Source organism: Phyllobacterium sp. YR620 (genome assembly GCF_900104165.1).
In the GTDB taxonomy this organism is placed as follows: Bacteria; Pseudomonadota; Alphaproteobacteria; order Rhizobiales; family Rhizobiaceae; genus Phyllobacterium; species Phyllobacterium pellucidum.
In genome coordinates, this window is the sequence record NZ_FNJP01000006.1 from 227,417 (window position 1) to 282,614 (window position 55,198).

Consider the following 55,198-nt stretch of genomic DNA (forward strand, 5'->3'; position numbering starts at 1 on the left):
ACTATGCGTTGACGATCTGGGGCATGCGCGACATGGGCCGCATGTTCAAGAAGGGCGAACTGCCGCTGGCCGAGCTTTTCGACGAGGACATGCTGGGCGATGACCTCGAAGCCTGGCTGGCGGAAAGCTGGATGCTGAAGCGCACGTTTCGCAACTGCGCGCTAATATCGGGCCTTGTCGAAAAGCGTCATCCCGGGCAGGAGAAGACGGGCAGGCAGGTGACGGTTTCGACCGATCTTATCTACGATGTCCTGCGCGAGCACGAGCCGGATCACATTCTTATTCAGGCGACGCGGGCCGATGCGGCGACCGGCCTTCTCGACATTCGCCGACTTGCCGATATGCTTGGGCGAATCAAGGGCAATATCGTTCACAAGGATCTTGATCAGATCTCGCCGCTTGCCGTTCCCGTCATGCTGGAAATCGGCAGGGAACGCGTTCCGGGCGAGGCGCATGAGAGGATCCTCGAGGAGATTGCCGACGAGCTTACCCGCGAGATGGAACAGAAGTGAATCCGGCATTCCACACAACGAAGACAGCACTGCACGGCTCGGCGCAGATTGCCGTTGCAGGACATCCGGCGATCGGGGATCCCTCAGGCGCGCTGTATCTCGAAGACGACCGTGTCCTCATCGTTTCGGATCTGCACTTCGAGAAGGGATCGTCGTTCGCGCGGCGCGGCATGATGCTGCCGCCATATGATACAGCGTCGACGCTCGCGGCGCTTGCCAAGGTGATGGCGCGCTATGATCCGGCCTGCGTCATCAGCCTCGGCGACAGTTTTCATGACGGCAAGGCCGCGGCGCGCCTGCCAGCGGTCTATGCGGCGCAGCTTGCCGCATTGATGGCGGGGCGCGAATGGATATGGATCACAGGCAACCACGACCCCGAACATCCGGCCGACCTTCCGGGCGAAACCTTCACGGAACTTGCATTCGGCAATCTCATTTTCCGCCATGAGCCTTCGAAATTCGCGTGCCGGGGTGAAATCGCCGGACACCTCCACCCGGCAGCCAAGGTGGTGCACCGCGGCCAGTCAGTGCAGCGGCGCTGCTTCGTCAGCGACCATTCGCGGCTGATCATGCCGGCATTCGGCGCCTATACGGGCGGGATGAACATCATGAGCCGCGCATTCCACGGCCTCTTCGATATCCATGCCCTCACCGCCTATATGCTCGGGCGCGCCCGCGTTTACGCGATGGCCGGCAAGGCGCTTTATCTTTAGATTGGCAACCGCCCATCCTCTTTCAGCGTGTCGAGCACGATAGCGGTTTTGACATTCTGCACTGATTCATGCGGCAGCAATACATCATTGACGAAGGCGGAGAGCGCCCGCAGATCAGGCGTCACTACTTTGATAAAGTAATCCATTTCGCCTGTGAGCGCATGGGCCTCCATCACTTGCGGCAATCTCGAGATAAGGTCGGAGAAGCGCCGGGCGTTGTCGCGATTGTGTGTCGCGAGCGTCACCGAAATAATGTTGACGATGCCAAGGCCGAGTTTTTCGCGGTCGATCTCCGCGCGGTAGCCGCGAATATAGCCCTCCTCCTCAAGGCGAGACCGGCGGCGCGAACACTGCGAGGGCGAGAGATTGATCTTTTCCGAAAGCTCGTTGTTTGTCAGCCGCCCATCCTCCTGCAAGCTGAACAGTATCTTGCGGTCGAATGCGTCAAGATGCTCCATTCGTGCTCCTTGTAACGCCAATATGCATACAACGTGCATTATTTACGTCCAGAGGGCGTTGAAATGCAAGCACCATGCGGCTGATTTGCGCGATAATGAGGGTGGTACATGGAGGATGATATGGGACCTTTTCCGCACGACGCACCGAAAGCCGCAATCACCAAGGCAAACCCAGCTGGCACCGACGGATTCGAGTTCGTGGAATTTGCCCATCCCGAGCCGGAAAAGCTCGAAGAGTTGTTCGCACGCATGGGCTATGTGCCGGTTGCGCGCCACGAGAGCAAGAACATCACAGTTTGGCGCCAAGGCGACATCAATTACGTTCTCAACGCCGAACCAAATTCTCATGCGACCAATTTCGTCTCGAAGCATGGCCCCTGCGCCCCTTCCATGGCCTGGCGCGTGGTCGATGCCAATCATGCCTTCAATCACGCGGTCGCCAAGGGTGCGACCCCGTATGAAGGCGAGGACAAGACCCTGGACGTTCCTGCCATCGTAGGGATCGGCGGTTCGCTTTTGTACTTCATCGAAACGTATGCCGAGCGCGGATCGGCTTACGACGCCGAATTCGAATGGCTCGGCGAACGCGATGCGAAGCCGGAAGGCGTCGGGTTCTATTACCTCGACCACCTCACCCACAATGTCTATCGCGGCAACATGGACAAATGGTGGGCATTCTACCGCGAGCTCTTTGGCTTCAAGCAGATCCACTTCTTCGATATAGCCGGGAAGCTGACGGGGCTCGTCTCCCGCGCGATCACGTCGCCTTGCGGAAAGATCCGCATCCCGCTCAATGAATCGACGGACGACAAGAGCCAGATCGAGGAGTATCTGCGGAAATACAAGGGCGAAGGCATCCAGCACATCGCGGTCGGTACCGAGGCGATTTACGATGCTACCGACAAGCTGTCCGTAAACGGGCTCAAATTCATGCCCGGCCCGCCCGAAACCTATTACGAGAAGTCGCACGAGCGTGTGCAGGGCCATGACGAGCCGATCGAGCGCATGAAGACGCACGGCATTCTGATCGACGGCGAAGGTGTCATCGATGGCGGCATGACGAAGATCCTTCTGCAGATCTTCTCCAAGACCGTGATCGGCCCGATCTTCTTCGAATTCATTCAGCGCAAGGGCGACGAAGGCTTTGGCGAAGGCAATTTCCGCGCCTTGTTTGAATCGATCGAAGAAGACCAGATTCGGCGCGGCGTCATCAAGATCGAAGCGGCGGAGTAGGTATAGATTGGAGCTTTAAAGATCCGCAGTCCACATTTATATTGGATGCATTATGAAACCAGCGATAATCGCCCCTATTGTACCAGCCGATTTCCCGCAGCTTAAGCAGCTTGCCTGGAACCGCGATGTTGCGCGCGCGATACCGGCACAAGAAGCGTTTGAAATCTACGAGCGCAATTGGCGGTTTATCGATACGGATAAGCTGACGGGACCTGAAGCGGATCTCATCAAAGATTTGACCGATACTTTCGGCAATGGCGTATTGCTGAATTCCTGACTTTCGGATCCATGCTTGCTGCTGCATAGTACCAATGCACAGCGAGAACAAATATGACCGAACTAAAAAGGGCGGAACACCGCGTTATCCTTGAGGCGCTGCGCCTGATGGATGCTTCGTTTCTGGCGACCAACCAGTGCTGGTTCGGTGGTGGCACGTCAATCGTCCTCAAACTCGGCGAATATCGGCAGTCGCTGGATGTTGATTTCCTTTGCGCTGACCCGGACGGATATCGCGAACTGCGCAGCGCAGCTGTCGAGCGGGGTATTCGCGCGTTCTTTCCAGCACCTGTCGAACCGCTGCGCACATTCAAAATCGATCAATACGGATTGCGAACCGCGCTACGGCATAACGAACAGGTGATCAAATTCGAAATCATCCGCGAAGCGCGGATTGAGCTGCGTGGCCATATCGATACGGAGCTTGGACTACCGATGCTTGTCGAAGAGGATTTGTTTGCGGAGAAGCTCCTGGCAAATGCCGACAGGTGTCACGATCGCTCCGTTGCATATCGGGATGCCATCGACCTTGGCATGCTCGTGCACCATCATAAAAACATACCCGATAATGCGATCGCCAAGGCCGAAGGTGCCTATGGTGCCGACATTGTCCGCAAACTCGCATGGGTCGTTACGAAATTGCACTCGACCGGCGAATTGCAACGTGCAAGCGAAGCACTGCAAATGGAAATGACCGATGCGAGGAGATCTATCAGAGCTTTGACGGGCGAAGTCATGCGTCGCTGGCCAGACCAAGTCCAAAACCCTACCGGATCTTTCAGCGGCGTCTAATCTCCGGACACTTTTCCCAACGCGGTCCCGAAACCGATGGCTACAAGTAACCGCGAGACCCGTCCGGCGATTTAACCAGGTAATCCCGGCCTCAGCCGATCAGGATGCGCCGCGGCAAAAGCACCGATCGCGTCGCAACGGGCAGCGATGGCATTGACGCGCTCCAGACTTTCGATTTTGGCTCCCCAGCGCTTCGCATTGAAGACCTGCGGCACGAGGCAGAAATCGGCCATGGAAGGGGTATCGCCATGGCAAAAGTGCCCGGTTTCGGGGTGGTCGAGCATGGTCTCGAATGCGCCCAGACCTTCAGAGATGAACTTATGCATCCAGTTGCGCCGCGCCGCTTCATCGCCCCCTGCAAGCTGCATGACATGCGATGCCACACCCAGATTGCAGACGGGATGGATTTCCATCGCGATTGCGTAGGAAAGCGCGCGAACCCGTTGTCGCCCCAAAGGATCGTCAGGCAGGAAGCGAGCCTCGGGGTGGGATTCGTTGAGGTATTCGATGATCGCAAGCGACTGGGTTATCATATGCCCGTCGATCGCGAGTGTCGGCACGAGCCCCTGCGGATTGCGACAGAGGTGATCGATGCCTTTATGCTCCTGGCTCAAGAGGTCGACCGGCACCCTGTCATACTCACGCCCGAGCATGTTAAGGGCAATGCGCACGCGGTAGCTCGCCGACGAGCGCCAATAATCATAGAGGATGGCTTTAGCGCTCATGGCGGGTCACCTGCTGTTCGATGGCGCCGAAGATCGAATGGCCGTATGCGTCTTTCATCTCTATGCGAACTGTGTCGCCGAAACGCATGAATGGCGTTCGCGGACTGCCGGTGGCAATCGTCTCGATCATGCGGATTTCGGCGATGCACGAGTATCCGGCGCCATCCTCTTCAATGGGTTTGCCCGCTTCGCCGTCAAGCTTGTTCGACACCGTCCCCGATCCGATGATCGTGCCGGCGCAAAGCGGGCGTGTCTTCGCCGCGTGGGCAATCAACGTCGGAAAATCGAACGTCATGTCGATGCCGGCGTTGGCGCGGCCAAAGGGCCGGCCGTTGAGATCGACGCAGAGCGGCAGGCGCACTTTGCCGCCATCCCAGGTCTCGCCGAGTTCATCGGGCGTGACCGCCACCGGCGAGAAGGCCGACGACGGCTTTGACTGATAAAAGCCGAACCCTTTGGCAAGCTCGGCCGGAATGAGATTTCGCAGGCTGACATCGTTGACCAACATGATCAGGCGGATCGCGGCCCGCGCTTCGTCGTGACCCGCGCCCATCGGCACGTCGTCGACGATCACCGCAACCTCTCCCTCCATGTCGATGCCATAGGCTTCGTCGGCCATGCGGATGGGTTCGCGCGGAGCAAGGAAACTGTCGGACCCACCCTGATAGATGAGCGGGTCGGTCCAGAAGCTCTCGGGCATCGGCGCATTGCGCGCCTTGCGGACCAGTTCGACATGATTGACATAGGCTGATCCGTCGGCCCACTGGTAGGCGCGCGGCAGGGGCGACAGCGCATCATGTTCGTGAAAGCGCTCCAGGGGAACAGCGCGCAGTTCTAGGCTGGAGGCAAGCGCCGCGAGGTGCGGGGCGATACGCGACCAGTCGTCCAGCGCGGACTGCAACGTCGGCGCGAGGAACGAGGCATCGGTATATTGGGTCAGATCCCTCGACACGATGACCAGTTTGCCATCGCGCGTTCCATTATTGAGAGAGGCGAGTTTCATTTACTTTACGATCTCCTCCGACCAGTCGCCTTCCGGCGTCCCGTTGAACCGCTTGCGGAGACCTTTCCAACAGTCGGCGTAATTGTCTTGCAGCGTCGGCGTATCAGCTGCATAGCGGGTAAGATGCTGGGGGAAGCGCGTCTCGAACATGAAGGCAAGCGTGTTGTCCAGCCGCTGCGGCTTGAGCTCCACCGTGGATGCCTTGTTGAACCCCATCGTGTCCGGTCCATGCGGCAGCATCATGTTGTGAAGGCTTATGCCCCCAGGCACGAACCCCTCCTCCTTGGCATCGTATTGACCATACACCAGCCCCATGAATTCGGACATGATGTTGCGGTGGTACCAGGGCGGCCGGAAACTGTGCTCGGCAACCAGCCAGCGCGGCGGGAAAATAACGAAATCGACATTGGCCGTTCCCTCCTCGCCCGACGGCGCGGTGAGCACGGTGAAGATCGATGGATCGGGATGATCGAACAGGATCGCTCCGACCGGCGAGAACGTGCGCAGGTCATATTTGTAGGGCGCATAATTCCCGTGCCAAGCCACGACGTCCAACGGGGAATGATCGAGTGTCGTCTGATAGAACTTGCCGCACCATTTCACATGCAGACGGCAAGGAACTTCCTTGTCTTCGAAGGCTGCAACCGGTGTCTTGAAGTCGCGCGGGTTGGCCAGGCAGTTGGCACCAATCGGACCGCGATCCGGCAGGGCGAATTTTGCCCCGTAATTCTCGCAAATATAGCCCCTGGCCTCGCCGTCAGGCGCCGACACCTTGAACATCATCCCGCGTGGGATCACGCAGATTTCCGAAGGTTCGATTTCGATTTTGCCCATCTCGGTGAAAATGTTGAGCTTGCCCTTCTCGGGCAAAAGCAGCATTTCGCCATCCGCATTGAAGAAGTAGTCGTCGTCCATGCCAGTATTGAACGCGTACACATGTGCGGACATGCCCACCTGACCGTGGACATCGCCAGCCGTGGTCATGGTGCGAATGCCATCAATAAAGTTGATGGAATCGCGCGGCATTGGCGTCGGATTCCAGCGTAACTGTCCAATCGGCAATTCATGGTCATCGAGGTTTGGCGCGGTCTTCCAGTGTTCGCGCTTTGCCGGCGAAAAGCGCCCGCTATGCTTGACCGATGGGCGAATGCGATAGAGCCAGGATCGCTCGTTCGTGCCGCGCGGCGCAGTAAAGGGGGAGCCGGAAAGTTGCTCGGCGTAAAGGCCGTAAGCGCAGCGCTGCGGCGAGTTTTGTCCCTGCGGCAGGGCGCCTGGAAGCGATTCCGTCTCAAAGTCGTTGCCGAAGCCCGGCATATAGTGAAGAGCCATGATCGAACCTCCAATTTAGTTGCAATTGTGACGATCTATTTTGTAACTATCAATGACAATCGGGATTGTGGACATGAACAACCAGATCGACATCGACCCGCCGCTTATACTGGAGGCGTTCACCCCATACCGTCTCAACAAGGCGGCAGAAGCCGTGAGCCATCGTTTCGCGAGCCGTTACCGGGATCAGTATGGACTGACACGGCCGGAGTGGCGAACACTTGCAACGCTGGGCCAGTTTGGCACCATCACCGCCACGGCGGTCGGGACTCATTCGTCAATGCACAAAACAAAAGTCTCGCGTGCGGTGCTCGCCCTCGAACAGCGGCGCTGGCTGTTGCGAAAGCGCGATGAGACCGACCGCCGTGTCGAAAATCTTGTGCTGACGCCGGCCGGGCGGAAGGCCTATCTCGACCTTGTGAAAGTTGCGCATGACTTCGAGGCTGAACTGCTGCAGCAACTGGGACCGCGTGGAGCAGCAGCGTTGAAGCATGGCCTCGAGGCGCTGGAGAAACTCGCGGGATAGACCGCTGGAAGCGGCGCCGCAATTGATTTGGGCAACGATCTCGCATATATGATGCGTGATGTTTGACGCGTGATGAGGGGCAGACGATGCGAACAACGCTTGCCATTGATGATGACGTCCTCGCCGCCGCAAAGGGCCTTGCGGAGCGCCAGCGCAAAACTGTAGGTGAAGTCATATCGACACTCGCCCGCAAAGGTCTGCAAGCTCCAACGGCACGTCAAGCGACGCGAAACGGCGTGCCGCTCCTTCCGGCAGGCACCAATTCCGCGCCGGTAACGATGGAACTGGTGAACCAACTTCGCGATGAATTGCCGTGACGCCATATCTCCTGGACGTCAATGTGCTGATTGCCCTATTCGATCCCGCACATGTCCATCACGATCCTGCACATGAGTGGTTTGCTGATATTGGACGGTCCAGTTGGGCCACTTGCCCAATAACCGAGAACGGTGCGATCCGTATTATCAGCAGCGCCCGCTACCCTAACTCACCGGGCACGCCAGCCGCGGTTGTTGCGCTTCTGGCCGGATTGCGTGCCATTCCGGGTCATGTCTTTTGGCCAGATGACATCAGCTTGATGGACAATTCCATTGATCCGTCGCGGCTGTTGAATGCCGGTCAGGTCACGGATACATACCTCCTGGCGCTTGCTCAGGCACACCAAGGGAAATTGGCGACCTTTGATCGGCGCCTCGTAACCGATGCAGTACGGGATGGCCGAAATTGTCTGCATGTCATTGGCGAACGAACCACTTAGCTCTTCAGCCTGTACCCCGTCCTGAATATCCAGCGCAGGATCAGAATGCACGCAAGGAGAAACACGGCTGTCATGACAAGGCTCGTTCCGATATGCACATCTGAAAGGCCAAAGAAGCTCCAGCGAAACCCGCTGATAAGATAGACCACCGGATTGAACAGCGTCACGGTCTGCCAGAATGGCGGCAACATGTCGATCGAATAGAAACTACCGCCGAGAAACGTCAGCGGTGTGATGATCATCAGCGGCACGAGCTGCAGCTTCTCAAAGCCATCCGCCCAGATGCCGATAATGAAACCGAACATGCTGAAGGTTACCGCTGTCAGCACCAGGAACAGCAGCATCACGAAGGGGTGTTCGATGCGCAGTGGTACAAATAGCGCCGCAGTCGCAAGGATGATCACCCCGAGAATGATCGACTTCGTCGCCGCAGCCCCGACATAGGCGATCACGATCTCCACGTAGGAGACTGGTGCCGAGAGGAGTTCGTAGATCGTGCCGACGAACTTCGGGAAATAGATGCCGAACGACGCGTTGGAAATGCTCTGCGTCAACAGCGACAACATGATCAGGCCCGGCACGATGAACGCACCGTAGCTTACGCCGTTGATCTCGGGGATACGGCCGCCGATCGCCGAACCGAAAACCACGAAGTAAAGGCTCGTCGACAGAACCGGCGAAATGACGCTCTGCATGAGCGTGCGCCAGGTGCGATGCATTTCGAAGAGATAGATCGCCTTTATCGCGTAAAGGTTCATTTGCGTTCCCTCACAAGGTTGACGAAAATTTCCTCGAGCGAACTTTCCCGCGTCTGAATATCGCTGAACCGGACACCCGCCTTGTCGAGATCCTTCAGGAGCGCCGTAATGCCCGTTCGTTCCTTGCGCGTATCGTAGTGATAAACGAGTTCGCTCCCGTCGGGCGAAAGTTCAAGCCCGTAGGCCGCCAAAGCTTCGGGTATTTCCTCGCGTTTCTCCTGGAGAAGCAGGCGCAACTCCTTCTTGCCGAGCGAGCGCATCAATGCGTCCTTCTCCTCGACGAGAATGATCTCGCCATGGCTTATGACGCCGATGCGATCGGCCATCTGTTCGGCCTCCTCGATATAGTGAGTCGTGAGGATGATGGTAACGCCCGATTCGCGCAGGGCCCGCACCACATTCCACATGTCGCGCCGCAATTCGACATCGACGCCAGCGCTCGGCTCATCGAGAAAGAGTATTTCCGGCTCGTGCGACAGCGCCTTGGCAATCATGACGCGCCGCTTCATGCCGCCCGAGAGCGTCATGATCTTGCTGTCCTTCTTGTCCCATAGCGAAAGTTCCCTGAGGATCTTCTCAATGTGGACGGGATTGGCCGGCTTGCCGAAAAGGCCACGGCTGAAACTGACCGTCGCCCACACGGTCTCGAATGCATCCGTCGTCAACTCCTGGGGGACGAGACCGATCTTGGAACGCGCCGCGCGGTATTCCTTGATGATATCATGACCATCGGCGAGGATCGTGCCGGAGGTCGGATTGACGATGCCGCAAATGGTGCTGATCAGCGTCGTCTTGCCTGCGCCATTCGGCCCGAGCAGTGCGAAGATTTCGCCGTGGCGGATATCGAGATTGATATTCTTCAGCGCTTCAAAACCGGACTCATAGGTTTTGTTGAGGCTGGAGACGGAAATGGCTGAGGACATGAAGCTTCCCGGGGAGGACTTTGGGTCTGAATGCGGCGAGCGAAACGAAACCCTTTGGCGGAGGCCGCCAAGGGAATGGTGTTCCTTATATGGGGTTAAGCCGGGATTTTCAAACCACCTCTCCTGACATTCGGCGTCAGCAGAGCCCAGGATCTGGTTAATCGAGAAAAAGGCCCGGATAATACCGGGCCTTCAATTGTTAAGCCTGTTCGCCGCGCACTTCCTTCATGCTCGGCAGGAAGATTGTGAGCAGGCCGAGGAAGGGCAGGAACGAGCAGATCATGTAAACGTAGTCGATGCCCTTGTTGTCGGCGACGAAACCGAGCACCGCCGCCGCTATGCCGGCCATGCCGAAGGCGAAGCCGAAGAAGATGCCGGCAATCATGCCGACACGGCCCGGTACCAGTTCTTGAGCGAAAACAACGATCGCCGGGAAGGCTGACGACAGGATAAGGCCGATCAGGACCGTGAGAACGCCTGTCCAGAAGAGGTCCGCATAGGGCATGATTAGCGTGAAGGGCAAGACACCGAGAATCGAGAACCAGATCACGGCTTTTGTGCCGATCTTGTCGCCTATCGGCCCGCCGACAATGGTGCCGACTGCCGCTGCGCCAAGGAACAGGAACAGCATCATCTGGGACTGCTGCACCGAGATCCCGAACTTGTGGATGACATAGAATGTGTAATAGCTCGATATGCTTGCGAGATAGATGTTCTTGGAAAAGACAAGCAAGGTCAGGATGATCAGCGACATGGCAACTTTGCCGCGCGGCAGTTTGAGTTGCTTGCTTGCAGCCGGCCTGTTCGCGTTGGCCTTGCGATAGCGCTGGTACCAGTTGCCGACCTGATAAAGGACGATCATTCCGATGAGGGCCGCGGCGGAAAACCACGCAATGCTCTGCTGGCCGCGAGGCAGCACGATGAAAGCTGCGAGCAGCGGACCGAGTGCGGTACCGAAATTGCCGCCTACCTGAAAGAAGGATTGCGCAAGACCGTGGCGGCCGCCCGAGGCAAGACGCGCCACCCGCGATGATTCCGGGTGAAAAATGGATGAACCGATGCCGATGAAGGCTGCGCCGGCAAGAAGCATCGCGTAGTGGGTCGCCACAGAAAGAAGTCCGAGGCCGACGAGCGAAAACGCCATGCCAACCGGGAGCGAATACGGCATGGGCCGCTTGTCGGTATACGTTCCGACGATCGGCTGCAGCAGCGAGGCGGTGACCTGGAAGGTCAGCGTCAGAAAGCCGATCTGCTTGAAATCGAGACCGTAATTTTGCTTGAGCATCGGATAGATCGCGGCAAGCAGCGACTGCATCATGTCGTTGAGCAAATGGCAGAAGCTGACGGCGAAAATTATCGCAAAGACGGTCGTGTCAGCGGAGGTCCGCTGTGCGGGCAAGGTCGTATCGGTCATCAAGGCGTTCCATCGAAAAACAAGGGCGTTGTCGCAAGGATTGCCCCGCCCTTTTTCAAACTGATATATCGGTTGCTACCAACCTGCTTTCGTGGTTTGGTCCAATTCTTTCGCAAGTGGGCCAAAACATGCGTTACCAAACCTTCGTTGCTCGCAATGCCGCCGGATTGGAGCTCGAACAGCTGCACCGGTTGCGGCTGCAATGGCTGGAGCAGGCCGAAGGCGATGTTTTCGCGCTGGCCACGCTTTATCCGTCAGGCCACCACATTCCCGACCACCATCATATCCAGGCGCAATTGCTCCACGCAATTTCCGGCGTCGCGATGGTGACCACGAAATTCGGCCGCTGGATGGTGCCGCCGCACCACGCGCTGTGGCTGCCTGCCGGCGTCGAACACGCGGTGGACATGCTTGGCGATGTTTCGATGCATTCGATTTATGTGCGGCCGGATGCCGTGGCGGGATTGAAGGATCACCTGCACGTCGTCGGCCTGACACCGCTGATGGACAATCTTATTCGCGAAGCAGTCGCCGTTGCGCCCGAGAGGCAGGCGGAGGAACGCACGATGTTCGTCATGGGACTGTTGTTGCATGAGATTCCGAACCTTGAGGAGCGCCCACTTGGCCTGCCGTTTCCCGAGGATCGGCGGCTTGCCATGCTCTGTCGGGGTTTCCTGAAAGATCCCTCACCGCACACCAATATCGACAATTGGGCGGACCGGCTCGGCATGAGCCGGCGCACGTTTACCCGTATGTTCCGCCGCGAAACAGGATTAAGCCTCTCGACGTGGCGTCAGCAGGCCTGTCTGCTCGCGGCTCTGCCCCGCCTTACCGAGGGCGAACCTGTGACCAGCGTGGCACTTGATCTCGGCTACAGCGTTCCCGCCTTCACGACCATGTTCAAACGCATGCTGGGCGCCCCGCCGCGCCATTATCTTCACTCCGCCGCCTGAACGCGGGGGCCCGGAACATAGTTGAGGATCGGACCCAGCCAACGCTCAACCTCTTCAACCGGCATGGACTTGCGGTTCGCATAGTCAGCCACCTGGTCGCGCTCCACCTTGGCAACGCCGAAATAATAGGATTCCGGGTGGGCAATATATATGCCCGACACGGAGGAGCCCGGCCACATCGCATAGCTTTCCGTCAGCCGCACGCCAATCTTGTCTTCCGCGTCAAGCAGACGGAAGAGCGTATCCTTTTCTGTGTGGTCCGGCTGCGCCGGATAGCCGGGAGCGGGACGGATGCCACGATAGGGCTCGCCGATAAGCTCATCCGCCGCAAATGTTTCTTCCGGCGCATAGCCCCAGAATTCCTTGCGGACGCGCTCGTGCATGAGTTCGGCAAAGGCTTCGGCAAAGCGATCGGCGAGCGCTTTGACGAGGATCGAGGAATAATCATCATTTGCCCGCTCGAACCGTTCGGCGATGGCGATTTCCTCAATGCCTGCCGTGACGACGAAGCCGCCGACATAGTCTTGCGCACCGCTCGACACCGGCGCGACAAAATCAGCAAGAGCGAGATTCGGCCGGCCATCGCGTTTTGAAAGCTGCTGGCGCAGCGTGAACAGCGTTGCGATCTCCTTATCGCGGACGTTGTCGGCAAAGAGGCGAATGTCATCCCCGACGGACCCTGCGGGCCAGAACCCGATGACGGCCTTTGGATTGAACCATTTCTCATCGATGATCTTTGTCAGCATCGCCTGCGCATCCGCAAAGAGCTGGCGCGCCGCTTCGCCTTGTGCTTCGTCCTGCAAGATAGCCGGGTAGCGACCCTTGAGCTCCCAGGTCTGGAAGAAAGGCGTCCAATCGATGTAACGGGCAATTTCCGCAAGATCGTAATTTTCGAAAACGCGAGTGCCCGTAAATTGCGGCTCGGGCGACACATAGGATGACCAGTCAACCTTATGCGCGTTGCCGCGGGCCTTCTCTAGGCTCAACCTTTGCTTGTCGGCTTCGTTGCGGGCATGCGCTTCCGCAACTTTCTCATATTCCGCGCGGATCGTATCGACAAAGCCGGGCTTCGCATCCATCGACAGAAGGTTCGAAACGACACCCACCGCCCGGCTTGCATCGGTCACATATACGGTCTGGCCATTGCTGTAGCGCGGATTGATCTTGACCGCCGTATGTACACGGCTCGTGGTTGCGCCTCCGATCAGCAGCGGAACATCGAAGCCCTCGCGCTCGAGTTCAGACGCAACATGCACCATCTCGTCGAGCGAGGGCGTGATGAGGCCCGAAAGGCCGATAATATCGACATTCTCGTCGCGCGCCGTCTGCAAAATCTTCGTTGACGGCACCATGACCCCGAGATCGATGATCTCGTAATTGTTGCAGGCGAGGACAACGCCGACAATGTTCTTGCCGATGTCGTGTACATCGCCCTTGACGGTCGCCATCAGCACCTTGCCGGCACTTTCGCGTTTTCCCGATCCGCCATTGGCAAGCTTCTCCGCCTCCATGTGGGGCAGCAGCACGGCGACGGCCTGCTTCATGACGCGGGCGGATTTCACTACCTGCGGCAGGAACATCTTGCCGGAACCAAACAGGTCGCCAACGACATTCATGCCGGCCATCAGCGGCCCCTCGATGACATGAAGCGGGCGCTCGGCCCGTGCACGCGCTTCTTCTGTGTCGGCTTCGATGAATTCGGTTATGCCATTGACGAGCGCGTGTTCGAGCCGCTTTTCGACGCTCCATTCGCGCCAGGCAAGATCGCGCTCGCGTGCTTCCCTGCCCGCCGAGCCCTTGTAGCGCTCGGCAAGGTCTAGCAGGCGTTCAGTCGCATCGTCGCGCCGGTTGAGGACCACATCCTCGCAGGCCTCGCGCAGTTCCGGATCGATCGATTCGTAAACCGCCAGTTGTCCCGCGTTGACGATGCCCATGTCCATGCCGGCCTGAATGGCATGGTAGAGGAAAACGGCGTGCATCGCTTCGCGCACCGGTTCATTCCCACGGAACGAGAAGGAAAGATTGGAAACGCCGCCGGAAATATGAGCGTGCGGCAAGGTCTGCGTGATCTGCCGTGTGGCTTCGATGAAGGCGACGCCATAACCGTTGTGCTCTTCGATGCCGGTAGCGACCGCGAAAATGTTCGGGTCGAACACGATATCCTCAGGCGCGAAACCAGCCTCACGTGTCAGGAGTTCATAGGCGCGCGTACAAATCTCCACCTTGCGCTTGAGCGTATCGGCCTGGCCCTCGGTATCGAACGCCATGACGACGACAGCCGCCCCATAGGCGCGAACCTTCCTTGCATGAGCGATGAAGGCGTCTTCACCTTCCTTCATTGAGATCGAATTAACGAGCGGCTTGCCCTGGACACATTTGAGGCCGGCCTCGATCACGTCCCACTTCGACGAATCGATCATTACCGGCACGCGTGCGATGTCGGGTTCGGCGGCGATCAGATTGAGGAAGTCGACCATGGCCTTCTCGCTGTCGATCAGTCCCTCGTCCATGTTGATGTCGATGATCTGCGCGCCATTTGCGACCTGGTCGCGCGCAACATCGAGCGCCGCCGGCAGATCGCCTGCGGTAATCAGCTTCCGGAACTTCGCCGAGCCGGTAATATTGGTGCGTTCGCCAACATTGACGAAGGCGATATCCCTGGTCAGCGTGAATGGCTCCAGACCGGATAGCCGCATATGGGTTTCGGTCTCGGGAATGGGGCGCGGCCGGTATTTGCCGACCGCTTCGGCAATGGCTCTTATGTGTTCCGGAGTCGAGCCACAGCAGCCGCCGACAATATTCAGCAGGCCGTCCTTGGCGAACTCTTCGAGCTGCGCCGCCATCGCTTCAGGACTCTCGTCATATTGACCGAATTCATTCGGGAGCCCTGCATTGGGATAGGCGCACACGAACGTATCGGCAACTGCCGCGATCTCGGCCAGATGGTCGCGCATGGCGCTCGCCCCGAGCGCACAATTGAGACCGATGGTGAAGGGCCTGGCATGACGTACGGAGTACCAGAAGGCGGTCGGCGTCTGTCCCGACAGGGTGCGTCCGGAAAGATCTGTGATGGTCCCGGAGATCATGACCGGCAGGTTGATTGCCTTTTCCTCGAAAACTTCCTGCGTCGCGAAGATGGCCGCCTTGGCATTCAGCGTGTCGAAGATCGTCTCGATGAGGATGATGTCGGCGCCACCGTCGATCAATCCCCTCACCTGTTCGGCATAGGCCGCCCGCAGGGTATCGAACGTCACCGCGCGGTAGCCCGGATTGTTCACGTCAGGCGATATCGATGCCGTGCGGTTCGTCGGTCCGAGCGCGCCCGCAACGAAGCGGCGCTTGCCGTCCTTCTGCTCCGCCTTCAGCGCGGCGCGGCGCGCAAGCCGGGCGCCATCGCGATTGAGCTCATAGACCACATCCTCCATGCTGTAGTCGGCCTGGGCGATCGTGGTCGAGGAAAAGGTATTGGTCTCGAGTATGTCGGCGCCGGCCATGGCGTAGGCGTAGTGGATGTCTTCAATCGCCTGCGGTTCGGTCAAGATGAGAAGATCGTTGTTGCCCTGGAGGTGGCAGGCGCAATCGGCGAAGCGCTCGCCGCGAAAGTTTTCCTCCTTCAGGCCGAGGCCCTGGATCTGCGTCCCCATGGCGCCGTCAAGGATAAGGATTCGCTCTTTTGCTGCCTGCGTCAGCGCTGCAAAAACCTCGGAACCGTCGCGGGGTGCCGCTTCCGCGCCGAGCAATTTTTCGCCAATGGTTCCAGATGCAATACCCATGACTCGAAATGCCTCATAATGATTTTTAGAGAGGCGCCACGGTCACATAAAGATATCTTTATGTCAACAAGTCAGTTCTAATGGCGGCAAAAAATGTCGCAACGCCGCGCAGGCGCGCACCATCCTGCCGACGCGGCCCTCGCGATGCTCGTCCAAGACATAGGAATCGCTCGGTTACTTGTTGAGAATGAGTTTGCCCTGGCGCGTGATCTTCAACCGATACAAGGAGCCGCCATGTTCGATACCAACTTCCTTATTGCCTTTGAAAAGCACTTCACTACCTAGAACGCGGAATTCAGGCGCTAATGGCTGGACAGGCGCGGCAGGCCGCGAGACAGGATTTGGAAGGCGGACCTGAAGGTCGATGATCTGGCGGCGGGACATTTTGAGCCTCTCGTTGAACGGCAACCCGCGTCGGTCGCCGTTCAATAAACTTGATAACTATACTCATATTTAATCCGAACACTCAGATCAAGTCAATCAGTCGAAAGTCAGACAACATAGCTGGACCCGGATTTCAGTCAAAAAGAAAGGCCCTTGCGGGCCTTTCGATTGCAAGCTGGACAGACCAGCCTTAATCAGAACGGTGAATCCGGGAAGTAGAATTCCTTGGCGTTGTCCTTGGTCACAAGGGTTGCGTCGAGGATGTACTTGCCGCGCACCGGAACCTGATCGTAGAAGTTCGCAACCGTCAGTTCCATCGCCGTTGCAACCATTGATGGTGGGTAGAGAACGTTGATCGGGGTCATCTTGTCGCCGTCGGCAACGCGCTTGATCATGTCCTTCATGCCGGCGCCGCCGATGACCATCTTGATGTCGGTGCGCTTGGCCTGATCGATGGCTTCGAGCACGCCAACCGCCATGTCATCGTCCTGGCACCATACGGCGTCGATCTTCGGGAACTTGGTCAGATAGTCCTGCATGATCTTGAAGGCGTCATCGCGCGACCAATTGCCGAACTGCTTGTCGAGAACCTTGATCCCGCTGCCGGCAATCGCATCGTCGAAACCCTTCTGGCGCTCTTCATCGATGACGATCGGGAGGCCGCGGATGACAACGACATCGCCGGTCTTCAACGTATCCTTCAGGTATTCACCCGCGACGCGGCCGAGCTCCGGATTGTTGCCGGCAACGTAGAGATCCTGGATCGTCGGATCGGAAAGAGCGCGGTCAACGACCGTCACGAAGACGCCCTTTTCCTTTACCGCGCGGATCGGATCGGTCAGTTCGTCCGAATTGTGCGGCAGGGTTACGAGCGCGTCGATGCCTTGTGTGGTCAGGTCTTCGAGCGCGTTTGCCTGCGCAGCACCGTCCGGCGAAGTCTTGATGGTGATCTTCAGGCCTGGGTGAGCGGCTTCTAGAAGCTTGGCGGCCCGTTCTGCATGATAGACGACGCCGCCGGTCCAGCCGTGGTCGGCCGCAGGTATAGAGACGGCGATATTGACCTTCTTGTCCTGCGCGTAGGCGAAGGTCATCGTCGAAGCGAGCGCCGCTCCAACAAGACCGATCAATAGTTTACGCATTTGTCTTCTCCCAATTTTCTGCTCGGGCCTTGATTGCGGCGCGGTGGGTGGCCCTGTTCCCCCGTCCGGTCTCGTTGCGGTGGCCCTGCCACCGGTTTGCCTCTGCCAGCGTCACGCCTTCTTCTTCTGCAGCGTGCGCTGCACCAGCATGGCGATGATGATGATCGTGCCCTGAACGGCACCGATCAGGTATTCACTGACAATGTTGGAGAGCACCATGATGTTGCCGACGACTTCCAGCATGAAGGCGCCGCAGATCGTTCCCCAGATGCGACCGACGCCGCCGCGCAGCGCCGTACCGCCGATGACGACGGCAGTGATCGCCTGCAATTCCCACAGCATGCCCGTTGTCGTCGTCGCTGCGCCGAGACGCGGCACATAGACGACGACCGCAATGGCGACGCAAATGCCCTGAAGAATATAGGTCATGGCGCGTACGCGATTGACGTGAATGCCCGAATAGCGCGCGACGTCTTCGTTCGAGCCGACAGCAATCACGTGGCGGCCGAAGGACGTCTTATAGAGAATGAAGGCGCCAAGAACGCCGACGATGATGATGATCCAGACCGGTATCGGCAGGCCGAGAAAAACGCCGGTGTAGACGGGGCGGAACATGTTGCGCATCGCGATCGATTTCATGGCGATCGAGCCGCCATCCGCCAGCCACACGGTCACGGAACGAAAGATCGCCATGGTGCCAAGCGTCACGATGAAGGGCTCGATCTTGCCGATGGTGATGACAGCACCGTTGAGCAGACCCGCCAGCGCACCGACGCCGATGGCAACAACGACGCCTGCCGCAAGCATCGCCATGTCGCCGTCGACCGCACCTGAATTCAGGAACAGGATCATGATGCCGGCGACGAGCGCCGCCATCGAGCCGACCGAAAGATCGAGCCCGCCCGCGGAAATCACGAAAGTCGCGCCAACGGCAATGATGGCGATGAAGGACGAGCGCGTTAAGACATTGAGCAAGTTGTCGATCGAAAGGAAGTTCGGATTGACAAGCGCGCCGAGGACGAACAGCGCCGCCAACGCCAGGAATGGCGCAACCGCCGTCTTGTCGAGATCCGCCAGTTTGCGGCCAAAACCGCGTGCGTCGGTGATTACCTTGGTGTCGCTCATGCGTTCCCCGCACTGTAAAGCTCTGCTTCGTTGATCTTGACGCCGGTGGCGTAGACGACGATCTCGTCTTCCGTCATAGCGTCGCCGGTAACCTCGCCGACAATGCGCGACGAACGCATGACGAGAATGCGGTGGCAGATGCCGATGAGTTCCTGCATTTCGGAGGATATGACGACGACGGATTTGCCTGCCTTCGCGAGGTCGGCAATGAACCTGTAGATCTGTTCCTTGGTGCCGATGTCGATACCGCGCGTCGGCTCATCAATGATGACGATGCTCGGCTCGAGCAGCATCATCTTGGCGAGGAGCAGTTTCTGCTGGTTGCCGCCTGAAAGCTGTCCAGCAAGAAGGTCGCGCCGGCGCGCCCTGATGTCGAAATCAGCGATTGCCTTGTCGAGGCTCTTGTCCTCGCGCTTGCGCTCGATGAGCGGCCCGTTGGTAAATTTGCCGAGCGTCGCCAGCGTCAGGTTGGTGCGCAGGTCTTGCGCCAGCAACAGGCCTTTGCCCTTGCGATCTTCACTCAGGTATACGATGCCCGCTGACATGCTGTCGCGCACGCTGTGAAACTTGACCGGCTTGCCATTGAGTTTGACCTCGCCATGGGCAGTGCGCAGGCCGACAAGACCCTCGAACAATTCCGTGCGCCCGGCGCCGATCAGGCCTGCGAAGCCGAGGATTTCACCCTTGCGCAAGACAAAGCTCGCATCGCTGGCATAGCCCGGCACGTCAAAATTCTTTACCTCGAGAACGTTTTGCCGCGTCGCAGTATCCTCGCGTTCGGGATAGAGCTTCGACATGTCGCGCCCGACCATGAGGCGCGCCATGTCGACTGGCTGCAGTTCGGCCGCATGGCGGGTTGCAATCAGCTTGCCGTCGCGCAGCACGGTGATCCGGTCGGCGATTGCCGCGACTTCCGGCAGGCGATGCGAGATATAGAGCACGGCGACGCCCTTGTCGCGCAGATCGCGGATGACCTTGAGCAGGGCTTCCGTCTCGAAGGGCGTCAGCGAGGCAGTGGGTTCGTCGAAGATGACGACACGATGCGGCACCTGCAGGGCGCGCGCGATCTGGACCAACTGGCGGCGGGCAATCGAAAGCCGCGCAATCTGCGTCGTCGGCTCAATTTCTGCACCGAGGCTACGAACCGCCTCTGCGGACTGGCGGTTCATTTCGCGGTCATTGACCATCAGACCGCGCTTCAGTTCCCGGCCCATGAAGATGTTCTGGGCAACCGTCAAATCCGGCGCGAGCAAAATCTCCTGGTGGACGAGCACGAGGCCGCGGTGTTCTGCATCTACGGGACCGTTGAATATGACGGGCTCTCCGTCAATCGCCACCGTTCCACGCGTCGGCGTAAGGTGGCCGCTCAGGAGCTTCATCAGGGTCGACTTGCCGGCGCCATTCTCGCCGATGATGGCATGCACCTCGCCCGGCATGACCGACAGGGTTATATCGGTCAGGACCTCGACCGGGCCGAATGCCTTGGCGATGCCACGCGCCTCGAGGACGGGGAGCAAAGTGCTGGTCTCTCCTGTGGGTGCCACGCTCATGATTGGCACCTCCCTCTGTCCTGCCGATTGCCCATCACACCTTCGTCCAGACGCCGCCGGCTTTCGACGATTTCACCGCGGCTTCGATGAATTCCATGCCTATGAGACCATCTTCCACGGTTGGGAATACTACATCCTTTGGCGCCTTCTTGCCGGTGCGCGCAGCGAAGATTGCCTGCGCCGCCTCGCTGTAAATATTGGCGAAACCTTCCAGATAGCCTTCAGGATGGCCACTTGGCACGCGCGTCAGGCGCGCCGCCTCGGGCGAAGCCCCCGCCCCGCCCCGGGTCAGCAACTGCTTGGGCTTGCCGAATGGCGTGTACCAGAGATAGTTCGGGTCGGCCTGGGTCCATTCGAGACCGCCCTTGGTGCCGTAGACGCGCAGCTTGAGCCCGTTTTCGTTGCCGGGCGCCACCTGGCTTGCCCAGATCATGCCCTTTGCTCCACCGTCAAAGCGGAGCAGGATTTGCACGTCATCGTCGAGCACCCTGCCCTCGCCGAAACTGGTCAACTCGGCACATAGCTGCTTGAGCTTCAGCCCCGAAACGAAACAGGCAAGGTTATACGCGTGCGTGCCGATATCGCCGATGGCTCCGCCAGCGCCCGAGCGTTTCGGATCGACGCGCCATTCAGCCTGCTTGGAACCCGTGGCCTCGGTCTTTTCGGTCATCCAGTCCTGCGGATACTCAGCCTGCACCACGCGCAGGTCGCCGAGCAGACCCTTTGCCACCATGGCCCGCGCCTGTCGGATCATTGGGTACCCGGTGTAATTGTGGGTGAGGATGAACAGCTTGCCGCTCTTGCCGGCAAGCGAGACCAGTTCCTTGGCTTCCTTCACCGTCGTCGTCAGCGGCTTGTCGCAGATGACATGAATGCCGGCCTTCAGGAATGCCTTGGCGGCTGGCGCGTGCATGTGGTTGGGCGTGACGATGGAAACCGCCTCGATGCCGTCCGACCGCTTTGCCTCCTGCTTGGCCATATCCTCGAAGGAGGTATAGGCGCGGTCCTCGGCGATGCCGATCTCGCGTGCCGAAGCCTTGGCTCGTTCCGGATCGGACGACAGCGCGCCGGCGACCAGCTCATATTGGTCGTCGATACGCAAGGCGATGCGGTGCACCGCCCCTATGAAGGCGCCTTGCCCGCCGCCGACCATGCCGATGCGAATGCGGCGTGACGCCGGCTTTTCCTTCGATGCTCCGATGACCATCTCGTTCCCCCTACTTCAAGCCAAGTATGCGGCGATTTGCGGCCTCATCGGTGCCGGCTCCGGCAAAGTCGTCGAATGCGCGTTCGGTCACACGGATGAGATGCGCATTAATGAACTCGGCGCCCTCGCGCGCACCGTCCTCGGGGTGCTTCAGCGCGCATTCCCATTCCAGAACAGCCCAGCCATCAAAATCATGGGCAGTCAATTTCGAGAACACCGCGCCAAAATCCACCTGACCGTCGCCCAGCGAACGGAAGCGACCGGCGCGGTTGACCCATGACTGGAACCCGCCATAGACGCCCTGGCGTCCCGTCGGATTGAACTCTGCATCCTTGACGTGGAACGCCTTGATCCGCTCGTGATAGATGTCGATGTAGTCGAGATAGTCGAGCTGCTGCAGTACGAAATGCGAGGGATCGTAGAGCAGATTGGCACGCGTGTGATTGTTCACGCGCTCCAGGAACATTTCGTAGCTTATGCCGTCATGGAGATCCTCCGAAGGATGAATCTCATAGGCGGCGTCGATACCCTGCTCGTCGAGATAGTTGAGGATGGGCGTCCAGCGTTTGGCAAGTTCATCGAACGCTGTTTCGACCAGACCGGCCGGACGCTGCGGAAACGGATAAATATACGGCCATGCAAGGGCGCCGGAGAAGGTCGGCATGGATTTCAGGCCGAGATGTTTTGACGCCCGCGCAGCGCGCTTCAATTGATCAACCGCCCATTCCTGACGCGCCTTGGGATTGCCATGCACTTCCGGTGCTGCAAATCCATCCATCATTTCGTCATAGGCGGGATGAACGGCGACGAGCTGCCCCTGAAGATGGGTGGCAAGCTCGGTGATGGTCAGGCCATGCGCCGACGCCGTACCGGCGAGTTCGTCGCAATAATCCTTGGAATCCGACGCTTTCTTCAGGTCGATCAAGCGCGCATCCCAAGCCGGAATCTGCACCCCTTTATAGCCGAGGGATGCAGCCCATCCGCAGATGGCATCGAAGGAATTGAATGGCGCCGCATCGCCCGCGAACTGTGCGAGAAAAATGGCTGGTCCCTTGATCGTCTTCATGAATTCCTCCCTTAAGTCTCCTGCCGTCAGGGCATGTTGTCCCTGAGAAAAATATCGATGCGAATGTGCTCTTGCCCCGGAACGATGGGGCGTCCCTCGCGCAGCGCCGTCAGGATGCGTGCGGTGCTGCGCGCCATATGGCCTGCATCCTGGTTGATAAGCGCATCGACGGTGCCGCGCACCAGATGCCGCCGCGTCGAGGGCGTCAGTTCGTGGGCAACGAAAATCACGTCGGAGACGTGGCCGCTTGCCTCAAGCGCCTTGATCACGCCCGCCTGTCCGCCGCCGGCATTATAGATTGCGACAAGATCCGAATGGTCCTTCAAAAGCGCGCCTGCCGCCGCTTCGACGCGGGCGTTCTCGTCGCGGGCTTCGCGCACCGGCAATACTTCGAGGTTCGGGTACTCGCGTGAAATGATCTGCTCAAAGCCAAACTGGCGTTCGATGTGATCGCGCAGGGCGAGCGAACCCGCGATCATGCCGACCTTGCCCTTGCGCGGCCCGACAAAGCGGCCAATGAGCGAGGCTGCCGTGCGACCGGCAGCAAAATTGTCGATGCCGACATAGTGGGCGCGGCGGGAATTCGGAACGTCCGATACGAGTGTCAGTACAACGACCCCGGAATCGGCGAGCGCGTTGATCGCCTCGGTCACGGCCGGATGATCGAGCGCGACGACGGCGACGCCATCTATTCCGGAAGGAAGGCTTTCCAGCGCCGCTGCAACGGCGACGCCGTCAAAGGTATCGACATGCTCGATCGAAAGTCGCACGCGCTCCTGCAGCTGGCGCTCGCGTGTTGCGCGAAACTCGGCGGCGAGGCTCTGCATGAATTCGTTTTCGCCGGTCGGCAGAATGATGCGGAAGTCGTAGTCACGCACGCGTGCAAGGCGCGAGGCATGTGGGTCCGACAGGAAACCAAGCTGTTTTATGGCCGCATTGACGCGCTCGATGGTGCGTGCATGCACGCCCATCCTCCCGTTCACGACGCGATCAACCGTTGCGAGACTTACACCGGCTTCTCGGGCGACGTCTTCAAGCGTCATTTTCCCCACGAGAATTCTCCTCCGGCTAAAGTCTTAGATCAACCCGTTGAGGTGTGCAACTCTTTTTGACTTGTTTTGATGGGCTATTTGATGTGTCCACAGCGTTGCCGGCAAATGGGCACACACAGCTAGGCGGATTGAAACCCGACCACCAGAATCGTTACCTCATCGCCGTGGAATAGGCATCCAGCGCTCGGCGGCGGGAAGCTTGATGATCGACGATGGGCCGCGGATAAGTCTCGCCGAGACTGATATTCGCCTCCCTCAAAACGGCTTCCGGCGCATTCCACGGCTGATGCACAAATTTTGCAGGGAGCGCCTTCAGTTCCGGCACGAATTTTCGAACATAGTCTCCCTTCGGATCGAATTTCTCACCCTGAAGGACGGGATTGAAGATGCGGAAATAGGGAGCGGCGTCGGCGCCGGACCCAGCCACCCATTGCCAGCTCGCAGAATTGTTGGCGGGATCCGCATCGACGAGCGTATCCCAGAACCACGCTTCGCCCTCGCGCCAGTCAACGAGCAGGTGCTTGATGAGGAAGGAAGCGACGACCATTCGCACGCGGTTGTGCATCCATCCCGTCTGCCAAAGCTGACGCATGCCGGCATCGACGATAGGGTAGCCGGTCAGCCCGCGCTTCCAGGCGGTGAACTGGCTACCGGCATCGCCCGCCCATGCGAAATTGTCGAAGGCCGGCTTGAAGTTTTCCGAATGCAGGTTCGGATTGTGGAAAAGGAGATGCCAGGAGAATTCCCGCCAGCCTACCTCTGCGCGGAACTTTTCCACGCCCGATCGATGATCGAGCACTTCTGGCGCCTTTAGGGCATGCCATATCTGGAAGGGCGTTACCTCGCCATGCGCAAGGTGCGGCGACAGCCGCGATGTCGCCTCCATGTCAGGACGATTGCGCTTGGCTACGTAGCGGTCGATCGACCTGTCGAGGAAGTCCGCAAGCCGCTCATGGGCTCCTTCTTCACCAGGCGTCCAGTCTCTGGAAAAGCCATTGGTCCAATCGGGCTCATGGGGCAGAAGCGCCCAGTCGTCGAGACTGTCCGTCGTTACCGGGTGCGGCCAGGCCAATAGTTCTCGCGGCGCGGCCAGTGGATCGCGGGGCTCGGGCTGCGCATTCAGCGCGCGCCAGAACGGCGAATAAACGCGGTAATACCCACCGGAGCCTGTCTTCAGCGCATATGGCTCGTGCAGCAGATGGCCCTCGAAGCTCTCGGCCACGATTCCCCGGTTTGATGATCCAGCCTTGAGTGCCGTATCAATGGCAATGCCGGGTGGATCGTAACGACGGTTCCACAGCACGACATCGGCTCCGGTGTCATCCAATACTTCGTCGACAATCGCCGCAGTTTTTCCCCGCCGCAGAATGAGACGGCCGCCGAGTTTCTCGAGCGAAGCGCCCAGCGCTTTCAGTGAATGGTGCAGCCACCACTTCCGCGCGCCGCCGATTGGCCGCGAAGCCTCATTCGTCTCATCCCAAAGGAAAATCGGGATAACCGGCTTGCCGGAGCCGGCAGCAGCTAGCAGAGCGCGGTTATCGCGGATGCGTAGGTCGTGACGAAAGAGCACGATCGCCGGCTTATCAGTGTTGTCGTCAGTCATTCTGCCCGGGTCGATCGCGCTATGATGGTTTTGGTCTGAACGGGTGTCTGCGGCCGAGGCTTGAGGCCGACGCCCTTCAACCATATCCGCAGCGCTTCCCAATGTATGCCGGCAATGACTTTAAGGGTCAGCAGGGGATAGGCGAAACACAATTTCGCTAGTTGCCAGTCGCTGAATTCCTTCCGCCTGCCGGCAAAAGCGGTGGCGATGATCAGGCCCTCGCGGTCGCTGGCATTGATCACGATCGAGGCGGCGTCATCGGGAATCTTGATGGTGAAATCGTAGCCCAGCGCCATCTCCATGAAGGGCGAGACATAAAACGCCTTGGCACACTCCTGATGCAATGGTCCGGCGCTGCCGGTGCCTTTGTCGAGGGGGAAGACATAGCTGTGACGCTGGCCAAACGTGTTATCCACCTCATAGATCAATGCGGCCAATGCGCCGGCGCGATCATGGCAGAAATAGACACTGAGGGGATTGAACACATAGCCGAGGATACGCGGCATCGACATCAGGCGGATTGCGCCGCCATCGGGCTCTGCTCCCGCCGCGCGAAGATGATCCTCGACGTAGCTTCGCAGCGGCGAGCCGTCATTGGCGACCTCGGACTTATTGCCATGATCGCGGTCGTAGAAGCTGAAGAGATTGAAGCGGTTGCGCGAAAACAGCCAGTGCTCCCGGGCGATCCGGTCAATCTCATCAATGTCGAACAGCATGTAAAACATGCGGTAGCGCAGGAAGTGCTGCCGGGGCCGCAAACGCTTGTGCGTCACCTTGCCCGTATAAATTGCCGAGGAAATTGCGCTCATGCCGCAACCTCTACCGGACTAGCCAATGGCTGGCGATGGATGCGCGCCGATTCATCGGCAACGGTCCAAGGACGGCGTAAGCCACCCAAATCTTCGGCAACGACAAGGCCTGCCTGGAGCCCGTCTTCATGGAAGCCCGCGCCGAAATAAGCGCCGCAGAACCAGGTATTGCGAGCCCCTTGCAACTGCCAGAGCTGGCGCTGCGCCTGCATGGCCTCACTGTCGAAGAGTGGATGCGTATAGGTCTGGGTATGCAGCACCTTGCACGGGTCCGGCGCATGGCGAGGATTGAGGGTAACGAAGAACTGGCGATCGGTTTCGAGGGGCTGAAGCCTGTTCATCCAATAGCTGACACAGAGTTGACTTGGGGGCTGCATCTCCTTGCGTTCGCCAAGATAATTCCAGCTCGACCACACCGAACGCCGCTTCGGCATGAGCGTTTCATCCTCGTGCAGCACGGCGCGATTAACCGAGTAGCGAAAGGCGGAAAGCAGTCTTTTCTCGAGTGCCGACGGGTCGGCGAGCAGGGCAAGCGTCTCGTCGGCGTGACCCGCCATCACGACATGATCGAATATGGCGGTCACTCCGTGGATATCTGAGACCGTCACATGATCGCCGGCACGCCGGACCGATGCGACGGCGCAGCCGGTACGGACGCGGTTTCTGTAATTCGCCGTCAGGCGCTCAACGTAGTTTCGGCTTCCGCCCTTGACCGTGCGCCAGACGGGCCGGTTGGCAAGCTTGAGCAATCCATGATTGTCGCAGAAGCGGATGAATGCTTCGGCCGGATAGTCGAGAAGACTCGCAGCCGGCGCCGACCAGATGGCCGATGCCATTGGCAACAGATGATCGTCACGGAACGCGCGGCCGTAACCTTCGCGTTTGAGGAAATCGCCAAGCGCAATGAGGCCAAGCTTGCCCGCATGGGCTGGAGTTTCGCGATAAAAGCGCAAGAGGTCGCGCAGCATGAGCCAAAACCGCGGATTGACGAGGTTGCGTTGCTGGGCAAAAAGGCCGCTGAAGCCCGTTCCGGAATATTCGAGCCTGCCGCTATCGAGCGAGACGGCGAAAGACATTTCCGACGCCGCGGTTTCAACGCCGAGCAAGGCAAACAGCGCGGTCAGGTTGGGATAGGTCTGTTCATTGTAGACGATAAAGCCGGTATCGACGGCCACACCACCTTCACCGGGTACAATCACGGTATTGCTGTGCCCGCCAATGCGCGTTTCGCGTTCGTAGACGGTGATTTCGTGTTTCTGCGAAAGAAGCCATGCGGCCGACATGCCGGATATACCGGACCCTATGACTGCGATTTTCAACCCTGTTCTCCCGAAGTCATCCTGCAAACACCGACAGCCAAGGGAAATCAGACGTTGTCTCCCTGTGCTGCAATCAATACGTTGCAGATACGGGAATGGATCATTGATAGTTTCGCTGGTCCCGAAGCGATGATCCGATTGCGGTGGGCCTGCGTATAGAGCGGTATGAATGACGTCGGTACGTTTGGCTTTTACAATTTCGAGACCCTCTGGCGGAGGCAACTTCGAGCGATGTCGGCGCGTCGGGTTAAGGGCCCGAGTGCCGGCGGGTGCGCTGTCGTGACGGAAAAGGCGGAGCAGTCGGCGAGGCTGGTGGCCATAGCGCAGCAGGCCGACAAGGCGGCATTCGCGGAACTCTTCGGCTACTTTGCACCTCGCCTGAAAGGTTTTTTCATGCGTGGTGGCATGGCCGCCGGACAGGCGGAGGAACTTGCACAGGAAACCATGCTGATGGTATGGCGCAAGGCGGCGCTATACGATCCGGCGAAAGCCTCCGCTTCGACCTGGATATTCACTATCGCACGCAATTTGCGCGTGGATTCAGTACGCCGTGAGCGCTATCCGGCGCAGCATCTGCTTGAAGATCCGGCGCCCGAACTTCCAGCCTCCCCCTCCGACGAGGTGCTGAGAACCGAGAGCGAACACCGGGTTCGCACTGCGATCGATCTGCTCTCGGCGGACCAGCTGAACGTCATACGTCTGCATTACTTCGATGACAAACCCCACAGTGAAATCGCCAAAGTGCTCGGCTTGCCGCTCGGTACGGTGAAATCCCGCTTGCGGCTAGCCATGCAGCGCTTGCGCGGCCTGCTGGGGGAGGAACAGTAACGATGTCCCACCGTCCATCCGACGACCTTTTGATGGCCTATGCCGCCGGAACCCTGGCGCCGGGTCCGGCGCTCGTGGTCGCGGCACACCTGACGATGTGTCCGGAAAGCGCCGAGCGCGTCCGCGCCTTCGAAATCTTTGGCGGGATCGCGCTTGAGGACGCGTCCGAAAGCGCTCTTTCGCCCGACGCGTTGGAGAAGACGCTTGCGCGGATCGATTCAGGCCCGCGTGCCATGGTGGTTGAACGGGGCAAATGGCTCGCTGAGTTGCCAGAAGGGATGCGCCTGCCACAGCCGCTTGAACATTACGATATCGGCAAGTGGAGATTCCTTGCGCCCGGCGTACGCTGGAGCTCGATCGGCCGCGGTGGCTCCGCCCGCAACCGCCCCATGCTGCTGCGCTCGAAACCGGGCATGGTGCTGCCCGAACATTCCCATGCGGGTACCGAATACACGCTCATTCTCAAGGGTTCACTGCATGATGCGGACGGCGACTACCACGTCGGCGATCTGATCGTTGCCGATGCCAGTCTCGAGCACGAGCCAGCAGCGGGTCCTGATGAGGAATGCATTTGTCTCGCCGTGGTCGATGGCCGCTTGCGGATGAAGAGCCTCGTTGGCCGGCTTGTCCAACCCCTCATGGGGTTTTGAGCACTTGAGCCCCTTTTTGGCAATCGCGGCGGTCGCTGGTGCGGCCATGGTCTTGGCGGCGTGCTCGCCGGGAACAATCTTGAACATCGCCACCACTTCCAATGGTGCTCGAGTCGAGCAGGACGTCGCCTATGGCGAAGGGCCGAGGCACACGCTCGATGTTTACGCACCGGCCGGTGCGCATGCCGCCCCGGTGGCCGTCTTCTTCTACGGCGGCAGCTGGCAGAACGGCGACAAGAAAACCTATCAATTCGTGGGATCGGCTTTGGCCGCCAAGGGGATCGTTACGGTGATACCCGATTATCGGCTTTACCCCCAGGTTCATTATGAAGGCTTTCTTGACGACGGCGCCAAGGCCGTTCGCTGGGCCAGGGATCATGCACGCCAATACGGTGGCGATCCGGCAAAGCTGTTCGTCGTCGGCCACTCCGCCGGCGCTTACATTGCCGCGATGCTCGCACTCGACAAGACGTGGCTCGGGAGGGAGGGCATGACGCCGAACAGGGACCTCGGGGGTTTTGTCGGTATTGCCGGACCCTATGATTTCCTGCCATCGCAGGACGAAAAGATAGCGGCCATATTCAGCACCGCCGAAACGACGACGCTGGCCGAACCCGTGGCGTTTGCCGGACGCCACGAGCCGCCTACGCTGCTCCTGCACGGCAAAAGCGACACGACGGTCTTTCCGCGAAACAGCACGCGGCTTGCCGAGAAGTTGAGCGCTGGCGGAAACAACGTTGATATAAAGCTCTACCCGGGCGTTGGACACCTCGGCATCATCGGCGCGATGGGGTCGCCCATGCGCTTCGTCGCTCCGACTTTGGACGATACGGCAAATTTCGTCCGCGCGCATTCCAACCGCAACTGAACAGACGCAATGCTTCGTGGCGAGTAAGTGATGTGTTAGCTTAGCCTCGCCAGCAGCCAGTTCGTCGCCAGAAAGCTCAAGGTCGCCGACAAACCGGAAGCAAAAGTGCCCCAGGCAATATCCACGACCGTAAGGGCGGTCGACCATTGTTTCAAAGTCGCCTGGCTGGTCAGATCATAGGTGGCATAGGCAAAAAAGCCGAAAAGCGCGCCATAAATCAGCGCGGTGTGCCATCGGCCGGTCTCCATGGCCGGGCTTAAGGCGAAGATCACGATGCCGACCGCGTAGATCAGATAGAACAGGATGGCCGGTGCGTAATTCACATCCGACGCCACTATGTCTGGGATGCGGGCGCGGTAAAAGCTCGTCGCCATCGTGCCAAGCCACAACATGTCGAGCGCAAGGAAAATTACTGCGGTAACGAAATATGCCAGTCCGTATTTAAGCATGTTTGATCCCTGTTTTGGATGTATACGCTGGCAGCGCCCCGGCGGATCTTTGGATGGTACCGCGGGACAATTATTGCCGCGGCCATAAACACGCTGACGATATACGCGGCTTGCATGAACGGCTATTTCAGGGGAAACTTTCTGCTGAGAAATGGCGAAGCGCGGGCGCCGAAACGCCACGGCGTTTCGACGGCCTTGGTCAGACCGATCCGTGGTCCTATGCTGATCTCGAAGGCATCCGTTGCCGCCTCCAGCAAAAAAGGCGGCTCAAACAGAGATTTGCCGTCATACGACTTGTCTACAGCAAGCGCCTGGGCAAGTTTTCCCGGTCCCGAGCACAATAGCCTTATGTCATCGACGGCGCGGCGGCGCTGCATGATCTCGATGTTACGAACAGGTTCTATTGCCCGGATAAGCACTGCTGACGCCTCGAGACACACAAAATTCAGACACCAGTGGATACCATACGACCGGTAGACGTAGGCGCGACCTGCTGGACCGAACATCGTCCGGTTCGCGATCCCGGGCCCGCGATAACTGTGCGAGGCAGGATCGTTCGGGGCGTAGGCTTCGGTTTCGATGATCGGTCCGCCCACCCCATCGACAACCAGAGAAACGCCAATGAGGGCGCGGGCAACCTCCTCCGAACCTCGTTGGAAAAAGCTCTCGTCGAGCATGGTGGTGATTTTTTCCATCGCGTCAAATTGTTCCTTTCCGAACCCACTCTTAGCAAAGTCACGAACACGTTCTTGACACTGCGAAACTGGCCCATTCGCTACCGCACATACAAGCGCTGTGTCCGCTACCGTACAGTTCCGATCTGCAATTCAATTAGCAGGAACATTCGTCACCGCGCCGGATTGATTGAATGCGGGGTTAACAAAACGGAGAAGACAAATGCCTAATAGTCAAAAGAGCGGAAGTTCACAGAGCGGCAAGGGCACGTCCAAGCAGCAGGAACAGGGACAAGGTTCCCGCGGCTCCCAGCAGGGATCCGGTTCCTCCAAGAGCGGTGAACAACAGGGCAAGGCCGGCGAGCAGAGCCACAAGAATAAATAGTCTGTTCGGTAATCGATGCAGTTAATGAAAGCGGCTGGGAAAATTCCCGGCCGTTTTCATATACCCACAAGTCCGCTTCATAGGCTGTTCCACGGTGGAAATCGTCGGGTCAGACCGAGCGGAAAAGCGGCTTGCCGCGCCAGCCCGTCAATCTTTCGGCTTCCCGCTCGGCAAGACCATAAGCACCATCGGCTATCGCTGCAAGGCCATGGCGGTCGCGGATGACAATTTCCGAGCGCCTCGAGATCACGAGATGTTCGCCTTCAAGAATATGCAGCGCATCGGTGACACTGGGACGCCTGACGCCAAGCATCGTTGCAAGGAATTCATGGGTCACACCGAGATATTCGCCTGAGATCCGGTCGTGCATCATGAGCAGCCATCGTGCGAGACGTGCCTCGATCGTCGACCGACCATTGGCAAGCGCGGTCGATCCGGTCTGGATGGAGAAGGAGCGCGCGTATTTCAGGAACAATCGCATCAGGTCGCTGTTGCCCTCGATAGCTCTGCGAAATCGGTCCGCAGCGATCCTGTTGCCCTTTCCCGCCACTTGAACAACGGTGCGGTAAGGGCTCAGTTCGTCGCCCAACACTGCGCCGACATGTGACATCCCGTCTGCGCCGAACAGTCCGATCTCGATATCGCGGCCATCGGACAGGGAAGTGATCATCGATCCAATGCCACTTTCTGGAAAATAGATATGCGGGATCGTCCGGTTCGGCTCGTTGAGGAGCATGCCGAGCGGGAGGTCGACCGTTTCGAGATTGGCAAACAGTTCGTCGCCCTTGCAAGCCCTGCTCATTGCAAGGAGATGGTTGGCGAAGTTGCCGGCTGCCAAACTCATCACGTGCTCCTGTCTCTATCGGAATCGGCCTGCGAAAGCATTGCGAACAACGTCCGAAAACGTACAGACTCTGCCATCTGTTGCAGGAACGCGATAAAATTTTGGACGAGTATGGAAGGGAGAAACGAGCTGCTGACGGCATCTCATGCAACCCGCTTTCAGTCGCACTTCAAACCGTCGAGACATATCCTGCAATATCGGCGATCAAGAGCGCTAGGAGAAGCACGCACCCCGCGCGAATAAACGTTTTTGCTCATTTGCCGCGCAGCAAATTCGGTACGATTGCGGACCAAGCCGGAACGAGCATTTTTCGCGGGCGTTCATTGTGCGCTGATTTTCCAGGTCAGCGCGCCCTGGCTCAACGGTTACACCGAGCTTTCTGGGGCCCATAGCTGGCGGTGAGCGAAAGTTCACCGCCCTTTTGCGACCAAGGCAACTGGAACAATAACGCGATAGCCCGGTTTACCGATATTGAACCTATAGGGAGGAAATCACATGAAAGCGCTTGCACCGATCATCGCCGCTGCCGCACTGGCTTTTGCCCCCGGTATCGCATTTGCCGCATGCCCCACGACAACGGGATCGATAAATTCCGATGCAAAGCCGGGCATCGCCCAGGATGGCACGCACGTTCCCTTAGAAAATTCGGGCAACAGCACGGTACAAAAAGGTGCGGCCAGTACGGGTACAACAACGAATAATAGCCCCCAGACCGCTCAGAAGGACGGCCAAACCATGCCACTCGCCGGCACGGAAGGCGCAGGTGACAAGAATTTAGCCACCTCAGCGCAGGACGTGCAGGCGCAGCAGAAGGGCGAACCGACCGCCATGGCCAAGGCCGAGGACTGCAAGAACTAGTTTCCAACCAACGGCTGGACTTAGGCCGTCCGGGAGTTCAACCATGAAGATAGCTGGCGCGTTATTTGTTTGCCTCGGCATACTGTACGCAGTGTGGGTGGCAATCAGTGCGCGCCGGCTGAGCTCTCCGCCCAGGCATCCCGACAATCAAAATGCACCAACACTGGAGCCAAAACGGCAAGGTCTCGGATTCCTCCGCGCGGGTCGCAACTGGCCCGCCTTGGCGCTGATCGCAATCGGCGTCCTGATGCTGATCTATCCCATATAATCATTTCCCCGCCGAACCCTGCCGCGGCTTTGCGAATTAGCAGCAACGTGGCATGATTTGTCCGCCTCGGCCTTTACCCAGCGAGGAAAGCCGCATGGAGGGTTAACATGCGCCCGTTGCTTCTGATGATATTGGGCTTGATGATGTGCACCCCGGCCGGCGCTCAGCAAAACCCGCCTGCCTCGATCGCAGTATTTCCCATTGAGCTTGAAGACAGGAGTGCGGGCGCCGGCATCATTGCGCCCGATGAGCACGACAAGCGCTATCTTTTCGAGTCAGAACAAATGGCAAAGGACATGCTCACGGGCTCGGGCCGCTATACTGTGGTGGGCGTTACGGTGCCTGCGGAGGCAGAGGCGAAGGGGCTGCGCTATTGCGGGGGCTGCGAGGCAGCTATCGCTCGCGAGAATGGCGCATCGCTCGCACTCCTCGGCGTCGTCACCCGTGTCAACCGCACCGAACATGCCGTATTCATTCGCATCCTTGATGCGAAAAGCGGGAAGACCGTTGCGGAGGGCTTCACCGATCTGCGAATGGGCGCAAATTATGCGTGGCCTCGGTCGGTGAAATGGGTGATGACCAATAAAATTCTGCGCTGATTATTCAGCCACGCTTTCACCCAGCGTATCGGCAACGACTGCGCCCCGCTTGCCCATGGGCTGCGGCGGACCTGTCGTACTGTCGACTGCGGTTTGGTGTTCAAGCTCCGCATTGAGTTCTGCGCCGAGAATAAGAATGATCAATGTGATCCACATCCACATCATCAGGCCGGCTACTGCGCCCAAGGCGCCATAGGTGGCGTTATAATCGGCAAAGTTTGTAAGATACGATGTGAACGCTGCAGAGGCGGCGATGCCGATCACGGCGGACAATACGGCACCCCACGAAAGCCACCGCCATTTCGCATATTCCCGGTCCGGGCCGTAGCGATAGACGATCGAGATCGCAGCCACGGTAACGCCCATCATAACCGGCCAGCGGGCGAGGCTCAGTAAACCGGCGCTCCACCCTTCGAGCCCCATCGCGTCAAGAAGTTTCGGCATGATGCCCAGCGCGAGAAGCAGCACGATTCCGAAAAAGATTCCACCCAGAGTAACGACGAATGAAACGAGGTTCAGTTTGACGAAGCTGCGGGTCTCATTCTGTCCGTAGGCGACGTTCAACGCTTCGAAAATGCCTTTGACGCCATTATTGGCGCTCCAGAGCGCGATGACTAAACCGAACAGGAAGCCGATGCTCAGCAACTTCGTATCCTGCGCGGCAAGTGCCTCGAGTTGAGCACGTATCAGAGCTATCGCGTCATTGGGCAAGATGCCGGCAAGCAGCGAAACATTACCTGCAACAGAGGCACGATCGGCAAGAAAGCCATAAAGCGACACAAAGGCTGTCAAGGCGGGAAAAAGGGCGAGCAGCAAATAAAACGCGGCACCTGCCGCTATCAGCATGATGCGGTCTTGTGACAGCGACTGCCACACCCGGTAAAGGACGTCCTTCCATCCGAGACCCGGAATCTCGGAAGGCTTCTTGGCGCGACGGCCGCGGGCTTTTTGTCGCGCACGGGCGTTACGCACTTGTTCCTTAGTTCGCTTTGTGGATGCCTTCATGCGCGGGACCGATATCTTTGCCTCTATCCTGCAATTCACAGATACGAGCAATGTTCCGGCGACCACCATGAAAAATGGAGGACGTAAGGTTCGGTGACAGTGGCGGCCGGACGGGTTATGCGCTCGCCTGCCGTTTCGTTGGCCAGGACCGGAAACCAGAAAAACTGTCCTGTCCGCCCTACCGTCGCGTCTGGTTAACACGGCCACCGCTGTCTAGCGTGAAAACGGCCGTGGTAAAGTCGGGTTCCATTCTACGCGGCAAAAATCTTCTAACTGGCGGAGCATGCCGCCGGCGCTTGTAGCGCCGTTCGCTTGCCCCGAATTTTCGCGGCAGCAAAGCCCGAGTTGGTGAGGGTTGTCACTTCTTCTGGAACCAAACGGGCCTATTGCCGGTTTCTTGCCCAGGGACACACAAGGAGACAAAACTTATGAAACGCATCGTTGCAATAACCACCGCATTGCTCCTCGCCGGCTCGACTTATGCCTTTGCGCAGGACGCTGTCATCGTGGAAGTTCCACAGCCAGCGCGCGACTATGTCATCGCCCATCCTTCGGATCCTGTTGTGATCGATGGCGATGTTGCCGTTGGAACCGTCGTTCCCCAAGAGGTTCAGCTGGTACCGATTCCCGATAGCCCGGACTACGCCTATGTCTACGTCGACAAGCAGCCGATCATCGTATCGCGCAAGGACCGCAAGGTTGTTTATCTATCGCAGTAACGCTGCCATGTGAGCTATATGGAGGGCCTCGTGGGGGGCCCTCTTCGCCAGGATTGGCAATTAAAGAGCTATTCGGTTTTTGTACGCAGGAGGTCAGACACGAAAATCGTCTTCAAAAGTTCGCCTGGTTCATTATAGATGCGCACGACCCATGTCGTTGGATCGTAGCCTTCAATGACCGCGTCGATGAGCGATTCCTTTGCTGCCTTGTGCGCAGCGTCGATCGCAGCTTCATGGTCAGGAAATGCGATCGGTGTAATGGCATCAAGCCCCTCACCTTCATCGAAAACGAAACGAAACAGCGGCATGTGGGACCTCGCACTTCCTTTGTCGAGAATGAACTCTCCGCACCACCATTCGTTCCCTAGGTGAGACCATGAAAGTCGTCGTTGGCTCGTTCTGCCTAGTCCAAACATGCGCGGGCGGATCACGGACCTCGTCAGGATTGGGCAAAGGCACTTCGTCCGGCAGCTGATCCGGAGATGGCGGCTCGACAATGGGCGGCACCGGGCCGGGTCCCGGCGCGGGCACCGGCGGCCTGTCAGGGATTGGCGGATCGGGATTTGGACGAGGACCAGGATCACCCATCAGATTGCTCTCTACTGTTGCTCGAATTTGCGTCATTGCAGTGAGTGTCAATTGGCGTCGTAATTTTCAGTGAAACACATGGAGGAAACGGAGGTTCCACCTTTGCGTACGCATCAGAGAGTGGGAGACTCCGGGAACGCAACGACTGGAAAATCGTTCACGGGAAGTAGTCGCCAAGCGGATGAGGGTGTCATGAGCAACGAGCCTACAATAGCGGATTTGCGCGAAGAACTGGCGCGGCTGAAGGATGATCTCGCCGTTGCCGAAGGCAGCCAAACCTTCGGCATTGCCACGGAAGGTGATTCAGTACCGGGTGACAGTGCCGCAGAGGTCATACGGCGCAGGATCGCCGAACTGGAAGAAGTCCTGAACCGCGCCGGAAATTAACCGGAGCTAGTGTTGCTCCTGATCCCTGAGGTCGAGCCCGAGCAACTTGTTGAGAGCGAGCCGCGCTTCGCGCATGGTCCAACCTGCCGCCATCGCCTCCCTGATGAGATCGATGTAATCTTCACCCGGATCGTGCAGTTCTTCGAACCTTGCCCTGATGGCTTCGACGCAATCCGACTCGCGAACCGAATGGGTTGCCAAACGCGAGGGCGGAGAAATCTGCACCGTCATCATGACGCCTCCAGTCAAGACCAGAACCTTATACCATCAGAAGTTGTAGCAAAATGTAACGGCCCGCGGGTTCGAAAGTTCCAACCCCTGCACTCAGGTTGATCTCCTTTCAGGCTACCAGTAGAGGCTGTGAAAACGCGAAAGTGCTTTGGCCAACGTCTCGGGCACCTCCTCCGCCATATGGTGCCCGCAAGGCAGGGACTGGCCGGACAGTTCCGTTGCCCACCGCCGCCAGACGCCAAGAACATCGCCGTAGAGGTCCTCGAGATCGTCCTGCCCCGACCATAAAACCTGCAACGGACAGGCCAAGCGCCGTCCGGCGCTCCGGTCGTCCTCGTCGTGGCGCCAGTCGATCTCAAGGCCGGCACGGTAATCCTCGATCATGCCGTGGACCGTCGCCGGATCATGAATGGCTGTGCTGTAATCCGCGAAGTTCGCTTCTCCCATTTTGTCGGCCGTACCACCGTACCATGCGAGCGGATCGGCCAGGATGGCCCGTTCAGGCTTCTCTGCCTGAGCGAAGAAAAACCAGTGCCACCAGGCTTTCGCGAATTTGGCGTCGCATCGCTCGACAGCCTCGATGATTGGAACTCCATCGAGGATTGATAGAGATCTGATCGTCTGCGGATGATCCATCGCACAGCGAAAAGCCGTATAGCTGCCGCGATCGTGGCCGGCGATCGAGAATGTTTCGAACCCCAGTCCACCCATCAGCTCGACGCAGTCACGCGCTTTCGCTCGTTTGGACGACCCGGCATGATTGGGATGGTCCGCAGGCTTGGACGAACCGCCGAATCCGCGCAGGTCAGGACAGACAACGGTAAACTCATCCGCGAGCAGAGGAGCGACGCGGTACCAGGTGGTGTGCGTGCGCGGATGCCCGTGCAGCAAAAGCAGCGGCGGTCCGTTACCCCCGTGACGAACCCGCAAGGTGGCCTCGCTGAGAACGATCGTCTCCAAAGCGAATCCCGGAAATATCCCGCCTGTCTGATACGACATCTGATCGCTACCGCGCCTCGACCGAAAGATTGAGATAAAGCGGGTTGAATTCCGCGAACTCCTTCAAGGCTTCCCAGTCGACAATTGTCACTGTCCGATTGATCCAGGTCACGAGCTTTTCGCGGCGCAGTGATTGCAGTGTCTTGTTGAGATGGACCACCGAGATACCGACGACATCGGCAAGCTCGACCTGCGACAGCGGCAGGTGGAAGCTTTGATCGGTGGTCAGCCGGACGACCTGCAGGCGGACGTAAAGCTCGCAGATCAGATGAGCAAGATGCGCCTTCTTTGATCTTCGCCCCATCGCGACGATCCATTCGCGATGGATGGCGCCGTCGATCAGGGTGGAAAGCCAGAGCAACCGCGTCAGGTGCGGGACAGTTTCGGTGACGGTCTTGAGAGCGCTGTGGTCGGCGAAGGCGACGCGGCACGGGGACAAGGCGACAATACCGTGGTCCATGATTTTCAGGGGGAATGCGTGAAGATCGACGAAGTCGCCGGGAATATGCAGGGACGTAATCTGCCGGCTTCCGTCATCGAGCACCTTATAGCGCGCGGCGAAGCCTTCCAGCATCAAGGTGCTAGATGTCGGCCGTGATCCTTCCCGGACCAGATCTTCATCGATTTCAAATTGTCGCCCGCGTGTGATGATTGATCGAAGAAGCGATTTCTCCTCCTCGGAAACAATATCGCGACTTTCAAGATTCAGAAGCAGTGATTCAATCAAAGAAACCTCCATCCAATTTTCCAGAATAGTGACGAATGACGGAACTGATTGGCCCACGAACGATTACTATCCTTACGAAACCAGCAGCGTGTACACACAAATGTCCCGATATTACTTCGACTTGCACAATGGCGCCGGCCCCCTGCGCGACGACCACGGGGTGGAACTGGCGACGCTCAATGCCGTAACCCAGGAGGCAACGCGCATCCTGCTTGATATTGCTCGCGACGAAGTCGGCGACACCGGGCGTCTGATTGTCACCGTGACTGTGAGAGACGAGGAAGGGAATCCCATTTCAATCGCGAGCCTGACGTTTTCCAATGAGTGGCTGGAAAATCCGAAGACAGTGCCGTCTCGGTAAGATTGCGTTGCTTATCTAGCTACAAGTCGCCGCGAAACCTTTTGTTCCGATTCAATGCGGTTCGCTCATAATCCAGCGATCATCGTGCAGTTTCGCAAAGATTGTTTCGACGATTCCGTTAAACAATTTGAATGACACCCACCGGCGCCGCGTCCAGTGTTCGGCTTAATACTTGACGACGATGAGGAGGCATTCATGCGACGTGCAAGGAAAGCAATATATTCCCGCGAAGACTGGAACCTCATGGAACACGCACACCGCATCGCGTGCCGCGATCTCCATGTACCGAGTACAAGCCTGGACGAAATCCACAGGGTTGCCAGACGGGTGATGACCCTTTTCGATGGGGGCTTGCGTGACGAAAACCTGATCGCCGCCACTGCGGCGAGCCAGGAGCGTTTCATTGCCGATACGCTTTCCCTTCGCCACAAGAAGGTGCCGGCCTAATGCACGACTGACCGGAGCTGCTCGTACGTGCATTGGCGAGGGCTCTTGTCGGGGCGCCATCGCAACAATTTGGTCCCGTGGCGAAACCGATCACCGCTGACATGATCAAATCTTACCTCGACGACGAGTTGCGGCTTCAACGGTTGCCATTCGCCGCTCCGCTCTGTGCTCCAGCGGCTCGGCCCACCTGGAGCCTTGCCGGTAAAGCCGGGAGGCCCGACCAATGCCTCCAGCTTCTCTGTCAGTTCCCCGCGCTCTTTATCCGTAATGGTTGACGTATAGCCAACGTGATCGAGCTTGCCGTCACTGTTATAGAGGCCAAGAAGAAGAGAACCGACTTGCTTGCTGTCATGTTCGTAACGGAACCCGCCAACCACGCAATCCGCTGACTTAAGACGCTTCACCTTGATCATGACGCGCTCGCCCGGGAGATAGAGGCCATCCAGGCGCTTGCACACGACGCCGTCGGTTCCGGCATAACCATTTTCGAGCCAGATACGTGCTTCGTCGATATCGCTCGAATGCGGCGATTGCGTCAGTGCGGCTTCGCGCGCGAGCGCCAGGAAGGCGGACAATTGCGCATTACGAACGGTAAGGGGACTATCCATGATTAACTTGCCGTCGGGATTCATCAGCATGTCGAAGACGACGAGCCTCGACGGCGTTTCAGCCGCGAGCTTTCTGACACGGCTTTCCGCAGGATGAAGTCGCATTTGCAGGGCTTGAAAGGAGAGCGCGCCGCCGCTCTCGATGACGAGTTCGCCGTCGATGACAAAACGTTGAACCGGCAGCGCCGCCAGCAACTCGACCATCTCCGGAAAGAAGCGCCCCAGCGGCTTCCCGGATTTGGCGCGCAAATCAACCTCGGTTCCGTCCTTGAATGCCAGGCAGCGAAATCCATCCCATTTCGGTTCATATTGCCAGCCGCCGTCGGCAGGCAGGGTCTCGGCCGATCGGGCCTCCATCGGCTGCGTATCGAGAGGCAGGGCCCACGCAGATCGTGACATCTTCCGTTTCGCCACTTCGATCATGCTGCTGCTTTCACGGACTTTCCCAGAAGCTTGATGGCCTTTTCCAATGAACGTTCTCCATCGAGATAATCCGCCCAAGCGTCGGTTTTTTCGAGAAGTGCGGGGACCGTTCGCACGGTAAAACGCTTGGGGTCGAGATCGGCCCTTACGTCCCCCCAGGCCAAGGGCATGGACACAGTTGCGCCGGGACGAGCCCGAGGCGAGAGCGGCGCCACCGCGGTAGCCATGCGATCGTTGCGCAAATAATCGAGAAAGATCCGCCCGTTGCGCAGTTTCTTAGCCATCTTGACGAGATAGCGGTCCGGGTGATCATTGGCCATTATCTGGCAGACATCGTGGGCGAATGCCTTTGCCTCGCTCCAGGTGAGCTTGCTCTTCTTGCTGGTCGCAAGTGGCGTGACGACGTGCAGGCCCTTGCCGCCCGTGGTCTTGCAGAAGCAGACGAGGTCCAGCGCTTCGAGACGTTCCCGCATTTCCTTCGCTGCCGCGACCACCACTGAGAATGGCACATCGGGGCCGGGATCCAGATCGAATACCAGCCGTCCTGGAACGTCCGGATTTCCAGGTGCGCAATTCCATGGATGGAGTTCGAGGGCAGCGATCTGGGCGACGGCGATCAATCCCTCCACCCGGTCGATTTGCAGATAGGGTTTTCGATCGCCCGAAACCGTTACCAATTCGATCAGATTCGACGCGCCTTGCATGGCATGACGCTGGAAAAACTGTTCTCCACCAATGCCGTCCGGGGCGCGGATGATCGAACATGGCCTCCCCTTGATATGATCAAGCAGCCATGGGCCGACCGCCCGGTAATACTCGGCAAGATCAAGCTTGGTGACAGGCCTCTTATCGCCGGCGTCCGGCCACAGAGGTTTGTCTGGATTGGACAAAACAACACCCATGATTTCGGCCTTCGCTCCACGTCGCTTGCCGATGCTCCGCGCCTGTTTCCCGGGATCGGGAACGTCCGTGGTTTCAGGTTTCGCCGGCTTCTCCGCCTCGACTTCCAGGGCAGGTTTGTCTTCACGAATACCTTTGAACGAAGCCTGCCGCACGAGACTGTCGGCAGTCCAGCCTTCGAATTCGATCTCCGCCACGAGTTCGGGTTTCACCCATTCGACATCGGGATCGACCTTCTTGGCCATGTTCCCCCCGGTGAAGGGCGACTTTTCGGCGCGAAGTGCCTCGAGTCGGGGCAGCAGCGACTTCACTTTTGCCGCTCCGTACCCTGTGCCGACGCGGCCGACATAAATGAAGTGGTCCTCACGAAAGACACCGACGAGCAGCGAGCGGAATCTTCCGTTGGTCTTCGACCAACCGCCGATGACGACTTCGTGCCCGGCGCGACACTTCGCTTTAACCCACATATCGGTTCGCCCCGAACGGTAGGTAGCGTTGGACTGCTTCGACACAATTCCTTCCAGCGAAAGCTTGCAGGCGGACTTCAGGACCGCGTCACCGCCCGTCTCGAAGTGGTCGACATATCTGAGCCTCGGATCACCGCCCGCGTCGTCGAGGATCGACCGCAGCCGTGCCTTTCGTTCGGTCAAGGGGCGGTCGCGCCAATCCTGACCGGCTTCGAACAACAGATCAAAGGCGAAGTAGACAAGGTCGCCGGTCTTGCCATCGGCCTGTGCCGCCTGCAGCGCGGCAAAGTCGGGTGCGCCATGATCATCGAGAGCGCATATCTCCCCATCGATAATCACATCCGGCAATGCCGAGAATGCCTTGGCGATTGCCGTGTACTTCTTCGTCCAGTCAAGACCCTTGCGGGTCCTCAGCGTCGCATCTCCGTCCTTGACCCGGGCTTGAATGCGATAGCCATCGAACTTGATCTCATGCACCCATCCAGCGTCAGAAGGAGGACGCGCAACGCTTTCGCAAAGCTGTGGAGGGATGAAGTCCGGCATCGTCGCTTCACTTGAGGCGGCAGGCGTTCCTCGCTTGCGCGTAGTCGGCGCTGCGGAGCCGTTGCGATTGCTCTCCCAAGTTGCGTCCGCTGCCGCGTCAGAACCCTCCGTCATGAACGGCTTGGGCTTGCGCCCTTTTCCCGAGGCTATTGCCTCCATGGTCCGGCCCGACGCCACCGAGGCTGCTTCCTTGAGGATCGCGTCACCGTTTCCATCTACCGAGTGGTCGTCGCGATGCTTGATCAGCAACCAGTTGTTGCGCTTGCCGCCGTCCCGGTCATTCTTCATGCGCACGAGTACGAAGCTGCCGTGCAGTTTCTTGCCATCCAACGCGAATTTGAGATCGCCCTCCTCGAGCGCCTCCTGAGGGGATTTGGTACCCTCCGGTTCCCAATAACCCCGATCCCACAGCATCACGGTTCCACCGCCATACTGGCCCTTCGGTATCGTGCCTTCGAAGTCGCCATATTCGAGCGGATGATCTTCGACCTCGACCGCAAGGCGCTTGTCCTTTGGATCAAGCGAGGGCCCCCGCGTCACCGCCCAGGATTTGAAAACGCCGTCGAGTTCCAGCCGGAGATCGTAGTGCAGCCTTGAAGCATCGTGCTTTTGGACGATGAAGCGAAGCTTGTTCGACGCATTGACTTCGCCGCCTCCGCTTGGCTCCTGTGTGAGCTTGAAGTCGCGTTTGGACGTGTAACGGGAGAGCTTGCCGCTTGCCATGATAACCTCGACCGCGCTTGATACCATGGCAGACAAACGCGCCTGATCGCGAAAAGATGCAGGCGCCCGACGTTTCTGGCGCCAATCTCTCAAACGATAAGCATTACCACGGGATCACAGTTGCTTCTGCGCACGCGATGCCGGGCGATATCATAAAAATCGTTATTTGACGGCAAGCGAGAGCCTTGCGCCTTTGCGAAACGCCGACCCGCCTGAACTGCTTCGTGCAATCATCCGCTTTTGCGCGTCCTGCAATTCGCGGACGGCCCCCTGATAGTCGAGATTGGCCACGGCGTGATTGCGGACGACGGCAGATCCGTCGACAAAGACATCCCGGACCGCACGATCGGCTGCGCAGTGCAAAAGATTACGCAGGGGATCATGCACAGGCTGCATGCCGGGCGTCGCGATGTCGATCAGGACCAGATCAGCCTTGGCTCCGACTTCAAGCCTGCCAATATCGTCCCGTCCAAGCGCCTTGGCGCCGCCGATCGTTGCCGCATTGAAGACGCCTTGCGTATCGATTTCCGCGAAGTTGCGCCCGGCGATGCGCGCGCAGATCAGCGCCTGGCGCATCTCTTCGAGCATATTGAATGGATAGCTGTCAGTGCCGATCCCGATGGTCACCCCCGCGCGTTGATAGGCGCCGATCGTTTCAAGCGTCATGCCGCTGCGCGCAAAAGTTACCGGGCAGTGGGCAACCGCTGTCCCAGTCTCGGACAGGCGGACAATGTCGTTGCGGGTGCGCTGGCGCGTCCAGGAATGGTGATCGGCAAAAATGCAATGGCCGAGGATGAGATCGGGACCGAGTACGCCGATCGCGTCGAGATGCTGGATTGCGGTGCGACCGTGGCGCCGCAAGAGTTCCTCATGCTCCGTCATGGTTTGCGCCGCATGGATGGTAATCGGCGCGCCTCGCCGGCGCGCCTCGTCGGCGGCTTCGGCCATAAGTTCCGGCCGGCAGGTCTCGATCTGCGAGGGCGCGACCACGCCCTGAAGCCGGCCGCTCTCGTGGGCACTGATTTCGTCGACGAGCGCCAAGGCCTGCCGGAATCGATCGTTCCCCGCTGCATCGTCCCAGTCGAAATCCAGGCGGTGGCTTTCGACGACGCGCCACTGCGCCTGGCGAAATCCCGGAGCCAGATATCCGCGCAAGCCGCTTTCCGCCATGGTCGAAATCCAGCGCGGATGATCGCCCGCAATGTCGAGCATCGTCGTCACACCGCTGCGCATCAGATCGCCAAGCATGACAGTCTGCGCCGCGGCCTGCGCGTCCTCATCCGCACCGAGCAAGGCCGAAAATTCGTAAAGCGCATTGCCCCAGAGTGCGGGCGTGCCGGCATCCTCGAACAGTCCCTTGGCGAGCGGCTCGTCGCCTGAATGGCAATGAATATTGACGAGGCCGGGCATAACCATGAGGTTCGTCCCAGAAATCTCCTCGTTTATCGCACCGACGTAATGGCCGCCGACTTGCATAACCCCCGCGCTAGAGAAAGCTACGTCACCGTCATTCATGTAGATGTGAGCATCGGTTTCCGCGTCCCAGGCGACAATCCAGGCAGCGTCCCGGATGACAGTAACTTTCTCAGTCATGACCAACTCTAAATCTCCCTTCAAGAAAGCGGCTGTAGGCGCCCATGATGGCGCTGAAAACGAGGTAGACAAAAGCCGCAAACACATAACCTTCGAGCACGGCAATACCCTGCCACTGAGGATCGCGCATCGCTGCGCGTACCGTGTCGAGGAAATCGAGAAGCCCGACGATCGTCACGAGCGTCGTATCCTGGAAAAAGCCGATGAACAGCGACACAAGCGGCGGAATGACGATCTTCAGGGCTTGCGGGAGAACGATAAGGCGCATCGTCTGCCAGTAATGCAGTCCTATTGCCGAGGCAGCCTCGACCTGCCCCTTGGGCAGCGCCTGCAATCCGCCGCGAACGACTTCAGCGATATAGGCGGCGGCAAAGAGAATGATTGCGACCTGCGCCCGCAACAGATTGTCGATGTTGACGCCAGTCGGCAGGAAGAGCGGCAGCATGACCGAAGCCATGAACAGAATGCTGATCAACGGGACGCCGCGGACGAGCTCAATGAAGACAACGGCAAGGACACGGATGGCCGGCAGGTTTGACGCGCGCGCAAGCGCCAGCAGCACGCCGAGCGGGAAGGCGCAGACGAGACCGACGGCAGACAGCATGAACGAAAGCGGAAGGCCGCCCCATTTGGACGTCGGCACATAGACAAGGCCTGCAAATCCACCGAGCATAAGCCAGAAAATGACGATGCACGCCGCGGCACCGAGTACGAGGAGCCGGCGCCCCCAGAACATCGGGATCATGGCGATGCCGCATGTGCCGAAGAACATCAGCAAGGCAAGAAGCGGCCGCCACTGTTCTTCGAAGGGGTAGAAGCCGAACAGCATGAAGCGCATCTTGGCAACGAGGAAGGGCCAGCATGCCCCGCCCTGCTGCTGGCAAACAGCAGGCGCTCCCGTAAAGACAGCATCTACCAACAGCCAGGCGATGACATGCTTCAGTGCCCAGGCGATGATGAGGATGCAGCCGACGGTGATAGCGCCATTGACCGGCGTGCCGAAATAGGGCTTGAGCTTGCTCTTCAGGGAGAGCGAGGGCCGATAGCGCTGAACGGAGATGGAGACGTCTTCTGCGGTCATGTCACCTCTCCCGCAATGCGACGCGCGCATTGTACCAGTTCATGAACAGCGAGATGGTGATCGAGAGGCTGAGATAGACCAGCATGAACAGGGCGATCGGCTCTATTGCCTGCCCGGTCTGGTTCATTGTGGTGTTGGAAACCATTACCACGTCGGGATAGCCGATGGCTATCGCCAGCGACGAGTTCTTGAAGACGTTGAGATAGGCGCTCGTCATTGGTGGAATGATGACGCGCAGGGCCTGGGGCAAGATGACCAGCCGCATGATACGCGAGGGTCTGAGCCCGAGCGCGGCCGCGGCTTCACGCTGGCCCTTGCGGATCGAAAGGATGCCGCTGCGGACGATCTCGGCAACGTTGGCCGATGCGCTGAGGGCGAGCCCGACGAAGAGAGCGACAAACTCGGGCGTTAGCTGCGCACCACCAGCGAGGCGAAAGCGGCCGAGTTCCGGCAGGCTGAGATCGAGCTCGGGACGCAGGATTAGCCAGGCGACAAGCGGTGGAATGGCAATGATTGCGCTGATGAGCGGCCAGTTGGACTGGTCGGTCCCACTTTCAATACGCCGCAGCCGAAGATGGCGCGCATAGAGGTAGGTCAATCCGCAACCAAACAGGAATGCCGCTGCGATCATCGTGTGATCGTTGCTCCAGGCGATGGATGGAACTGCGAGGCCGCTATTGCTGAGAAAGACGAACGGCAGAAGCTGCAAGGCCTCGCGGACCGGCGGAAGGATGGTGACGATGACCGCATAGCAGAGAAACAGCAACAATAGCAGCGGGACGTTGCGCAGAGCCTCGACATAGAGGAGCATCAGACGGGCGAATAAAGGGTTGGACGAGAGCCGGCCAATCCCCACCAGAGTGCCGATGATCGTGGCGGCAACCGATGCGAGGATGGAGACGCGTATCGTGTTGAGGATGCCGACAAGCAGCGCCCTCGCATAGCTGTCGGATGGCTGATAGTCGATCGGCGATTGGCTGATGACGAATCCAGCCTCACGCCAGAGATAGGAAAAGCCAGTGGCGATGCTTTGCCGTGCAAGATTCTCCGAAACGTTATTGAAGAGATAGAGGCCTGCGGCAACGACGCTGGCGACGCACATGCATTGATAAAGAATGCCCCGCGTCCGCTTATCGCGGAAATTCAAGCGGAACGGTGCCTGCGCGACACGCATCGAAGCCTCCCAGCATGCAAGATCCGATTGAAATGGATGAGCCGATGCGGAGATTTATCCCGCACCGGCTCGCTTTAGCTCAGCGGAACGGCGCCGCGTAAAGCAGGCCGCCATTGGTCCATTGATTATTGGGACCGCGGGTCAGGCCGAGGGCGGTTTTTTCGCCAAGATTGCGCTCGAACATTTCGCCGTAATTGCCTACGCCCTTGATGGCATTGTAGAGCCACTTGTTGTCGAGGCCGAGCATGGGTCCAAGATCCCCGGTCACGCCAAGCATGCGCTGGATCTCAGGGTCTTCGCTCTTTGTCTTGTCGTCGATATTGGCTTGGGTAATCCCCTTCTCTTCCGCGGCAATGATGCCATAGGTGGTGAAGGAAACGATATCGCGCCAATTGTCGTCGCCCTGCCGTACGGCCGGAGCAAGCGGTTCCTTCGAGATCGTATCCGGGAGGATGATGTAGTCGGCCGGGTTCTGGGCGACAGCGCGAATGGATGCGAGATCGGAGCGATCACTGCTCAGCGCGTCGCAACGCCCGGAGAAGAATGTGTTGCGCAGTTCATCGGGATTTTCGAAGACGACGGATTCAAACTTGCCGTTGTTGGTGCGGAAGAAATCGGCAAGGTTCTGTAGGGTCGTCGTGCCCGGAAGAATACAGATCGCTGCATCGTTCAATTCCTTGGCGCTCTTCACGCCAAGCTTGGCCGGAACCATGATTCCCTGTCCGTCATAGAAGACGGTCGGTCCGAAATCGAGCCCGAGCGACGCTTCGCGCGAAAAAGTCATCGTCGTCTGGCGCGAGAGAATGTCGATCTCGCCCGACTGAAGCGCCTGAAAGCGCGTATTGATGTTGGTGAGAACGAAATCGACCTTGTCAGGCGACCCGAAGACTGCGGCAGCAACAGCGCGGCACACATCCGCATCGAAGCCCTGCATGACGCCCTTGCTGTCTGCGTAGGCAAATCCGGCGACATTCATCGAAACACCGCAAATGAGTTTGCCGCGCTTCTTGACCGTGTCGAGTGTCTGTTGTGCTGAGGCCGACGTACTGCCCATCGCAGCAAGAGCCGCCAGCGACGCGAATACAAAACTCCTAACCCATTTTGATTTCATTTTGTTCCCTCGTGTTTGTATTTTTGTATACGATAATCACACTTATTGCATCCTGTCACGCACTGATTTTGCCGGGCGAATGGTCTTCCCGGTTGCCAAAATCAGCAGCGTTCAGAATCTCCGAGTTCTCGATTGCGCCGGTCGCCGTAGGCCGGCCATGGCCTCGGCCTGAACGAGCCCCGCATGGAATGAACAGACGAGCGGAAGATCCCATTCCGGCTGCAGATCTTGAGCAATTCCGGCGAGCGCAGCCCCGCCAATGATGACGACATCAGCGCCCTGCTCCCGGATTGCCTTGTCAACGAGCACTCGCACCGCACTGCGCGCCTCCGCGGGCCGCGCGGCCAGATCGAGCGCCCTTCCCGGAATGGCGTACATGCCGCAGCAGCGATCTTCCAGCCGCTGCTGGCGCATCAGTTCGCGCAACATTCCCGGCCAGCGCTCGCCGATGGTTACGATCGCAAAGCGTTCACCGAGCTGCAAGGCAGATACAATGGAGGCTTCCGCCATGCCGACGACAGGGAAATCAAAGACTTCCTTGGCGGCTCCGATGCCGGGTTCACCAAAACAGGCCAACAGACAGGCATCGTATTTATTGTCGCTGGCCTCGGCCAAATGTTCCTTGACTGTATCGATGATGGCATGAGCCGCGACCGCCGCACTTTCGCGATCGCTGATATACTCAGCGCCAAACCGTGCGGTGAGCGCTGTGACATTGCGTTCGGATGGCAGCATGGCGCGCGCCTGATCACGCAACCGTTCGGTCAGGGCCAGGTTGGTATTACCATTGACAATCAGGAGTTTCGAACTCTGACTCTCAAGCATGGCCAGCCCTGCCGGAAGCTGCGCTCGTCGCCCGCCGAATGAAGATTACGCTTGTCCCTGGCGATGCCGTGAACATGACCGTGTGCTCCCCCTATTCCCGCTGCTTATGGTCGAATGCACCGGGCCTCTTTACGAAGACTATATACCGCTCGCGAAAAATAGTATACAAAAATAAATCGAAATAGCATACACTATTGCCAATTCACGGATTCCGTCTGATACGATATAAGTTGGTGATCAACAGATGGGTTGCACATGAACGAACAGACCTTGACCACCGGTAAAAAGCGCCAGCGTCTCCCAAGCAGCAATACAATGTATGAAGCCTTGCGGCGGGCGATCATCGAGCGCGCCCTGCGCCCCGGCGACAAATTGCCGGAGGACGTCATCGGCGATCGCTTCGGTGTCAGTCGCACCATCGTGCGAAGCGTGCTTGGGCGTTTGCACGGCGAGGGTTTGATCGACCTGAAGCCAAATCGCGGCGCGACCGTGGCTCAGCCGACGCTCGAAGAAGCCTATGACATCTTCGAAACGCGGCGGAGCCTCGAACGCGATGTGGTGCGCCGCCTCGTCGAGCGCATCACACCGGCAGAGATCAAGCGCCTCAAGGACCATGTTGCGCGCGAGGAAACCGCCCGCACCCAGGATTCACCCGACTCGATCCGGCTCGCCGGCGAGTTCCACATTCTTCTCGCGGAGATGGCGGGCAATGCCGTAACGGCACGCTACGTAAACGAACTCGTGTCGCGCTGTTCGCTCATTCTCGCCCTTTATGGCCGGCCGCACTCTTCGGACTGCGCGGTCAACGAGCATCTTGAAATCGTTGCCGCTTTGCAGAAGGGCGATAGCGAGAGGGCTTTTGCCGTCATGGATCATCACCTTGAGGCGGTCACCGAACGCGCTTTGCTGACGTCAAGCAATCACCAGCGCGATATCCGGTCGATATTGGACGACTATGTGAAATGATGCCATTCCCGGCAAAGGGAATGGCACGGTTCTATCAGGAGGCCTTCGCCTCGATAGTCGTCTCGATCTTTGCCTTGTAATCGGCCACCGACATGGTCTTCAGCTCGAAATAATCGCGCGTCGTCGCATAGCCATGCCCGCCCATGCGGCCGACCGCATCGAGCACCGTGGCATCTACGTAGAGCTTATCGGCGTCGATAGCATTCTCGTGGAAATGCGCGTAGACGACCTCTCCAAGCACGATTTCACGGCTTTCACCGATATTGAGGAATGAATGCAACCGGCATTCCAAAGCTGCGGGCGCTTCGGCGATACGGCCAGCCGCGATAGCTTTACCTGGCGCAATCGTCAGACCTGCCTCGGCGATCTCGTCGACGCTCGCGTCAAAGGGCACTGCGCAGATGTTCATCTCGTCCATGATCGATCCCGATACAACATTGACCGTGAAGCAGCCGGTGTCCCTTATGTTGCGAACCGTATCCTTGGAATGGCCGCTCGGCGAATACTCAACCCCAAGCGCGACAATGGCGGGGTCCGACGAAAGGCAATTGAAGAAGCTGAATGGCGCTGCGTTGGCGCGTCCCTCGCGGTCGACGGTGGATACCAATGCGATCGGGCGGGGAACAACTGTGCCGATCAGGATCTTGTACCGTTCACGCGGCGTAAGGGTATTGAAATCAAAGGAAACGCTGTTCATCGGAAGTCTTTCAAAAGGTTGATGGTTGTACGACACGCCGCTCATTCGATGAGATCGGTGTCGCGGGCATGGCCCCAGAACATGGGTGGCGTGCGAACGAGACCGTGCAGATCGAGGCGCTCGATCATGCGCTCGGTTTCGCGCTGCGCCGCATCGAGAACGGCATCCTGATCGACATGGACGGGATTGCGATCCCGCAACAACACGCGGCCGCCGACAAGGACTGTGTGAACGTCATTGCCATTGGCGAAATAGGTGACGCGGAACTCCGGCATGTTTGCCGGATAAAGATGCGGCCGTCGCAGGTCCAGGAGGATTATATCGGCCTTCTTGCCGGGCTCGAGCGAACCGATTTCGTTGTCGAGACCAAGTGCCCGCGCGCCGTCGATCGTGCACATTTCGAGGACCTTGCCCGGCGGCATCCAGCTCGGGTCTTGGAAATGCGTCCGGTGGTAATGCATGCATTGCTGCATGTGACGAAACATATCGGCCGAGCGGTCCGGCGCCGTTGCGTCGGATCCCATTGCAACGAGCACACCAGCCTGCATGAGCTCGGGCACCGGGCAGCGGGCGAGGATCGAGGCAATCGCACTCGGATTGTGAACGATGCGCGTATCGGTGCGCGCGCAGATCGCGATCTCATCGTCGTCAAGCCCGGTCGCGTGCGAAAGCAGCGTCCGCGGTCCAAGGATACCGATTTCGTCGGCAATCCGCACGCTCCCCTTGGTATGGCCGTCCTGCATGAAGACCAGTCCGCGTTCCTCGGCGAAAGTCTTTACGGCGCGCGATTGGGAAACAGCATCATCGGCGCCCGGCGCGTCCAGATTTTCCTGATGCAGGGTCGGCGTCAGCATGGCGACGTGAAGACGTCCTTCATGGCTATCGTGCCAGCGCCCGGTCAACTCCTCGCAGGTAGCAAACTGCTGCTCGAACGAGACGGGGTAATCGGTCCGTTCAGAACCCTTCCAGCGCGCATAGGTCAGGGGATGAGGTGGTCGGGTCGTGCCAACCGCGACGACAGAGCGTGTACCGATGCCAAGGACGCCTTCCATATGTGCGTCGCCATACACTGCTTCGTCCGTCCGCATGACGGAATCACCGCCGCCGAGCAGTGAAACGCCGGTCGTCACACCGAAGCGCAGACGCTCCAGCGCGGCAAGCTGGGCCTCGGCATGCCAGAACTCCGGGGTCGAGCCGACCGTATAGGCGCCCTGGCAGGCGCGGTACCAAAGGTCGCTGCGCCCGCCGCCGAGGGTCTTGATAAGGCCGTGGCCGGCATGGGCATGGCTGTCGACGAGTCCCGGCATGATGGCCATGCCGCGCGCGTCGATGACTTCACGGGCAGGATGATTGCGCGCTACAATATCGGTCGGACCGACGGCGACGATACGATCGCCCTCGATCGCCACCGCGCCGTCAGCAATGATGCGCCGATCCAGATCGATGGCGATAACGGTTCCGTTTTTTATGAGAATATCTGCCATTGCCTGGTCCTTATGCGGCGGTATTTTCGGCTTTGAGAATACGGTCGAGCGAGGGCGCGAGGCGCAAAAGCTCACGCGTATAATCGTGCTGCGGGGATGAGAACAGCGTCTCGGTTTCGGCGAGTTCGACGATTTCTCCGCCCTTCATGACGGCGACGCGGTCGCACATCTGCCGGATCACAGCGAGGTCATGGCTGATGAACAGCATGGAAAGGCCGGCAAGATCGCGCAGATCCTTCAACAGGTTAAGAAGCTGCGCCTGTACCGAGACATCGAGTGCCGAGGTCGGCTCGTCGCAGATCAGCATTGAAGGCTGCGGCCCGAGGGCCCGGGCAATCGCGATGCGTTGGCGTTGCCCGCCGGAGAATGCATGCGCGAACCGCTCGCCCGACTGGCCGCTCAGCCCGACAGCCTCAAGCAGGATGGATGCGTCTTCACGGGCCTCGGCAGCGTTGGAAGCAAGTTCGTAGAACAGAATGGGCTCAGCGATTGCGGCATTGATCCGCAGGCGCGGGTTGAGGGCTGAATAAGGGTCCTGGAACACCATCTGCATTGACTGGCGGACGGATTTTGTCCTGCGGGCCTCCAGGGCAACTCCCTGGAAATGCACGGAACCTGAAGTCGGGGCAACGAGCCCGGCGATGGTATTCGCAACCGTCGTCTTGCCGCAGCCGGATTCGCCGACGAGGCCGAAAATCTCGCCGCGCTTGACGTCGAACGACACGCTCTTTACGGCCTTGAACGCTGTCCTGCGGCTTGGCAGAAACGAACGCTGGCCATATTCGACGCAAAGTTCGCGCACCGCCAGCACCGGCTCATCACCCCTGCTCTCCGCGGCCGACCTTGTCTTGCCGCGCACCGCCTCGCGCGCCTTGAGTGTTGCGGGCGTCTCTTCGCTCGGGACCGGCAGTCGCTCCAGCCGGTGTTCGATTGGCGGCACCGCAGCGATCAGCGTGCGTGCATAGGGTGCCTTGGGCGACGTGAGAACGCCGCGCGCCGAACCGCTTTCGACAACGCTGCCGTTCTGCATGATTGTCACCCGGTCGGCAATTTCCGCGACGACACCCATATTGTGCGTCACGAGGAGCACGCCGACGCGCCGCTCGTCGGCAAGATCACGGATGAGCTTGAGAATTTGCGCTTGCACCGAAACGTCGAGCGCCGTGGTCGGCTCGTCGGCGACGATCAATCGCGGATCGCAGGCGAGCGCCGTGGCGATGACGACGCGCTGCCGCTGGCCGCCGGAGAGCTGATGCGGGTAGCTTCCAAGGCGGCGTTCCGGTTCGGGAATGCCGACTGCCTTGAGAAGATCGAGCGCACGTGCGCGGGCTTCCTTGCGGCTGATCTTCAAATGGGCAAGCATCCCCTCGCAGAGCTGGCTTTCCACCGTGAACAGCGGGTTGAGGCTGGTCATGGGATCCTGGAAGATCGCGCCCACGTCTCGGCCGGGAACGATGCCTTCGGTGCGACCGGTGCGCGTGTTGATCTGCTTGCCGGCGATGGAAATCGACCCGCCCGCGATGCGGCCTGGCGCCTGCAGAAGACCCATCAGCGCATTGCCGACCGTGGTCTTTCCAGCGCCGGACTCGCCGACCAGCGCATGGATTTCGCCGGGGCGGATGGTCAGATCGATATCGTTGACGGCGACGAGCGTGCCGCCATTGGTGAGCGGATACTCGACCCTGAGGTTCTTGATGTCGAGTACAGGTGGCATTTGCGTGTCCATCAGTGCGCCATCAGTTTGGGGTTGAAGCGGTCGCGCAGGTAATCGCCGATCACATTGACCGCGAGTACAAGCACAACGAGGACGGCAGCGGGCATGACCGCAATCCACCAGAGGCCCGAGAACAGGAACTGGTTGCCGATGCGGATCAGCGTGCCGAGCGAGGGATAGGTGGCGGGCATGCCGGCGCCGAGGAACGACAGCGTCGCCTCGGTGAGGATGGCGCCAGCCAGGTTGATCGTCGCAATCACCATCACCGAACTCATCACATTCGGGAGGATGTGACGCAGCATGATGCGGCGCGACGGAAGTCCGATCACCTTGGCGGCACGCACATAATCGCGCGCGTTCTCCACCATGGTCGAGGCACGTACCGTGCGGGCATACTGGACCCACTCATTGAGGGCGATGGCGCAGATAAGGATGACCGGGGCCCACTCGGACACCCTCGCGCCACTCAGCTGCGCGCGGGCGACACCGCTGATCAGCAGTGCGACGAGGATCGTCGGAAAACTGACGAGTACGTCGCCGACACGCATCAGGATCGTATCGATGATCCCGCCGAAATAGCCCGCGATCAATCCAAGGGTGACACCGATAATCGCGGCGAGCAGCACCGCCCCGATGCCGATGATGATGGAAATACGCAGGCCGAATAGGATAACCGATACAAGATCGCGGCCCTGATTGTCCGTGCCGAGCAGAAAGCGCGGATCGCCGCCGTCCATGAAGGAGGGCGGAATTTCCATATCGATGAGCGAATAGGATGAGACGTCGCGCGGATCCATCGGTGCGATCAGCGGAGCGAAAATCACGAGTACAATCATCGTGGCGAGCACAAGGCCGGCAATGATGACCGAGATCGGCGGCAGTCGGTGCTGGAGAAAAGCGCGCGTTGTCATCACTTCGTCCTCAATCGCGGATCGATGAATGTGTAGAGAATGTCGACGACCATGTTGATCATGACGAACAGGAAGCCGACGAAGAGGAGGTAGGCGGCGAGAACCGGAACGTCCGGATAGCCAACCGCATTGGTGAAGAGTAGGCCCATGCCCGGCCACTGGAACACTGTCTCGGTGACGATGGCGAAGGCGATCAATTGCCCTATCTGGAGACCCGTAACGGTCACGACGGGCATCAATGCGTTGCGCAGAGCGAGCCGCCCGTAAATATGCGAGCGCGGCAAGCCGCGGGCAAAGGCGAAGCGGATATAGTCGGACGAAAGGACGTCGATCATTTCCGAGCGGACAAGGCGCATGATCAGCGTCAGCTGGAACAACGCGAGCGTGATGGAGGGCAGGATAAGCGATTTCAGACCCGAAACGGTGAGGAAGCCGGTCTGCCAGCCACCGAGATTGACCAGTTCGCCGCGTCCCGACGAAGGCAGCCAGCGCAGGTTGACGGCGAAAATCAATATGAGAAGCAAGCCCGTCACGAAAGTCGGCATCGAAATGCCGACGAGCGTTGCCGACTGGATGGTACGCGACAGAAATCCCGTGGGCTTCAATGCGCAGACCACGCCGAGCGGAATGCCGAGCGCCAGCGACATCACCGTCGCGACCAGCACGAGTTCCAGCGTCGCCGGCAGCCTGTT

Annotated in this window: 59 protein-coding genes (2 of these 59 cut by a window edge); 21 read left to right on the forward strand and 38 right to left on the reverse strand. The window is 58.9% G+C overall.

What is annotated here, in order from left to right:
• Positions 1–512, forward strand: the 3' end of a protein-coding gene (locus BLR72_RS19395) for a ligase-associated DNA damage response DEXH box helicase (RefSeq protein WP_091951166.1). Its footprint begins 1,960 nt before the window's first position; only the last 512 of its 2,472 coding nucleotides appear in the window; its start codon lies off the left edge, out of view; the stop codon is at positions 510–512.
• Between the two features lie 29 nt (positions 513–541).
• On the forward strand, positions 542–1,225 hold the full coding sequence (gene pdeM / locus BLR72_RS19400; protein ID WP_153670286.1) for a ligase-associated DNA damage response endonuclease PdeM: 684 nt from the start codon (positions 542–544) through the stop codon (positions 1,223–1,225).
• On the opposite strand, the gene BLR72_RS19405 is transcribed toward pdeM, so the two are convergent.
• Positions 1,222–1,683 (reverse strand): Lrp/AsnC family transcriptional regulator, encoded by a 462-nt coding sequence (locus BLR72_RS19405; protein WP_091951170.1) that lies wholly within the window; start codon positions 1,681–1,683, stop codon positions 1,222–1,224. The genes pdeM and BLR72_RS19405 overlap by 4 nt on opposite strands.
• 120 nt (positions 1,684–1,803) lie before the next feature.
• Between BLR72_RS19405 and hppD the strand changes: the two genes are divergently transcribed.
• From hppD to BLR72_RS19420, 3 genes are read left to right on the forward strand one after another with little or no spacing between them, the layout of a single operon-like run.
• A complete protein-coding gene (gene hppD, locus BLR72_RS19410) occupies positions 1,804–2,916 on the forward strand; it encodes a 4-hydroxyphenylpyruvate dioxygenase (protein ID WP_091951171.1) in 1,113 nt (370 codons plus the stop codon).
• Between the two features lie 52 nt (positions 2,917–2,968).
• Entirely contained in the window at positions 2,969–3,193 is a 225-nt protein-coding gene (locus BLR72_RS19415) for a hypothetical protein (protein WP_091951173.1), read from the forward strand.
• Positions 3,194–3,246: 53 nt separating this feature from the next.
• Positions 3,247–3,984, forward strand: coding sequence for a nucleotidyl transferase AbiEii/AbiGii toxin family protein (locus tag BLR72_RS19420; RefSeq protein WP_091951175.1), 738 nt, complete (start codon positions 3,247–3,249; stop codon positions 3,982–3,984).
• A 71-nt stretch (positions 3,985–4,055) separates the two neighbouring features.
• Here BLR72_RS19420 and maiA read toward each other — a convergent pair whose 3' ends face one another.
• The 3 genes from maiA to hmgA are packed head-to-tail and all read right to left on the reverse strand — an operon-like array spanning position 4,056 to position 7,041.
• Complete coding sequence (gene maiA / locus BLR72_RS19425; RefSeq protein WP_091951177.1) at positions 4,056–4,709, reverse strand: maleylacetoacetate isomerase; 654 nt, start codon at positions 4,707–4,709, stop codon at positions 4,056–4,058.
• The gene (locus BLR72_RS19430) at positions 4,699–5,712 is read right to left on the reverse strand and encodes a fumarylacetoacetate hydrolase family protein (protein ID WP_091951179.1); all 1,014 of its coding nucleotides are present in this window, start codon (positions 5,710–5,712) and stop codon (positions 4,699–4,701) included. Before BLR72_RS19430 ends, maiA begins: the two co-directional genes overlap by 11 nt.
• Positions 5,713–7,041 (reverse strand): homogentisate 1,2-dioxygenase, encoded by a 1,329-nt coding sequence (gene hmgA / locus BLR72_RS19435; protein WP_091951181.1) that lies wholly within the window; start codon positions 7,039–7,041, stop codon positions 5,713–5,715. It abuts the gene before it with no gap.
• A 73-nt stretch (positions 7,042–7,114) separates the two neighbouring features.
• Between hmgA and BLR72_RS19440 the strand changes: the two genes are divergently transcribed.
• From BLR72_RS19440 to BLR72_RS19450, 3 genes are all read left to right on the forward strand, one after another.
• Positions 7,115–7,567 carry a MarR family winged helix-turn-helix transcriptional regulator gene (locus BLR72_RS19440; protein WP_091951320.1) on the forward strand — a complete coding sequence of 151 codons (453 nt, stop codon included), beginning with the start codon at positions 7,115–7,117 and terminating at the stop codon, positions 7,565–7,567.
• Between the two features lie 86 nt (positions 7,568–7,653).
• Positions 7,654–7,884, forward strand: coding sequence for a CopG family transcriptional regulator (locus tag BLR72_RS19445; RefSeq protein ID WP_091951183.1), 231 nt, complete (start codon positions 7,654–7,656; stop codon positions 7,882–7,884).
• Positions 7,881–8,324 carry a TA system VapC family ribonuclease toxin gene (locus BLR72_RS19450; protein ID WP_091951185.1) on the forward strand — a complete coding sequence of 148 codons (444 nt, stop codon included), beginning with the start codon at positions 7,881–7,883 and terminating at the stop codon, positions 8,322–8,324. Before BLR72_RS19445 ends, BLR72_RS19450 begins: the two co-directional genes overlap by 4 nt.
• Here BLR72_RS19450 and BLR72_RS19455 read toward each other — a convergent pair.
• The 3 genes from BLR72_RS19455 to BLR72_RS19465 form a co-directional block, all read right to left on the reverse strand.
• Positions 8,321–9,082, reverse strand: coding sequence for an ABC transporter permease (locus tag BLR72_RS19455; RefSeq protein ID WP_027232293.1), 762 nt, complete (start codon positions 9,080–9,082; stop codon positions 8,321–8,323). The genes BLR72_RS19450 and BLR72_RS19455 overlap by 4 nt on opposite strands.
• Positions 9,079–10,005, reverse strand: coding sequence for an ABC transporter ATP-binding protein (locus BLR72_RS19460; RefSeq protein ID WP_091951187.1), 927 nt, complete (start codon positions 10,003–10,005; stop codon positions 9,079–9,081). The genes BLR72_RS19455 and BLR72_RS19460 overlap by 4 nt, the downstream gene beginning before the upstream one ends.
• Before the next feature lie 199 nt (positions 10,006–10,204).
• Entirely contained in the window at positions 10,205–11,419 is a 1,215-nt protein-coding gene (locus BLR72_RS19465) for an MFS transporter (RefSeq protein WP_027232295.1), read from the reverse strand.
• A 128-nt stretch (positions 11,420–11,547) separates the two neighbouring features.
• On the opposite strand from BLR72_RS19465, the gene BLR72_RS19470 reads away from it, so the two are divergent.
• On the forward strand, positions 11,548–12,372 hold the full coding sequence (locus tag BLR72_RS19470) for an AraC family transcriptional regulator (protein ID WP_027232296.1): 825 nt from the start codon (positions 11,548–11,550) through the stop codon (positions 12,370–12,372).
• Here BLR72_RS19470 and metH read toward each other — a convergent pair.
• The 11 genes from metH to BLR72_RS19525 form a co-directional block, all read right to left on the reverse strand.
• Complete coding sequence (gene metH, locus BLR72_RS19475; RefSeq protein ID WP_091951189.1) at positions 12,357–16,145, reverse strand: methionine synthase; 3,789 nt, start codon at positions 16,143–16,145, stop codon at positions 12,357–12,359. The two genes, BLR72_RS19470 and metH, sit on opposite strands and share 16 nt — an antisense overlap.
• Positions 16,146–16,319: 174 nt before the next feature.
• Entirely contained in the window at positions 16,320–16,529 is a 210-nt protein-coding gene (locus BLR72_RS19480; protein ID WP_091951191.1) for a hemin uptake protein HemP, read from the reverse strand.
• Positions 16,530–16,723: 194 nt separating this feature from the next.
• On the reverse strand, positions 16,724–17,668 hold the full coding sequence (locus BLR72_RS19485) for a substrate-binding domain-containing protein (protein ID WP_027232299.1): 945 nt from the start codon (positions 17,666–17,668) through the stop codon (positions 16,724–16,726).
• 111 nt (positions 17,669–17,779) lie between these two features.
• Entirely contained in the window at positions 17,780–18,793 is a 1,014-nt protein-coding gene (locus BLR72_RS19490; protein ID WP_091951193.1) for an ABC transporter permease, read from the reverse strand.
• Positions 18,790–20,343 (reverse strand): sugar ABC transporter ATP-binding protein, encoded by a 1,554-nt coding sequence (locus BLR72_RS19495; protein WP_091951195.1) that lies wholly within the window; start codon positions 20,341–20,343, stop codon positions 18,790–18,792. Before BLR72_RS19495 ends, BLR72_RS19490 begins: the two co-directional genes overlap by 4 nt.
• A gap of 34 nt (positions 20,344–20,377) precedes the next feature.
• Positions 20,378–21,550, reverse strand: coding sequence for a Gfo/Idh/MocA family protein (locus BLR72_RS19500; protein WP_091951197.1), 1,173 nt, complete (start codon positions 21,548–21,550; stop codon positions 20,378–20,380).
• Between the two features lie 10 nt (positions 21,551–21,560).
• Positions 21,561–22,616: a sugar phosphate isomerase/epimerase family protein gene (locus BLR72_RS19505; RefSeq protein ID WP_091923499.1), complete on the reverse strand. Its 1,056-nt coding sequence runs from the start codon at positions 22,614–22,616 to the stop codon at positions 21,561–21,563.
• Positions 22,617–22,642: 26 nt separating this feature from the next.
• Entirely contained in the window at positions 22,643–23,659 is a 1,017-nt protein-coding gene (locus tag BLR72_RS19510; RefSeq protein WP_036814676.1) for a LacI family DNA-binding transcriptional regulator, read from the reverse strand.
• A 160-nt stretch (positions 23,660–23,819) separates the two neighbouring features.
• On the reverse strand, positions 23,820–25,271 hold the full coding sequence (locus BLR72_RS19515) for a cryptochrome/photolyase family protein (RefSeq protein WP_091951199.1): 1,452 nt from the start codon (positions 25,269–25,271) through the stop codon (positions 23,820–23,822).
• Positions 25,268–26,080: a DUF1365 domain-containing protein gene (locus tag BLR72_RS19520; RefSeq protein ID WP_091951201.1), complete on the reverse strand. Its 813-nt coding sequence runs from the start codon at positions 26,078–26,080 to the stop codon at positions 25,268–25,270. Before BLR72_RS19520 ends, BLR72_RS19515 begins: the two co-directional genes overlap by 4 nt.
• Entirely contained in the window at positions 26,077–27,399 is a 1,323-nt protein-coding gene (locus tag BLR72_RS19525; protein WP_091951202.1) for an NAD(P)/FAD-dependent oxidoreductase, read from the reverse strand. Before BLR72_RS19525 ends, BLR72_RS19520 begins: the two co-directional genes overlap by 4 nt.
• Before the next feature lie 231 nt (positions 27,400–27,630).
• On the opposite strand from BLR72_RS19525, the gene BLR72_RS19530 reads away from it, so the two are divergent.
• The 3 genes from BLR72_RS19530 (at position 27,631) to BLR72_RS19540 (ending at position 29,745) form a co-directional block, all read left to right on the forward strand.
• Positions 27,631–28,227, forward strand: coding sequence for a sigma-70 family RNA polymerase sigma factor (locus BLR72_RS19530; RefSeq protein ID WP_244506763.1), 597 nt, complete (start codon positions 27,631–27,633; stop codon positions 28,225–28,227).
• 2 nt (positions 28,228–28,229) lie between these two features.
• A complete protein-coding gene (locus BLR72_RS19535) occupies positions 28,230–28,877 on the forward strand; it encodes a ChrR family anti-sigma-E factor (protein WP_091951206.1) in 648 nt (215 codons plus the stop codon).
• A 79-nt stretch (positions 28,878–28,956) separates the two neighbouring features.
• Complete coding sequence (locus tag BLR72_RS19540) at positions 28,957–29,745, forward strand: alpha/beta hydrolase (protein ID WP_210183741.1); 789 nt, start codon at positions 28,957–28,959, stop codon at positions 29,743–29,745.
• 35 nt (positions 29,746–29,780) lie between these two features.
• Here the strand turns inward: BLR72_RS19540 and BLR72_RS19545 are convergent, their stop codons facing one another.
• Together BLR72_RS19545 and BLR72_RS19550 are read right to left on the reverse strand one after the other, a co-directional pair.
• Positions 29,781–30,194 (reverse strand): DUF2177 family protein, encoded by a 414-nt coding sequence (locus tag BLR72_RS19545; protein WP_027232016.1) that lies wholly within the window; start codon positions 30,192–30,194, stop codon positions 29,781–29,783.
• 122 nt (positions 30,195–30,316) lie between these two features.
• On the reverse strand, positions 30,317–30,889 hold the full coding sequence (locus BLR72_RS19550; RefSeq protein ID WP_244506764.1) for a DNA-3-methyladenine glycosylase: 573 nt from the start codon (positions 30,887–30,889) through the stop codon (positions 30,317–30,319).
• A gap of 202 nt (positions 30,890–31,091) precedes the next feature.
• Between BLR72_RS19550 and BLR72_RS22565 the strand changes: the two genes are divergently transcribed.
• On the forward strand, positions 31,092–31,253 hold the full coding sequence (locus BLR72_RS22565) for a hypothetical protein (RefSeq protein ID WP_172982671.1): 162 nt from the start codon (positions 31,092–31,094) through the stop codon (positions 31,251–31,253).
• 109 nt (positions 31,254–31,362) lie between these two features.
• On the opposite strand, the gene BLR72_RS19555 is transcribed toward BLR72_RS22565, so the two are convergent.
• Entirely contained in the window at positions 31,363–32,097 is a 735-nt protein-coding gene (locus tag BLR72_RS19555; protein ID WP_091951208.1) for a Crp/Fnr family transcriptional regulator, read from the reverse strand.
• 495 nt (positions 32,098–32,592) lie between these two features.
• Here BLR72_RS19555 and BLR72_RS19560 point away from each other — a divergent pair, with 495 nt between their 5' ends.
• The 3 genes from BLR72_RS19560 to BLR72_RS19570 all read left to right on the forward strand — a co-directional run bounded on the left by BLR72_RS19560 (position 32,593) and on the right by BLR72_RS19570 (position 33,822).
• On the forward strand, positions 32,593–32,955 hold the full coding sequence (locus tag BLR72_RS19560) for a hypothetical protein (RefSeq protein ID WP_091951209.1): 363 nt from the start codon (positions 32,593–32,595) through the stop codon (positions 32,953–32,955).
• 43 nt (positions 32,956–32,998) lie between these two features.
• Positions 32,999–33,223 carry a hypothetical protein gene (locus BLR72_RS19565; protein WP_091951211.1) on the forward strand — a complete coding sequence of 75 codons (225 nt, stop codon included), beginning with the start codon at positions 32,999–33,001 and terminating at the stop codon, positions 33,221–33,223.
• 107 nt (positions 33,224–33,330) lie between these two features.
• Positions 33,331–33,822, forward strand: a complete 492-nt coding sequence (locus BLR72_RS19570; protein WP_091951212.1) for a DUF2380 domain-containing protein — start codon at positions 33,331–33,333, stop codon at positions 33,820–33,822.
• On the opposite strand, the gene BLR72_RS19575 is transcribed toward BLR72_RS19570, so the two are convergent.
• A complete protein-coding gene (locus tag BLR72_RS19575) occupies positions 33,823–34,794 on the reverse strand; it encodes a YihY/virulence factor BrkB family protein (protein ID WP_244506765.1) in 972 nt (323 codons plus the stop codon). It abuts the gene before it with no gap.
• Between the two features lie 461 nt (positions 34,795–35,255).
• Between BLR72_RS19575 and BLR72_RS19580 the strand changes: the two genes are divergently transcribed.
• The gene (locus tag BLR72_RS19580) at positions 35,256–35,546 is read left to right on the forward strand and encodes a DUF1236 domain-containing protein (protein ID WP_091951216.1); all 291 of its coding nucleotides are present in this window, start codon (positions 35,256–35,258) and stop codon (positions 35,544–35,546) included.
• A 68-nt stretch (positions 35,547–35,614) separates the two neighbouring features.
• Here BLR72_RS19580 and BLR72_RS19585 read toward each other — a convergent pair whose 3' ends face one another.
• Positions 35,615–35,854 (reverse strand): DUF6894 family protein, encoded by a 240-nt coding sequence (locus BLR72_RS19585; protein ID WP_091951218.1) that lies wholly within the window; start codon positions 35,852–35,854, stop codon positions 35,615–35,617.
• A 472-nt stretch (positions 35,855–36,326) separates the two neighbouring features.
• Between BLR72_RS19585 and BLR72_RS19595 the strand changes: the two genes are divergently transcribed.
• Entirely contained in the window at positions 36,327–36,521 is a 195-nt protein-coding gene (locus BLR72_RS19595; RefSeq protein WP_091951223.1) for a hypothetical protein, read from the forward strand.
• Between the two features lie 6 nt (positions 36,522–36,527).
• Here BLR72_RS19595 and BLR72_RS19600 read toward each other — a convergent pair whose 3' ends face one another.
• The 3 genes from BLR72_RS19600 to BLR72_RS19610 form a co-directional block, all read right to left on the reverse strand.
• Positions 36,528–36,755: a hypothetical protein gene (locus tag BLR72_RS19600; protein WP_027232023.1), complete on the reverse strand. Its 228-nt coding sequence runs from the start codon at positions 36,753–36,755 to the stop codon at positions 36,528–36,530.
• Between the two features lie 111 nt (positions 36,756–36,866).
• Positions 36,867–37,751 carry an alpha/beta fold hydrolase gene (locus BLR72_RS19605; protein WP_091951225.1) on the reverse strand — a complete coding sequence of 295 codons (885 nt, stop codon included), beginning with the start codon at positions 37,749–37,751 and terminating at the stop codon, positions 36,867–36,869.
• A 7-nt stretch (positions 37,752–37,758) separates the two neighbouring features.
• Positions 37,759–38,478 (reverse strand): Crp/Fnr family transcriptional regulator, encoded by a 720-nt coding sequence (locus BLR72_RS19610; RefSeq protein WP_091951327.1) that lies wholly within the window; start codon positions 38,476–38,478, stop codon positions 37,759–37,761.
• A gap of 100 nt (positions 38,479–38,578) precedes the next feature.
• Here BLR72_RS19610 and BLR72_RS19615 point away from each other — a divergent pair, with 100 nt between their 5' ends.
• Complete coding sequence (locus BLR72_RS19615; protein ID WP_027232026.1) at positions 38,579–38,839, forward strand: DUF6894 family protein; 261 nt, start codon at positions 38,579–38,581, stop codon at positions 38,837–38,839.
• A 195-nt stretch (positions 38,840–39,034) separates the two neighbouring features.
• Entirely contained in the window at positions 39,035–39,286 is a 252-nt protein-coding gene (locus BLR72_RS19620) for a hypothetical protein (protein WP_139202558.1), read from the forward strand.
• On the opposite strand, the gene BLR72_RS19625 is transcribed toward BLR72_RS19620, so the two are convergent.
• The 7 genes from BLR72_RS19625 to BLR72_RS19655 form a co-directional block, all read right to left on the reverse strand.
• On the reverse strand, positions 39,283–40,293 hold the full coding sequence (locus BLR72_RS19625) for an ATP-dependent DNA ligase (protein ID WP_091951329.1): 1,011 nt from the start codon (positions 40,291–40,293) through the stop codon (positions 39,283–39,285). The genes BLR72_RS19620 and BLR72_RS19625 overlap by 4 nt on opposite strands.
• 20 nt (positions 40,294–40,313) lie before the next feature.
• Complete coding sequence (ligD, locus tag BLR72_RS19630; protein ID WP_091951331.1) at positions 40,314–42,950, reverse strand: DNA ligase D; 2,637 nt, start codon at positions 42,948–42,950, stop codon at positions 40,314–40,316.
• A 162-nt stretch (positions 42,951–43,112) separates the two neighbouring features.
• On the reverse strand, positions 43,113–44,543 hold the full coding sequence (locus BLR72_RS19635) for an amidohydrolase family protein (protein WP_091951229.1): 1,431 nt from the start codon (positions 44,541–44,543) through the stop codon (positions 43,113–43,115).
• Positions 44,536–45,624: an amino acid ABC transporter permease gene (locus tag BLR72_RS19640; RefSeq protein ID WP_210183742.1), complete on the reverse strand. Its 1,089-nt coding sequence runs from the start codon at positions 45,622–45,624 to the stop codon at positions 44,536–44,538. Before BLR72_RS19640 ends, BLR72_RS19635 begins: the two co-directional genes overlap by 8 nt.
• Before the next feature lies 1 nt (position 45,625).
• Positions 45,626–46,798, reverse strand: a complete 1,173-nt coding sequence (locus tag BLR72_RS19645) for an amino acid ABC transporter permease (protein ID WP_091951231.1) — start codon at positions 46,796–46,798, stop codon at positions 45,626–45,628.
• Between the two features lie 79 nt (positions 46,799–46,877).
• Positions 46,878–47,909 (reverse strand): amino acid ABC transporter substrate-binding protein, encoded by a 1,032-nt coding sequence (locus BLR72_RS19650; protein ID WP_091951233.1) that lies wholly within the window; start codon positions 47,907–47,909, stop codon positions 46,878–46,880.
• 111 nt (positions 47,910–48,020) lie between these two features.
• The gene (locus tag BLR72_RS19655; protein WP_091951235.1) at positions 48,021–48,734 is read right to left on the reverse strand and encodes an aspartate/glutamate racemase family protein; all 714 of its coding nucleotides are present in this window, start codon (positions 48,732–48,734) and stop codon (positions 48,021–48,023) included.
• Between the two features lie 255 nt (positions 48,735–48,989).
• Between BLR72_RS19655 and BLR72_RS19660 the strand changes: the two genes are divergently transcribed.
• Entirely contained in the window at positions 48,990–49,700 is a 711-nt protein-coding gene (locus BLR72_RS19660) for a GntR family transcriptional regulator (protein WP_081815898.1), read from the forward strand.
• 34 nt (positions 49,701–49,734) lie between these two features.
• On the opposite strand, the gene BLR72_RS19665 is transcribed toward BLR72_RS19660, so the two are convergent.
• The 5 genes in view from BLR72_RS19665 to BLR72_RS19685 are tightly spaced (at most 41 nt apart) and all read right to left on the reverse strand, a layout consistent with a single transcriptional unit that may run on beyond the window.
• A complete protein-coding gene (locus BLR72_RS19665) occupies positions 49,735–50,397 on the reverse strand; it encodes a flavin reductase family protein (RefSeq protein WP_091951237.1) in 663 nt (220 codons plus the stop codon).
• A gap of 41 nt (positions 50,398–50,438) precedes the next feature.
• On the reverse strand, positions 50,439–51,881 hold the full coding sequence (locus BLR72_RS19670; RefSeq protein WP_091951238.1) for an amidohydrolase family protein: 1,443 nt from the start codon (positions 51,879–51,881) through the stop codon (positions 50,439–50,441).
• A gap of 10 nt (positions 51,882–51,891) precedes the next feature.
• Positions 51,892–53,595 carry a dipeptide ABC transporter ATP-binding protein gene (locus tag BLR72_RS19675; RefSeq protein WP_244506766.1) on the reverse strand — a complete coding sequence of 568 codons (1,704 nt, stop codon included), beginning with the start codon at positions 53,593–53,595 and terminating at the stop codon, positions 51,892–51,894.
• 11 nt (positions 53,596–53,606) lie between these two features.
• The gene (locus tag BLR72_RS19680) at positions 53,607–54,506 is read right to left on the reverse strand and encodes an ABC transporter permease (RefSeq protein WP_091951242.1); all 900 of its coding nucleotides are present in this window, start codon (positions 54,504–54,506) and stop codon (positions 53,607–53,609) included.
• Positions 54,506–55,198, reverse strand: partial view of an ABC transporter permease gene (locus tag BLR72_RS19685; protein ID WP_091951244.1) — the 3' portion only. Its footprint extends 273 nt past the window's final position; only the last 693 of its 966 coding nucleotides appear in the window; the start codon falls outside the window, past its right edge — the gene reads right to left on this strand; it ends in the stop codon at positions 54,506–54,508. Before BLR72_RS19685 ends, BLR72_RS19680 begins: the two co-directional genes overlap by 1 nt.

Excerpts from the sequence above, each read along its gene's own strand:
- BLR72_RS19405 (WP_091951170.1), bottom strand. The coding sequence starts at position 1,683 with ATGGAGCATCTTGACGCATTCGACCGCAAGATACTGTTCAGCTTGCAG.
- hppD (WP_091951171.1), top strand. The coding sequence starts at position 1,804 with ATGGGACCTTTTCCGCACGACGCACCGAAAGCCGCAATCACCAAGGCA.
- BLR72_RS19415 (WP_091951173.1), top strand. The coding sequence starts at position 2,969 with ATGAAACCAGCGATAATCGCCCCTATTGTACCAGCCGATTTCCCGCAG.
- BLR72_RS19420 (WP_091951175.1), top strand. The coding sequence starts at position 3,247 with ATGACCGAACTAAAAAGGGCGGAACACCGCGTTATCCTTGAGGCGCTG.
- maiA (WP_091951177.1), bottom strand. The coding sequence starts at position 4,709 with ATGAGCGCTAAAGCCATCCTCTATGATTATTGGCGCTCGTCGGCGAGC.
- BLR72_RS19430 (WP_091951179.1), bottom strand. The coding sequence starts at position 5,712 with ATGAAACTCGCCTCTCTCAATAATGGAACGCGCGATGGCAAACTGGTC.
- hmgA (WP_091951181.1), bottom strand. The coding sequence starts at position 7,041 with ATGGCTCTTCACTATATGCCGGGCTTCGGCAACGACTTTGAGACGGAA.
- BLR72_RS19440 (WP_091951320.1), top strand. The coding sequence starts at position 7,115 with ATGAACAACCAGATCGACATCGACCCGCCGCTTATACTGGAGGCGTTC.
- BLR72_RS19445 (WP_091951183.1), top strand. The coding sequence starts at position 7,654 with ATGCGAACAACGCTTGCCATTGATGATGACGTCCTCGCCGCCGCAAAG.
- BLR72_RS19455 (WP_027232293.1), bottom strand. The coding sequence starts at position 9,082 with ATGAACCTTTACGCGATAAAGGCGATCTATCTCTTCGAAATGCATCGC.
- BLR72_RS19460 (WP_091951187.1), bottom strand. The coding sequence starts at position 10,005 with ATGTCCTCAGCCATTTCCGTCTCCAGCCTCAACAAAACCTATGAGTCC.
- BLR72_RS19465 (WP_027232295.1), bottom strand. The coding sequence starts at position 11,419 with ATGACCGATACGACCTTGCCCGCACAGCGGACCTCCGCTGACACGACC.
- BLR72_RS19470 (WP_027232296.1), top strand. The coding sequence starts at position 11,548 with ATGCGTTACCAAACCTTCGTTGCTCGCAATGCCGCCGGATTGGAGCTC.
- metH (WP_091951189.1), bottom strand. The coding sequence starts at position 16,145 with ATGGGTATTGCATCTGGAACCATTGGCGAAAAATTGCTCGGCGCGGAA.
- BLR72_RS19480 (WP_091951191.1), bottom strand. The coding sequence starts at position 16,529 with ATGTCCCGCCGCCAGATCATCGACCTTCAGGTCCGCCTTCCAAATCCT.
- BLR72_RS19485 (WP_027232299.1), bottom strand. The coding sequence starts at position 17,668 with ATGCGTAAACTATTGATCGGTCTTGTTGGAGCGGCGCTCGCTTCGACG.
- BLR72_RS19490 (WP_091951193.1), bottom strand. The coding sequence starts at position 18,793 with ATGAGCGACACCAAGGTAATCACCGACGCACGCGGTTTTGGCCGCAAA.
- BLR72_RS19495 (WP_091951195.1), bottom strand. The coding sequence starts at position 20,343 with ATGAGCGTGGCACCCACAGGAGAGACCAGCACTTTGCTCCCCGTCCTC.
- BLR72_RS19500 (WP_091951197.1), bottom strand. The coding sequence starts at position 21,550 with ATGGTCATCGGAGCATCGAAGGAAAAGCCGGCGTCACGCCGCATTCGC.
- BLR72_RS19505 (WP_091923499.1), bottom strand. The coding sequence starts at position 22,616 with ATGAAGACGATCAAGGGACCAGCCATTTTTCTCGCACAGTTCGCGGGC.
- BLR72_RS19510 (WP_036814676.1), bottom strand. The coding sequence starts at position 23,659 with ATGACGCTTGAAGACGTCGCCCGAGAAGCCGGTGTAAGTCTCGCAACG.
- BLR72_RS19515 (WP_091951199.1), bottom strand. The coding sequence starts at position 25,271 with ATGACTGACGACAACACTGATAAGCCGGCGATCGTGCTCTTTCGTCAC.
- BLR72_RS19520 (WP_091951201.1), bottom strand. The coding sequence starts at position 26,080 with ATGAGCGCAATTTCCTCGGCAATTTATACGGGCAAGGTGACGCACAAG.
- BLR72_RS19530 (WP_244506763.1), top strand. The coding sequence starts at position 27,631 with ATGTCGGCGCGTCGGGTTAAGGGCCCGAGTGCCGGCGGGTGCGCTGTC.
- BLR72_RS19535 (WP_091951206.1), top strand. The coding sequence starts at position 28,230 with ATGTCCCACCGTCCATCCGACGACCTTTTGATGGCCTATGCCGCCGGA.
- BLR72_RS19545 (WP_027232016.1), bottom strand. The coding sequence starts at position 30,194 with ATGCTTAAATACGGACTGGCATATTTCGTTACCGCAGTAATTTTCCTT.
- BLR72_RS19550 (WP_244506764.1), bottom strand. The coding sequence starts at position 30,889 with ATGGAAAAAATCACCACCATGCTCGACGAGAGCTTTTTCCAACGAGGT.
- BLR72_RS22565 (WP_172982671.1), top strand. The coding sequence starts at position 31,092 with ATGCCTAATAGTCAAAAGAGCGGAAGTTCACAGAGCGGCAAGGGCACG.
- BLR72_RS19555 (WP_091951208.1), bottom strand. The coding sequence starts at position 32,097 with ATGAGTTTGGCAGCCGGCAACTTCGCCAACCATCTCCTTGCAATGAGC.
- BLR72_RS19560 (WP_091951209.1), top strand. The coding sequence starts at position 32,593 with ATGAAAGCGCTTGCACCGATCATCGCCGCTGCCGCACTGGCTTTTGCC.
- BLR72_RS19565 (WP_091951211.1), top strand. The coding sequence starts at position 32,999 with ATGAAGATAGCTGGCGCGTTATTTGTTTGCCTCGGCATACTGTACGCA.
- BLR72_RS19570 (WP_091951212.1), top strand. The coding sequence starts at position 33,331 with ATGCGCCCGTTGCTTCTGATGATATTGGGCTTGATGATGTGCACCCCG.
- BLR72_RS19580 (WP_091951216.1), top strand. The coding sequence starts at position 35,256 with ATGAAACGCATCGTTGCAATAACCACCGCATTGCTCCTCGCCGGCTCG.
- BLR72_RS19585 (WP_091951218.1), bottom strand. The coding sequence starts at position 35,854 with ATGCCGCTGTTTCGTTTCGTTTTCGATGAAGGTGAGGGGCTTGATGCC.
- BLR72_RS19595 (WP_091951223.1), top strand. The coding sequence starts at position 36,327 with ATGAGCAACGAGCCTACAATAGCGGATTTGCGCGAAGAACTGGCGCGG.
- BLR72_RS19600 (WP_027232023.1), bottom strand. The coding sequence starts at position 36,755 with ATGATGACGGTGCAGATTTCTCCGCCCTCGCGTTTGGCAACCCATTCG.
- BLR72_RS19605 (WP_091951225.1), bottom strand. The coding sequence starts at position 37,751 with ATGTCGTATCAGACAGGCGGGATATTTCCGGGATTCGCTTTGGAGACG.
- BLR72_RS19615 (WP_027232026.1), top strand. The coding sequence starts at position 38,579 with ATGTCCCGATATTACTTCGACTTGCACAATGGCGCCGGCCCCCTGCGC.
- BLR72_RS19620 (WP_139202558.1), top strand. The coding sequence starts at position 39,035 with ATGCGACGTGCAAGGAAAGCAATATATTCCCGCGAAGACTGGAACCTC.
- BLR72_RS19625 (WP_091951329.1), bottom strand. The coding sequence starts at position 40,293 with ATGTCACGATCTGCGTGGGCCCTGCCTCTCGATACGCAGCCGATGGAG.
- ligD (WP_091951331.1), bottom strand. The coding sequence starts at position 42,950 with ATGGCAAGCGGCAAGCTCTCCCGTTACACGTCCAAACGCGACTTCAAG.
- BLR72_RS19635 (WP_091951229.1), bottom strand. The coding sequence starts at position 44,543 with ATGACTGAGAAAGTTACTGTCATCCGGGACGCTGCCTGGATTGTCGCC.
- BLR72_RS19640 (WP_210183742.1), bottom strand. The coding sequence starts at position 45,624 with ATGACCGCAGAAGACGTCTCCATCTCCGTTCAGCGCTATCGGCCCTCG.
- BLR72_RS19645 (WP_091951231.1), bottom strand. The coding sequence starts at position 46,798 with ATGCGTGTCGCGCAGGCACCGTTCCGCTTGAATTTCCGCGATAAGCGG.
- BLR72_RS19650 (WP_091951233.1), bottom strand. The coding sequence starts at position 47,909 with ATGAAATCAAAATGGGTTAGGAGTTTTGTATTCGCGTCGCTGGCGGCT.
- BLR72_RS19655 (WP_091951235.1), bottom strand. The coding sequence starts at position 48,734 with ATGCTTGAGAGTCAGAGTTCGAAACTCCTGATTGTCAATGGTAATACC.
- BLR72_RS19660 (WP_081815898.1), top strand. The coding sequence starts at position 48,990 with ATGAACGAACAGACCTTGACCACCGGTAAAAAGCGCCAGCGTCTCCCA.
- BLR72_RS19665 (WP_091951237.1), bottom strand. The coding sequence starts at position 50,397 with ATGAACAGCGTTTCCTTTGATTTCAATACCCTTACGCCGCGTGAACGG.
- BLR72_RS19670 (WP_091951238.1), bottom strand. The coding sequence starts at position 51,881 with ATGGCAGATATTCTCATAAAAAACGGAACCGTTATCGCCATCGATCTG.
- BLR72_RS19675 (WP_244506766.1), bottom strand. The coding sequence starts at position 53,595 with ATGCCACCTGTACTCGACATCAAGAACCTCAGGGTCGAGTATCCGCTC.
- BLR72_RS19680 (WP_091951242.1), bottom strand. The coding sequence starts at position 54,506 with ATGACAACGCGCGCTTTTCTCCAGCACCGACTGCCGCCGATCTCGGTC.